We start from the raw sequence: 57289 nt of genomic DNA, 5'->3' as shown, positions 1-57289 counted from the left end.
CGTCGAGCAGGGCCTGACCGATCAGGTCCTCGACGATCCGCACCACGCCTATACGCAACTCCTGACCTCGGCCGTGCTGAGCGTGTGATGGCTCCCGTCACACCCTCGTCACCGCGAATCGGCAAGGCACTGATCCCATGACCACGATGATTCAGGTCGAGAACGTCGCCAAGACCTTCACCCTGCACAACCAGGGCGGAGCGCATCTGCCCGTCTTCGACAACGTCAATTTCCATGTCGAGGCCGGCGAAGCGCTGGTGCTGGCCGGTGCGTCCGGCGCCGGCAAGTCGAGCCTGCTGCGCATCCTCTATGGCAACTACAGGCCGACTTCAGGCGCGATCCGCATCACCCATGCCGGCCGGCCCGTCGATATCGTCGCCGCCGTGCCGCGCACCGTGCTCGACATCCGCCGCCGCACGCTCGGCTTCGTCTCGCAGTTCCTGCGCGTGATCCCGCGCGTCTCGACGCTCGATATCGTGCGCGACCCGCTGCTGGCGCGCGGCGCGACACCGGAAACCGCGACCGAGCGCGCCAAGGCCATGCTCGCCCGGCTCAACCTGCCGGAGCGCCTCTGGAACCTCGCGCCCGCCACCTTCTCCGGCGGCGAGCAGCAGCGCGTCAATATCGCCCGCTCCTTCGTCGATCCCTCGGCGATCATGCTGATCGACGAACCGACCGCTTCGCTCGACGCCACCAACCGCGACGTCGTCGTCGAGCTCATCGCCGAGGCGCGTGCCGCCGGCTCCGCCATCGTCGGAATTTTTCATGACGAGGCGGTTCGCGAACGCGTCGCGACGCGCTATCTCGACATCACCGCTTTCCGGAAGGCCTGACGATGCAGACCGTTCTCACCAATGCCAGGCTGATCCTCGAGAATGAGGTCGTCACCGGCACGATCGCCTTCGACGCGAATGGCATCACGGCTGTCGATCAGGGCAAGTCCTCCCTGCCCGGCGCCATCGATATCGGCGGCGACTATGTCGCGCCCGGCCTCGTCGAGATGCACACCGACAACATGGAAAAGCATTTCATGCCGCGCCCGAAGGTCTTCTGGCCGAACGGGCTGGCGGCGGCACTGGTCCATGACGCGCAGATGGCCGCGGCCGGCGTCACCACCGTCTATGACGCGGTCTGCGCCGGAACGCCCTTCTCGGCCAAGGACTACCGCAAGGACATCTTCGCCGACGTGATGAAGTCTCTGGCCTATGGCAAGAGCGAGAACGTCTTCCGCATCGACCATCGCATCCACATGCGCTGCGAATTGACCAGCCCGAACCTGCTCGACGATATCGCGCCCTATCAGGACGATGCTCTGGTCCAGCTCGTCTCGCTGATGGACCACACCCCCGGCCAGCGTCAGTGGCGCGACCTCCAGCACCTCAAGACCTATGCCGTCGGCAACGGCAAGACGGTCGCAGAGTTCGAGGAAGATGTCGCGGTGCGCCAGCGCGACGGCGCCGCCAATGTCGCGAGGAACTGGCAGGCCGTGGTCGACATCTTCCGCTCGCGCGGCATTCCGCTCGCGACCCATGACGACACGATCCCCGAACATGTCGAGGAAGGCGTCGCCTCGGGCGCGGTGATCTCGGAATTCCCGACCACGGTCGAGGCCGCCGCCGCCGCCAAGCAGCACGGCCTCGCCACGGTGGCCGGCGCGCCGAACGTCGTGCGCGGTGGCTCGCATTCCGGCGGCGTCTCGGTCTCGGAACTGGCCGAGAAGGGCCTGCTCGATGGCTTGTCTTCTGACTACGTCCCCGCGAGCCTGTTGCAGGCCGTGATCAAGCTCAATGCCGACCATGGCATCGCGCTTCCCGAAGCGATGGGCATGGTGACCTGGAAAGTCGCCGATATCCTGGGCCTCCGAGACCGCGGCCATCTCAAGACCGGCCTGCGCGCGGACCTCGTGCGCTTCAAGGTGCTGGGCGCGACGCCGGTGCTCTCCGCTGTCTGGTCGCAGGGCGAGCGCGCATTTTGAGCAAGCCGCGCTACGCCGTCTATTACGCCCCCTCTGCCGAGAGCGCCCTCTGGCGCTTCGGCAGCGCGACACTCGGCTATGACGCGCTGACCGGCGAGGATCTGCCTTTCGCGGTTCCGCCGGGATGCGATCCCGCCTCATGGCCCGCCTGTATCGAGGAACCTCGCCGGTATGGCTTCCACGCCACGCTGAAGGCGCCCTTCGAACTTGCCGACGGGCGCAGCGAGGAGCAGTTGCGCGCCTTCGCCCGCAACCATGCCGCCGGGCTCGATGCTGTGGAACTGACGGGCTTGAGCGTTACGGCGCTCGGCTCCTTTGTTGCCTTGACGCCGTCCGAGCCCAGTCCTGACTTGCAGCGCTTCGCCTTTGCGACGGTGCAGGCCTTCGAACTCTTCCGGGCGCCGCTTTCCGAAACGGACAAGGTCAGGCGCCTGAAAAGCCCGCTCACCCCAGCCCAGCACGCCTATCTCGAAGCCTATGGCTACCCCTATGTCGGCGATGCCTTCCGCTTCCACATGACTCTGACCGGATCGCTGCCGGCTGAGCATGCAGGGCCGGTGAAACAGGCTCTCGAAGCCGCTTATGCGGCGGCTCTACCGGCAGGTCCGGTCAGGATCGACCGCTTCGCGCTGTTCAAACAGGACGACCGCGCCGGCCGCTTCCGCCTGATCGATTCCTACGCTTTCGGCTAGGCATGCGGTCTTCCGAGGGGACGGTTCGACGGCAAGATCGGCTACCGCCCCAGCCCTCGCAACACGGTCAGCAGCTCTTCCGCTGCCTCGGCAATGCTGCGGTCGTTCATGATCGTGACGATCTCGGCACGCTCGGTGGTCAGGGGCGCCTCGCGCTTCAACCGCGTCGCGATATCGGCCTCGCTCTCACGGCCTCGCGCCGCCAGCCGCTGTGCCAGTACCTCCACCGGCGCAGTGATGTTGAGCACCATCACGCGCTCAGCCAATCGCTCCGCCGCCGTGATCGCGCGCCGCGAGACATTGACGATCACCACCGCCCCCGCGCCGATGCCGGTGAGCTCGGTCACCGGAATGCCGTAGCTCAACCCATGTGCCCGCCAGCTCAGCGCCAGCCCGCCATCGGCCTCGGTCGCGTCGAAGCCCGCCTCGTCGCAGGTATCGTGATCCTCCGCACCGGCCATGGCGGGCCGGGTGATCAGGCGGCGGGCGAAGCGATAGCGCGGATCGGCCGCGAGCTCGGTCCGCGCCGCGTCCATAAGCGTGTCCTTCCCCGCTCCGGAGGGACCGACCACGAGAACGAGCACGCCCGTCTGAGCAGCGGGGATCGCGATATCAGGAGAGGGTAAGGACATGGCTGCGAAGAAGCTCGGACTCGAACCGCTGATCGACCCGACCGCCCAGGTGAAGCAGGCGACGCTCGGCCGCTACACTGCGATCGGCGCGCGCACCAGCTTCGTCGAGTCGACGATGGATGACTACTCTTACGTCGTGAACGATGCGAATGTCATTTACACGACAATCGGCAAGTTCTGCTCGATCGCGGCGATGACCCGGATCAATCCCGGCAACCACCCGATGCACCGGGCCAGCCAATCGCATTTCACCTATCGTGCCGCCGCATATTTCGATGATGCCGAGGATGACGAGGCCTTCTTCGACTGGCGCCGCGCGCATGCGGTCGTGATCGGCCACGATGTCTGGATCGGCCATGGCGCGATCGTGCTTGCCGGCCGCTCGATCGGTACCGGGGCGGTGGTCGCGGGCGGCGCTGTCGTCACCAAGGATGTCGCACCGTACACCATCGTCGCCGGAAATCCCGCCCGGCCGATCCGGCGACGCTTTCCCGAAGAGATCGCGGCGAGACTGCAAGCGCTGAGCTGGTGGGACTGGGACCATGCCCGTCTGCGCGCCGCGCTGGCCGATTTTCGTCATCTGTCGGTGGAAGCATTTCTCGACAAATACGAGGCCGAAGGCGCTGGCGACTGAGACATTCCGCCGCGGCTCGATTGACCAAGGTCAACCGGGCCATCACCCGCTATTAACCCGGGCTGCGCGAGACAGGGGACCAGCCACAGCCAACACGCCCAATTGGGAAGCGCCGTTTCATGTCCGTCCCCGACCATCTCGCCAGGCGTCTGGCGTTCATCGGCCTCGATCAGGCCGCTCAGGACCGCATCCACGACGTCGGCGACGCGTTGGGTACCGCCATCCCCGCCGCCCTCGACGCCTTCTACGCCCAACTGCGGAGCTTTCCTGAGACCCGTAGCTTCTTTAGCAGCGAGCAGCACATCGAAAGCGCAAAGCAGCGCCAGATTCAGCACTGGAGCGGCATCGCTACCGGAAAATTCGACCAAGACTATGTCGGCGCCGTCACCACGGTCGGGAAGGTCCATGCCCGCATCGGCCTCGAACCGCGCTGGTATATCGGCGGCTACGCGCTGATCCTCGAAAAGATGCTCGCCGGCGTGCTCGAAGCGCGGTGGCCGAGGAATGCGCTGGGCAGGCGCATGCCCGGCGCGGCCGAGCGCTCCGCGGAGATCGGCGCCATCGTCAAGGCGGCGCTGCTCGACATGGATTACGCCATCACCGTCTATCTGGAAGCCTCGGAAGAAGCGCGGCTGAAGGCGGAGGCCGAGGCTCAGATCACCGAGCAAGCCAAGGCGGCCGCTCGCGACCAGGCCATCGCCTGCGTCAGCCAGAGCATGGCCGCGCTCGCCGATGGCGACCTGACCTATCGCATGAGCGCCGAGATTCCGGCCGAATACGCGGAGATCCGCGACCATTTCAACAGCGCGATGGCGCGCCTCCAGGAGATGGTCGGCACGATCAAGGCGACCTCGACCGCGATCGCCGCGTCCTCGCAGGAGATCAGCACCGGCGCGCAGGATCTCTCGATGCGCACCGAGCAGCAGGCCTCCGCCCTGGAGGAGAGCGCCGCCACCACCGAGCAACTCGCGGCCTCGGTCAAGGCCTCGACCCAGGCTTCGCGTGAATCCGTCTCGCTGGCCGACGAAGCCGCCGATGTCGCACGTACCGGCGGCGACATCGTACGCAGCGCGGTCGGAGCGATGGCGCGGATCGAAGACGCCTCGAAGCGCATCTCGGAGATCACCGATGTGATCGACGGCATCGCCTTCCAGACCAACCTGCTGGCGCTGAATGCGGCCGTCGAGGCGGCTCGGGCGGGCGATGCCGGGCGCGGCTTTGCCGTCGTCGCGGCCGAGGTCCGGGCTCTGGCCCAGCGTTCCGCCGGTGCCGCCAAGGACATTACCGGCCTGATTTCCTCCTCTGATGCGGAGGTTGCCGAGGGCGTCAAGCTCGTCCGCCGGGCCGGCGAGACGCTGGACCGCATCGTCGCGGCTTCCGCCAAGGTCTCGAGCACGGTCGAGGAAATCTCCTCGGCCTCCGGCGAGCAGGCCAACGGCATCGAGGAGATGAGCCAGACCGTCAGTCACATGGACGAGATCACACAGCAGAACGCTGCGCTGGCCGAGGAGAGCGCCGCCTCGGCGCGCGTGCTGCTCGACCAGATCGAACAGCTCAACCGGCTGGTCTCAGCCTTCCGGACCGAACAGGGCGTCGTCGCCGCCGGCACGGTCCGGCAGCGCGCTGCCTAGTCGTTCGACTTGGCGGCGCGCCTACCCGACGAGCCGCCAGACCGAACTGCACTTGATCTCGGCGTCCTCCAGTGCGCGGGTCACCGGCACCTCGTAGGTCGCGACCGCTTCCAGCCTTTCGCGCGGCAGGTAACTGCGGCCGGGATCGCCGATCAGTACGGTCGCGCCCCGCGCCGACAAGCCTTGCAGCCAGCCGATCACGCGCTCCGCCATCTCGCGCTCGTAGCAGACGTCGCCGGCGCAGACGACGTCCCAGCCCTCGTCGCGACCGATCAGGTTCTCGCAGCGCGGCGTCACGGCGGCGGCGTTGGCCGTCGCGTTGATGGCGATCGCCGCCGCAGCGAACGCATCGATATCGCAGGCCTCGACGGGGCCGGCACCAACCTTGGCCGCCGCAATGGCGACGAGGCCGGAGCCAGAAGCGAAATCCAGTGTCCGGCGGCCGGCAACGATGTCGGGATGGTCCAGCAGATAGCGCGCGAGTGCCTGCCCGCCGGCCCAGGCGAAGGCCCAGAACGGCGGCGGCAAGCCGATCACCGCGAGTTCATCCTCCGTCTTCTGCCAGAGCTCGGTCGCCTCCTCGGCGACATGCAGCGCGATCTCCGGCGCATACGGCACCGGCAGCAGCCGTGTATGGGCGCGAATGAAGGCTTCACGATCGAGGAGCGCGTCGGCGCTCATGTGGTCGCGTCCGGCGCGGTGCGCCCCAGCAGGCTGAGATAGAGCGTCTTCACGCAGTTCATCACATCACGCTCGGTATGACCGTCGAGCAGGCGGGCGCGAGCACTCTCGCCCATGCGTTCGGCAAGCCGCGGAGCACCCGCGAGCATGACGAGCGCCCGTGCCAGCGCTGCGGCGTCGTCGGCAGGGACCACCATGCCGTCCTGCCCATCGCGGACGAAGCTGCGGCAGCCCGGCACATCCGTGGTCAAGATCGCCCGGCCGCAGGCCGCCGCTTCCAGGATCGTGCGTGGAAGTCCCTCCCCGCCCCGCGACGGCAGGATGCAGAGATGGTGCGCCTTCCAGACACCCTCGATATCGCGCGTCGGCCCGGCCCAGGCGATGCCCGGCCGCGCCGCCCATTGCTTCAGGGTCGTCTCGGGAATCGCCTTCGGATTGGACGGGTCGGGTGCGCCATGGATGGTGAGCGTGATCTTCGCGCCCTCGGCTCGCGCGAGGCGGACCGCTTCCACGGCTAGATCAACGCCCTTGGACCAGAGCATGCGCGCGACCAGCGCGACCTTGAGCGGCGGTGCCGGCGGCATCGGCGAGGGCATCAGGATCAGCGGGTCGACGCCGGCCCCCCCGACGATCGCAACCTTGGCGGCATCCAAGGGATCGAGCCCGAGCGTCACGGGATCGTCCGGGTTCTCGAACAGGAACCGGACCTGCGGCCCATCGATGGCGCCGCGCAGCCAGGTGATGGCGACGAAACGGGCCGCTGCTGCAAGCACCCCCTGCCTGGCCCCCAGGAAGCCGAGCCCGGTCAGCGCATAGACCCGACGCTCGACACCCGCCAGCTTGCCGGCAAGCCCGGCCAGCGCGATCGGCTTCAGCGCGATGCAATGCAGGATGTCGGGCTTCTCCGCCGCGATCAGACGCTTCAGCGCCGCGACCTGCCTGAACAGTGCCCGCGGATCGAGACTGCGCCGCTCGGCTTCCAGCCCGATCAACCGGGCGCCCGCCGCCTCGATCATGCGCCGATGGTTGCGCTCGCGCGCGATCACCGCGACGTCGAAGCCGAGCTCGCGCGCGGCTCGCGCCAGCGGCAGGAAATGCGAGGCGAAGAACCAGTCCTCGGTGGCGACGAACAGAAGTTTCGGACGCGGCATCGCGCCATCAGGCCGATGCGGCCGCGAAGGTCAAGAGCGCAGGCCGGTCAGGGCCGCGCCGTCGCGACCGGCAGAACGCGGGCAAGCGCCGCCGGCGGATCGATCCGGCCCGCGCCATAGACCGGATCGCGCCCGCGCGAGCCGAGATCGATCGCGCTTTCGGCGAGCACCCGGCGGGCGCTGTCGGCATCGAGCTCCGGCTGCTTTTCAAGCAGAAGCGCGATCAGGGCAGTGACATGGGCGGCAGCGATCGAGGTGCCGGAGGTGAAGGCATAGCGCCCGCCGGGCTCGGCCGTCAGCACGTCGACGCCGGGTGCCGCGACCGCGACATAAGCGCCGCGATTGGCATCGCTGAAGACCTTGTCCTCGGCATCGGTAGCCGTCACCGCGATCACGCTCGGATCGGCACCGGGATAGAGCGGGGCCGACCGGGCACCGCCATTGCCGGCGGCGGCGACCGTGATTACGCCGCGCTCCTTGGCCCCGGACAGCGCCTTCGAAAGCAAGCGGTCCTGCGGGCCGGCGAAGCTGAGATTGATCACCTTGGCGCGCTGCTGCACGACCCATTCGAGCGCGGTGAGTATCTGGAACGATTTGCCATTGGCGGAAGCTGCCTGCGGGCCGCCGAAGGCTCGGGCAACGATCAGGCGGGCCGCCGGAGCAATGCCTTGGAGTTCGCCATGCGCGACGATCGCCGTTGCCATCGAGGTGCCATGGGCGTGCGGCGTCGCCAGCCCGTCGATCGCATCGAGATAACCGAGGACCGAGCCACGGATTTCCGGATGCTCCATATCGACACCGGAATCGATCAAGCCGACCCGGATATTGCGCCCCTGCGCCAGCTTGCGCGCCTCGCCGAGGCGCAGCTTGTCGACAACATATTGCGGCGGCAGGATGCGTCGCACCGCCGCGCTGCCGCGCGCCGCTGTCGCAGGGTCGGCCAGCCGCAAGCCCGGCGTCGGCGCAGGCATGCTCGGATCGGAGGACGCCGTTGTCGGGCCCGCCGGCGTGCCGGTCCCGGATAGCGAGTCCTGCTGCAATTCGAAGAGGAAGTTCGGTTGCGCCCCGGCGATGCTGGTATCATCGGCCATTTCGGTCAGCACGGCACGCAGGTCGCGCCCAGCCTCGATTTTCGCCCGAATGATCGTGACGCCGGCGAGCTCGAAGCGCTGGCGCGCGATCAAGGTCGCACCATATCGGCGCAGCACCGCCTCCGCCTCGACATTGGGGGCGAGCTCGAACAGCACTTCGTCGGGGACGAAACGTGTCTCCTCCAGCGCCGGAACGATGCTGCGCTGGGTCCGCGGCTGGAGCCACGAACCGGGTGGCACGCGCATCGACCGGCTCGGGGTATTGCCGGCCGTCGGCTGCTGCGGACTCGCCGTCGGCGCGATGCGCTTGTCCCGGCCGTCCCCGGTTCCGCCTGCCGGCTGGGCGAAAGCAGATCCCGGCACGAGCGCAAGCGCGCATGCGAGCAGCCCGACACCGGCGAGGCGCCGAACCGAAAATGTTCTGCGAACGAGCGGGAACGGCAGCATGGCCTGGCCCTCCTGCGACAACCACATCATGCCATGGCGCCTTGCCGCCACGCCAGCCGGATCAGGGCGCTGGCGCGACGAAGCTGACAATGGCGCTCTCGCCCTTCATCCGCGTCGCGATCGCATCGATTTGGGCAGAGGACAGGGAAGCATCGCCGACACGCACTTTGAAGAAGCCGTTGGCGCGCGGCCCGTCGACCACCGACGCGTCGAAGCGCTTGAAGAAGGAGGCGATTTCGCCGGCCCGCGCCTCAGGCGAGAAGCTCAGCAGGACATAGCTTTCCGACGGCCGGGCACCCGGCGCCGAAGCGGTCTGGAATCCGGAGCCGCCATTGCGCAGCGCCAGGGTCGTGATCGCAGCCCCCTGCATCGCGATCAACGCGACGGCCGCAGCGCTGGCATAGGCCAGGCGGCGTGGCGTCTGGGCGGCGAGGACCCCGCCGAGCCAGCCCAGCAACCCGCGACTGTTTTCCTGGGCACGTGCCAGAAGCGGCACCGGGCGGGCCTCGGCCTCGATCCCGGCCATCAGCTTTTCGAGCGCCTTGTGGGAGGGTGCACCGAGGCTCTCGTTGAGCAGGACAGTCTCGGCCATGTCGTCGCGGATGAGGTCGAGCCGGGCAGCGAGCTCGGTATCGGCAGTGAGCGCGGCCTCGACGCGGCGCTTGTCGGCGTCGGAAATCCGGCCGTTTGCATAAAAGGGCAGCAGTTCCTCGAGTTCGCGGCGCTTCGGATCGCTTGCGATGCTGTCGTTCATCACGCCACTCCCTGGGCGGCGGGGCCGCTCCTCATGGAATTCAATGTCTCAGGGCCAGCCGCGGTCGATGCCATCGGCCTTGAGCATCTCGCCCAGCTTCTTGCGGGCGTGGAAAAGCCTGGTCTTGACGGTGTTCTCGGGGATACCGACGATCCGCGCGACCTCCTCGACGGAGGTCTCGTGGTAGTAGACGAGGTCGATGACCTCGCGATGCTCGGCCGAAAGACGCCCCAAGCAGGCGCGGATCGCGAGACCCTTGTCCTGTTTCTGCAGTACGACCTCGGGGCCGTCCGCGTCGTCCTCGAGGCTTTCGGCATAATCCTCGTCCAGCTCGGCATCACGGCGCTTGCGCAAAAGCGACCAGGCCTTGTTCCGGGCAATGGCGAGCAGCCAGGTCGAAACCGAGGCGCGAGCCTCGAACCGATCGGCCTGTCGCCACAGATCCATGAACACGTCACTGATCACATCCTCGGCAAGCGTCTCGTCGCGGACGAGCCGCAGCACGAAACGGTAGACTCGCACCTGGTGCCGCGAAAACAGCACCTTCATCGCGAGCCGGTCACCAGAGGCGATCCGTTTGACGAGATCCTCGTCCGATTCCGTATGCATTGCCCCTCGAAGGCCAGGCATCCCGGCTCGCATCCGGTTGTCGCGGCGAGCAGGAAAAAGGTTCAATCCGGCAGGCACATTAATCTGCATGCTCGGATTTGCCGATAGGTCGATACGGAACGGATAGGTGTTTTTTGCCCGAAGAGCAGCCGGGGGCCGGCGCAGACGCTGCCGGCGCGGTCGAGCGGATATGAAAAGGGGCGCTCACGGCGCCCCAGATCGCATTCACGGATATGCGGAAATTCCTGGCGTCAGCGGCGCTTGCCGGCGGTCCGCATCTGCATGTACTGCACGGCCTCCAGCAGCACCTTACGCGGACGCTCGGCGTCGCGCTTGGCCTGCTCCGCCTTGCGGGCAACCTCGCGGGCGAGCTCTTCCTGGCGCTTCTCTTCTTCGATGCGCGCGCGCTCGATCGCTTCCAGGCGCTCCTTCTCGGCCCGGATCTTCGCCTTCTCGGCTTCGCGCTCGGCGCGGGCCTGGGCGATGGCTTCCCGCTCCGCGCGTCGCTGCACCATCACCGGGTCGTCGGCCTTCGGCCGGGCCTTGAAACGCTCAAGCAGAGCCTTCTTGGCATTGGCGGAATTGGACTGGCGGTCGGTAAAGCTGCGGTCGTTCGGGTTCTTCAAGGGTGATCTTCTCTCGGGTTGTTACGGACATTGCATCGGCCCGCGCGGGCGAGATAATCCAGATCCGGCCGGATTGGTATCGAAATCGACGCGCGGCAGCCCCGCTTCCAGCGCCTATCGGACGGCAGGCCCTGCATGCTGCACACCAAAAATGCATGAGAATGGCAGGATCGGCACCCGATTGGCGGGCGGGCCGGCCCATGCATATGGGTCGCTCCTCCCGTCCTGTCAACGCAAAGAGACCTTTCCGGGCCGGGCGATCGCCCGAAAACCACCTCTATGCTTTACAAGCCGAACATTTTCCCCAACAGGCAGGGGATTGCCGCAACAACCCGTGCTCCCGTGAAGACGCCCCTGCTTTCCGATTTCCGCCGCATCGTCGTCAAGGTCGGTTCCAGCCTGCTGGTCGATCGCGAGCGCGGCCGCCTGCGCCATGCCTGGCTCGCCGCACTGGCCGAGGACCTCGCCGAACTGCACCAGCGCGGCGCCGACGTACTCGTCGTCTCCTCCGGCGCAATCGCGCTGGGGCGCACCGTGCTCGGCCTGCCCTCCGGCCCGCTGCGTCTGGAGGAAAGCCAGGCCGCCGCCGCCGTCGGCCAGATCGCACTCGCCCGCAACTGGGCCGAGGCACTCGGCGCCCATGGCCTCACCGCCGGACAGGTGCTGCTGACATTGGCCGATACCGAGCAGCGTCGCCGTTATCTCAACGCGCGCGCGACCCTCGGGCGCCTGCTCGACCTGCGCGCCATCCCCGTCATCAACGAGAACGACACGGTCGCCACCACCGAGATCCGCTATGGCGACAACGATCGGCTCGCTGCCCGCGTCGCCACCATGGCCGGCGCCGACCTGCTGGTGCTCTTCTCCGATATCGACGGGCTCTATATGGCCCCACCCGCGAAGGACCCGAGCGCGCAGCACATTCCCGTGGTCGAGCGCATCACGCCCGAGATCGACGCCATGGCCGGCGGCGCGGCCTCCGAGCTCTCGCGCGGCGGCATGCGCACCAAGATCGAGGCCGGCAAGATCGCGGCGGCCGGCGGCACCCATATGCTGATCGCCGACGGGCGCGGCAAGAACCCGCTCGCCAGCGTCGCCAATGGCGGCCGCTGCACCTGGTTCCTCACGGCCTCGACGCCCGCGACCGCCCGCAAGACCTGGATCGCGGGCTCGCTCGAGCCGCGCGGCACGCTGCATCTCGATGCCGGCGCAGCCCGTGCGCTGCGCGGCGGCGCGAGCCTGCTGCCGGTCGGCGTGACCCGGATCGAGGGTGAGTTCGCGCGCGGCGACGCCGTGCTGATCCGCGACCCCGAGGGACAATTGCTCGGCCGCGGTCTCGTCGCCTACGACGCCTCGGAGGCTGCGCTCGTGCTCGGCAAGGCCTCGCGCGATATCGAGAGCGCGCTGGGCTATCCCGGCCGCGCCGAGATGATCCACCGGGACGACATGGCGCTCGGGCTGGGCTAAGCTTCATTATGGGCCGGCTTAGCCGGCGACTATCGGGCTGAACGAGATGACCGGCGACAGCGCATTGCGCATCATCGCGACGAACGGGGCCGCCGATGTCGGCAGCATCATGCAGAAGGTGGGGGCCCGCGCCCGCGCCGCCGCACGCAAGGTCGCGCTGAGCCCAACCGAGCAGCGCAATGCCGCCCTCCTCGCCATGGCCGAGGCGTTGCGCGCCCGGAGCGCAAAAATCCTGACGGCCAATGCGCAGGATCTTGCAGATGGCAAGGCCGCGGGCTTGAGCGCCTCCTTCATGGATCGCCTCGCCCTCGACGAAAAGCGCCTCGCCGCGATTGCGGATGCCGTCGCCGAAGTCACCGACCTGCCCGACCCTCTCGGCCGCGTGCTGGCGGAATGGGAGCGGCCGAACGGCCTGCGGTTCGAGCGCATCGCAACCCCGCTCGGCGTCATCGCGGTGATCTTCGAGAGCCGGCCGAACGTCACCGCCGATGCTGGCGCGCTCTGCCTGAAGAGCGGCAATGCCGCGATCCTGCGCGCCGGCTCCGATTCCTTCCGCTCCTCGACCGAGATCGCCGCCGCGATGCGCGAGGGCCTGGAAGCCGCCGGCCTGCCCGCCGACGCAATCCAGCTCGTCCCGACGCGCGATCGCGCCGCCGTCGGCGAAATCCTCTCCGGGCTGAACGGCAATATCGACGTCGTCGTGCCGCGAGGCGGAAAAAGCCTCGTTGCCCGCGTCCAGAGCGAGGCACGCGTGCCGGTCTTCGCCCATCTCGACGGCAACTGCCATGTCTATGTCGGTGCCAGGGCCGATCTCGCCATGGCCCGCGAGATCCTGCTCAACGCCAAGCTCCGCCGCACCGGCGTCTGCGGTGCGGCCGAGACGCTGCTCGTCGACGAGGCCAGCGCAGCGACGCATCTCGCACCGCTGGTCACAGCCCTGCTCGAAGCCGGCTGCGCGGTGCGCGGTGATGCGGCTACCCAGGCCGTCGACGCCCGCGTGACCACCGCGACTGAAGAGGATTGGGCGACCGAATATCTCGACCGGATCATCGCAGTGAAGACCGTGCCGGGCCTCGATGCCGCGATCGACCATATCGAGCGCTACGGCTCGCATCACACCGATGCGATCGTCACGGCCGACGAGGCCGCCGCAGCCCGCTTCCTCGCCGAGGTCGATTCCGCCATCGTCATCCACAACGCCTCGACCCAGTTCGCAGATGGCGGCGAGTTCGGCTTCGGGGCCGAAATCGGCATCGCCACCGGCCGCATGCATGCGCGCGGCCCCGTCGGCGTCGAGCAGCTCTGCTCGTTCAAATACCGCGTCCATGGCGCGGGCCAGACCCGGCCCTGAGGCGAAGCAAGGCGCATGACGAGCGAGCTTCCGCGCCTGCCGTCCCGGCTGCCCTCCTTCGCGCCCGGCCTGCGCATCGGCCTGTTCGGCGGCAGCTTCAATCCGGCCCATGACGGTCACCGGCTGGCGAGCCTGACTGCCTTGCGCCGCCTGCAGCTCGACCGCGTCTGGTGGCTGGTCACGCCCGGCAATCCGCTGAAGGATAACGCGAAGCTGCCCTCGCTCGCCGAACGCATCCGCCAGGCTGAACGCGTCGCCGGCCATGCCCGCATCGACGTCACGGGCGTCGAGGCTATGCTGCGCACGCGCTACACCGCCGATACGCTCCGTGCGCTCAGGCAACGTTGTCCGGGTGTGAACTTCGTCTGGATCATGGGCTCCGACAATCTCGCCGGCTTCCATCGCTGGAACGAATGGCGCGAGATCGCCCGGATGATGCCGATCGCGATCATCGACCGGCCCGGATCGACTCACAGCGCTATGGCTTCGCCCGCCGCCAACTGGCTCTCGCGCTGGCGCCTGCCGGAAAGCCGGGCTGCGAGCCTGCCGCGCATGCAGCCTCCGGCCTGGGTCTTCCTGCATGGCAAGCGCTCGACGTTATCCTCCACGATGCTGCGCAAACAGGCCGGCCGCGATTGAATTCCGGGGCCTTCCGCCTTACTTTGACTTCCGTCGCGCCGAGAGCGCGTCGGGATCGAGAGGATACGTCACTGACCCGTCAAACCCTTGGTGAAGCCGAGCCGAAGCCGCTTCCCCAGGCTGCCGTCGCGGAGAATCCTTCCGCCGACAGCATCGCCCTCGTCCAACGTATCCTCGAGGACATGAAGGCCGAGGACATCACGGTCATCGACCTCGTTGGCAAGACGTCTCTGGCCGATGCGATGATCATCGCCTCCGGCAACGTCAACCGCCACGTCGCCGCGATCGCCGAAGCCCTGATCGAAGCCATCAAGAATTCCGGGAAACCTTCGCCAAATGTCGAGGGCATGCCTGCCTGTGACTGGGTGCTGATCGATACCGGCGATATCATCGTTCACGTCTTCCGGCCCGAAGTGCGCCAGTTCTACAATCTTGAGAAGATGTGGGGCACCGACCGGCCGAACGAACGTCTCGATAGCTGACGCAGTCCCCGAATGCGGCTCGCGGTCATCGCCGTCGGCCGGCTCAAGGATGGGCCGGAACGCGAGCTGTGCGAGCGCTATCGTGAGCGCGGCGTCGCGCTTGGCCGCGGCATCGGCCTCAGCGGCCCCGACATCGTCGAGATCGCCGAGGGCCGGGGCCGCCGCCCCGAAGAGCGCAAGCGCGAAGAGGCACAGGCCATCCTCGCCAGGGCGCAACCTGGCCTCATCATCGCGCTCGATGAACGCGGCCGCCAGCTGGGCAGCGAGGCCTTCGCAACCCGCCTCGCCGCCGCCCGCGATTCCGGCACCGGCCATGCCAGCCTGATTATCGGCGGCGCCGACGGATTGGGCGAAGAGATTCGCGACAGGGCCGACATCACGCTCGCTTTCGGCGCCCTGACAATCCCGCATCAGATCGTGCGTGCGCTCGTGCTCGAACAGCTCTATCGCGCGATGACGATCATCTCCGGTCACCCCTATCATCGCGCATGATTTCGCTGATTCGCCCCGGACTGCGCGGCCTGTGCCTTGCCTCCCTGCTGGCGACGTCGCCCGGCACGGTCGCCCAGACGCCTCAGGCCGATCCGGAGGCCCTTCAGCGCGAGGCGATGCAGAAGCTCGTCGAGAAGCAGGCCCGCGAGAGCGAGCTCAAGGCGATCGAGCAGCGCCTTGCCGGCAACAGCGAGGCTCGCGCGAAACTCGAAAAGGACATCGCCGCCATCCGGGCCGACCGCGCCGCGCTCAACAAGGCCCTGCTCGAAGCTACCGCGCGAACTCAGGCCGCCGAGGAACGGCTCGGGGGACTGGAAACGCGGCTCGGTCTGCTGCAGTCCAGCGAGGCCGCGATTCGCCGCTCGCTCGAGGGCCGGCGCAACCTCATTGCCGAAGTGCTGGCGGCCCTGCAGCGCATCGGCCGGCGCCCGCCCCCGGCCGTGCTGGTGCGCCCGGAGGACATCCTGGAAGCCGTACGCGCCTCGATGCTGCTCGGCGCAGTCGTGCCCGACCTCCGGCAGGAGGTCGAGATTCTCGGCACCGATTTGACTGAGCTGGTCCGCCTCCGCGACGGCATCGCCACTGAAAAGGGCCATATCGGCACGGAGATGGAGCAGATCGCGGCCGAGCGTCAGCGCCTGGCCTCCCTGATCGAAGCCAGACGCGAGCGCGAGGCCAGCGCCGCCAAGGATGTCGAGTCGCAGGCCGCTCTCGGCAAGGAGCTTGCCGGCCAGGCGCGCTCGATGCGGGAGTTCGTCGAGAAGATCGAGAAGGAGATCTCCGTTGCCAACAAGGCGGCCGATGCCGCCCGTCAGGCGATCGAGCAGGAGACCCGCGAGCAGCGCGAGCGGATGACGGCACTGGCCTTCAAGGATCCGGCCCGGCTTGCCCCCAAGATCGCCTTCGCCGAGGCCAGGGGCCTGCTCTCCCTGCCCGTCGCGGGATCACGATTGCGTGGTTTCGGCGATCCGGACGGTGCTGGCGGCACAATTCGCGGGATTTCTCTGGAGACCCGCCCCAACGCCCTAGTTTCGGCGCCTTCTGACGCTTGGGTGGTTTACGCGGGGCCGTTCCGTTCGTTCGGGCAACTCTTGATCCTGAACGCTGGCGGGGGATACTACATCCTGCTGGCCGGCATGCAGCGGATCGATGTCGCGCTCAATCAGTTCGTGCTGGCGGGGGAGCCGGTTGCGACGATGGGCGAAACATCGGAAGCTGCCGCGACGACCGTAGGGGTGGGAACCGGGCAGCCGGTTCTGTATATCGAATTCAGAAAAGACGGCGTCTCGATCGATCCGACGCCGTGGTGGACGAAATCGCAAGGCGAAAAGGTTCGCGGATGATGCGCAAGGTTTCCCTCGTTCTCGCCGGCGCCATCATGGGCGCGGGCCTGACCGGTCTCGCCACCCAGACGCGGCTGCTGAGTTCGACCAGCGCGGTCGCGGCCTCGGCCGAGGTTTACCGCAGCCTGAATCTCTTCGGTGACATCTTCGAGAAGATCCGCACCGACTATGTCGACAAGCCCGACGAGCAGAAGCTGATCGAAGCCGCCATCAACGGCATGGTCTCCTCGCTCGATCCGCATTCCTCCTATCTCGACGCCAAGTCCTTCCGCGACATGGACACCGACATGCGCGGCCAGTTCGGCGGCCTCGGCATCGAGGTGACGATGGAGGACGGCGTCCTCAAGGTTGCCAAGCCGATCAAGGACACCCCCGCCTCCAAGGCCGGCATCCTCGCCAACGACATCATAAAGCAGATCGACGGCACCGAGGTGAAGGGCCTGTCCCTGACTCAGGCCGTCGAGAAGATGCGCGGACTGATCAACACCCAGGTCACCCTGAAGATCGACCGCCCCGGCAAGACCGAGCCACTCGAATTCACCCTGACTCGTTCGACCATCGTCGTCCCGGCCGTCGAGGAGCGTGTCGAGGGCGATATCGGCTATATCCGCATCGGCACCTTCTCCGAGCAGACCTATGACGGCCTGCGCAAGGCGATCGAGAAGACCACGAGCGAGATCGGCGCCGACAAGCTCAAGGGTTTCATCATCGACCTCCGCAACAACCGCGGTGGGCGCCTCGACCAGTCCGTGCTGGTCTCCGACGCCTTCCTCGAGCGGGGCAAGATCGTCTCGACCCGCGGCCGCAACGCCGAGGAGACCCAGGTCTTCAACGCCAAGTCCGGTGACCTGACCAAGGGCAAGCCGGTCGTCGTGCTGATCAACGGCTCGTCCGCCTCGGCTGCCGAGATCGTCGCCGGCGCCCTGCAGGATCACAAGCGCGCGACCGTGATGGGCACACGTTCCTTCGGCAAGGGCTCGGTCCAGACCGTGATTCCGCTCGGCTCGAATGGCGGCCTTCGCCTGACCACCGCACGCTACTACACCCCGTCAGGCAACTCGATCCAGGCCAAGGGCATCACGCCGGATATCGAGGTCCAGCAGGAGATCCCGCAGGAGATCAAGGACAAGCTCGTCGAGAACAAGGGCGAGGCCGCGCTCAAGGGCCATCTCAAGGCTGGCGAGGGCGAGGAACAGTCCGGCTCCAGCTCCTATGTCCCCGCCGACGCGACCAAGGACACTCAGCTCATCGCCGCGCTGAACCAGCTCCGCGGTGTCAAGACGGGTGCCGCTTCCCCGGCTGAGAAGCCCGCTGCTCCGGCTGCTCCCGAGGCTCCCAAGCAGCCGAACTGAACCACGAGGCCCGACGTCGGGTTCCCTGGCGCCAAGCCGAGAACCAGCCGGCTCTCGTTTTCAGATCGAGCCCCCGTGACCGATCTGATTGCGATGCAATCTGATCGGCGCGTACTCTGGCGCGCGGGCCGCTGATTCGGGTCCGCGCCGCAACCTTGAGGACGGCCTCTCTCGGCCGGTACGCCGCTGACAGAGCTCAATCGACCGCTCGGCAGGGATCGCCCGGCGGCCTCTGGCAGGCCCTGGGAGCGCTGGCTCGCAACGGCGGCTGCCGGCTGCGTCGGCATGGTCATTCTGGGACTGGCGCTGACAGTGGCGCTACGCCGCGATCCCGATGGCGGCGAGCCGATAGCCGTGGCCGCGATTGAGAAACGCGTCGCTCCGATCTCCTCCGTACCCGCCAGCAACAGTGCGGCCCCGTCCGCGCCGCAAGGGCCGGCCAGCGCTGCCCAGCTCGAGAACAGTGCAGGTGTGACCGTGACGCGTGCCGGCGAGGATGCGCCGGACGCCATCGTCATCACAATCCCCAGCGAAGACCGTGCGACCAAGCTCGCGCCTGCCCCCGACAGCCGCCTCGTCGAACGGTCGCGCTACGGCCTGCTGCCGAAATCCGGCCCCGAAGGCGCGACGCCGGCAAGGGTCTATGCCCGCCCGCTAGGGCCCGAGCCGCAAGCGAAACCGGCCGGGCGGATCGCCCTGCTCGTCGGCGGGCTCGGCATCAGCCAGAGCGGCACGGCCGACGCGATCGCCAAACTGCCGGCACCGATCTCGCTCGCCTTCGCTCCCTATGGCTCCGAACTCGAACGCACAGTCCAGCGCGCCCGCGGCGAAGGCCACGAGGTCTTCCTGCAACTGCCGATGGAGCCGTTCGACTATCCCGACAACGACCCCGGCCCGCATACGCTGCTGACCGGCCCGAAGGCGCCCGACAATATCGACAAGCTGCATTGGGCGCTCGGGCGCTTCACCGGCTATGTCGGCATCGTCAACTTCCTCGGCGGCCGCTTCACCGCCGACGAGAATGCCCTCTCTCCGGTTCTGCGCGAACTCGCCGGCCGCGGTCTGATGGTCGTCGACGACGGCTCCTCCGCGCGCAGCCTGCTCGCCGGCTCGGCCGACCGCGCCCGCATTCCCGCTCTGAAGATCGATCGCGTCATCGATGGCATCACACGCGCCGACGCGATCGACAAGGAGCTGGCTGCGCTCGAAAACATCGCCCGCGAGCAGGGCATCGCGGTCGCCGCCGCCAGCGCGTTGCCCATTTCGATCGACCGGATCAACCGCTGGGCGCAGTCCCTGGAAGCCAAGAAGCTCGTGATCGTCCCGGTGAGCGCCGCACGCGGCTTCCGCTCGCCCAAGAGCACCGGATCGATCAAGCCCACCGGATCGCCGAGATGACCGACAAGCCCCCCGAAGGCTACCGCCCCTGCGTGGGCCTGGCCCTGTTCAATGCGGCAGGGCTGGTTTTCGTGGGTCGGCGGGCCGACAAGACCAAGCGTGAGCATGTCGCTCCGGGCCATGCCTGGCAGATGCCGCAGGGTGGCATCGATGATGGCGAGACACCACTGGAAGCGGCCCGCCGCGAACTTGCCGAGGAAACCAATGTGACTTCGGTCGAACTCCTGGCCGAGGCGCCGGGCTGGCTCGCCTACGATCTGCCCGTCGATATCGGCAAGGAAGCCTGGAAGGGCCGCTGGCGGGGCCAGGCCCAAAAATGGTTCGCCTTCCGTTTTTTGGGCTCAGAGGATGAGATCGACATCCTGACCCCGGCCTGTGGCCACAAGCCTGAATTCGACGCCTGGCGCTGGACAAGACTCGACGAGACGCCGGACCTCATCATCCCCTTCAAGCAGGTGGTCTACCGGCAGGTCGCGGCTCATTTCGCGCCCTTCGCGGGCAGGGCTGACAAGAAGGACTGAGCTCGCTTCAGCCCACCGTGTAGACGATGCGGCCGATCCAGTAGACCTGATAGAGGATATGCACGCTCGCGAGCGCGATATGCACGCTGTGTCGCGCCGTGACATAGGCGATGAGGCAGAGTGCCAGCCCGATCGGCACCTGCACGAGATAGTCGCCGCTGAGTTGACTCCAGTGTTTCGCCCCCTTGATCAGGGTATCGATGACGTCGAGCACGAAGGCCGCCGCCAGCAGGCCGAAGAACCAGCGCCGGCGCCTGATGAAGTAATCCTCATAACCGGCGTATTCGGCGATGTTGTCCGGGAACAGCAGCGCGGAGATCAGGTAGAGCACGACTGCATAGCCGATCAGGAACAGATAGGCGCCGAAGCGCCAGACCGGGATGCGCGACAGCCCGAACTCCCACCACCAGAACAGCACCAGCTCGAGCAGGATTGAGCCGACCCAGAGCATGTGGAGCAGCGAGACGCGATAACGCCCGGGATGCTGGATGAAACCGGCGATTCCGGCCAGCATCCGTGTAATGCCCAGGCCAATGACCATGCCCAGGACGATGCGAATATGAGTGAAGAGTTCGTGCGGCGAGACGGTCTCCATGCTCCGTGCTTAGAGCATCCACCGCGCCGCTGGCCACAGATTTCAGGAGGCTGGCGCAGCAATCGCCAAGATGAGGGAATTTTGTGTGCCAGAACCGGTAAATCGACGAGCGTCGGAAACGCATCTTGTCGGCATCGAGCGTGCGACGATCGATTCGCAGCGCACAACGCCTGGTTCGACCGGCGCGATGCGTCCATTTCCGTGCAACCGAGCTTCGCGCTCCTCCCCACTCCGCTTCAAATTCCGGGACCCTGCAGCAGCGGTTTCCGCCGGACCGCCTGATCACCTTCCGGCGAGAGAGCCAAGGTGCGCGCGGTCCTGACGAGCGCTGCAACAGGACATATCCGGCGGCTTGGCCTCAACTCCCCGGCGCCGAAGTCGAACGGCAGACGTTCCGTTGATATGGATTGGCTTTGCGAGGCTTCCGCTCGATCGCTTTGTCGCTCGACACGTCTCGACCGCGCATGGGGCGCATCGATGTAGCGGCGGCGTTTGGCAGTACACAGGAAAAGGCGACGCCGGATCGTCGCCCTGATCTGGTGCAGGCTTGACGGCTTGTTCACAGCCAGACAGCGATCTCTGAAACGTCAGATAGCCGCTCGGTGCTCGCGGTCCAGCGGCAACCGCGGCGCGGATGCGGATCTCGCTCTCCAGGCCGCATACGACCTGCATCGGCCGGCGGCGCAAGGCCGGTCGCCCGGCGCGCATTCTGCAGGACGCGTCAACCGCTTACGACGACATCCGAATAATCGAAGCTTCGTCTATCCGTGTTCACCAGCGTACCGCTGACGACCCAAGAACGACGGAGCGATCCCGTTGCATGGATCGCGCGCGCCGCAGCCTGACCACCAAGATTTGCTTTGCCGTTGCTGCCCGAGGTCACGCGATCAGTTAGAAGCTGACCAAGGACCAACTCATCACGGTCGCCCGGCCGCCGACATGCTGGACATGATCATGCCGAACAAAATCCTTCTCGCCGACAGAGCCTATCCATGGCGACACCTTTGCAAGGCGAATTACCGTCTATGGACTATGATGCAAAATTAATTCGCCTCAAATAGAAATTTAATATTGAAATACCCAAGTTTTGCTTTGAAACGTGAAAAATCCTACACAGACCGTTTCTGAAAATGTATTCAGGATCATAATATATTATGAGAAATACTAAAGCTAAATCTATTTTAGACGATAAAATGTTGGAAGATTGAATTTCGATATTTGTTTAAAAATAATAATTTTTTTTAAAGTGCTTGAAAAATATCATAATTTAATACATAGATTATATTTACAAAAATAACATGAATAAAAAATAGAACTACTTCCAAGTGCAATGCCGCGAAATCTATCATACGCCAAATTTATTCAAAAGAACGAGCCCGTAAAAGGCCTTCGCGCATCCGATGCGTGCACTCAGAAAGGATACCAGTGTCAATTCAATTCAACCCGACTTGCGCAAGTTGCAGCCGTCGCTTGCCGCTGGCGGCAGTGCGCTGTCCGTGGTGTAGGCTTCGCGTGAGCCCGTTCACACAAATCGGCCTGCCGGGGGGAGAACGGCACCTGGCCAATCCGGCGGGATACGCTCGCAGCTCCGCAGCACAGCCGTCAAACTGGCAGACGAGCCGTTCATGAGGTCACATAGAACCTCTCGCCGCCGCCTGATCTGGCCCACAGCGGCCATGGTAGCGAGCATTGGGACCTATCTCATACACCAGCCTGCCCTCGATGCGATCCACCCGGGTATCGAGCCCAATGCCATCAGGCTTCTTTCGGGCGCAATGAGCTATTTCACGGCAGCCTGGCTGGGCGGCCGCCTGATCGGTATCGCTCTCGAGCGCGCTGGACCGAACCAGCGGCGGGTGCCGCGGCTGCTTCAGGAGCTGGTTTCGGCCGCTCTTTTTCTGGCCGCCGCAATCGCGACCATCATTCTGGTATTCGGCCAGTCTGTCAGCGGCGCGCTCGCGGGGTCCGGGCTCGTTCTAGCGATCCTCGGTTTCGCAATCCGGAACGCCCTGGCCGACGTACTTTCCGGGATCGCACTGGGGCTGGAAGCACCTTACCGCATCGGGGACTGGGTCGAAATCGACACCAGCATCCGCGGGAGGATCGTGGAGATCGGGTGGCGTACGACCAGGCTTCTTACACGGGACGAAACCTACACCATCCTGCCAAACAGCCAGATCGCCCGGCAGCGTCTGACCAACTATAGCGCCCCGCGTCAACGCTACCGGTCAAAGGTCCAGATCGTGCTCGATCACGATGTACCGGTCGATGAAGCCAAAAAGCTTCTCGCAGAGGCGTCTGCCGGACCATCGGTGATCCTGCCGAGTCCAGCACCCGACGTAAGGGTCGTATCCTATGACGGCGATGGCATTCGATATGCCGTTCGCTTCTGGGTGCCCAGCTTTGCGGAAGAGATCGACTGCCGGGATGCGGTCTTCTCGGCAATCGACGTGGCGGTCAGGTCGAGTGGGCTCCGGCCGCCGGGAACCCGTCTTCGCTTGCTATAGGATCGCACCCCAGGTCGGGGCGCTCACCGGCATGCCGCAAGATCGACGGAGAACTCTTGCCTCCGGATCGGGCCGGGACTGCCGCAGGCGCAAACCCGGCCCGGTCTTCATCGAGTATCTGCCCGGCCGCCGGCGCTCTGCATCGGGCATCTCTTTCCCGGCAGCGCCTGCCGGCCCGGCCGCCGGCGCTCTGCTACGAAGCCGAGATCGAAGTCGGCATGACACGCCCGCCGAATGCAACGTGATCGCGGGAAATGCATTCAGACGGACTATCGGGATCGCCAGAAAATAGACGCTTTCATTGGCAACCCAACAACACATGCTCAGCTACGCATGATGCCGATATCTCCGCTCTCGCCCCGAAATCGACGGCTTTGCCTCAGGGTGGCGGCATCGCGTACCGACCGGTGACACCGCTCATACAGCCACCTTCCCTCAATTTGAACCGCGCCGAACTGCCCGCGGCGGACGGCATCGCAGATCGGAGGGTGACATTCGGGTGCTTCGTCCGCTATCGCATCGAGACAGACAGCGATCTGAAGGGCGGCTCTTGATCGACCAGGACAGGGATATCACCGCCGCGGAAATTTCTATCCTAAGCCCTCGGCTCTGACCGTGTCCGGGCTGTTCACGGGAGATCCAAGCCCCATGATCGGGAGCAACCTCGAAAAGCCGCCCTGGGTCGAGGTGACTGAAGCCGATCCGATGGAGACGGGCAGCGGGCGCGCGATTAGCCGCACACGACGAATATCCGAATCACTCCATTGGTAGATCGCCCTCGACGGGCTAAGAACGCATACCTGCCGATTGATGGAGAACGATGGAGCCTTCCCCGCTAGTCCTGACCCTGGTCTTGCCTTTCCTCGCCAGCCTGGCCGTGGTCGTGGTTCGAGGCGGGCGCGAATCGGCGACCTGGATCACCGGGGCAACCATGATCGCTTGCCTGGTTCTGGCGGCCTCGCTTTATCCATCCGTGAGCGGCGGGAACGTCGTCCGGTACGACATCGAATGGATTCCTTCTCTCGGCCTGAATTTCACGCTGAGGATGGACGGCTTCGCCTGGATCTTTGCCGTCCTCGTCAGCGGCATTGGCGTGCTCGTTGTCATGTACGCCAGATACTATATTTCCGCCGAGGATCCTGTCCGCCGCTTCTACCTTTTCTTCCTCGCCTTCTGTGGCTCGATGCTCGGCGTTGTCCTGGCGGGGAATCTGATTCTGCTGGTCGTGTTCTGGGAGCTGACCAGCATCTTCTCGTTCCTGCTGATCGGTTACTGGCATCACAATCAGGCAGCGCGCGACGGCGCTCGCATGGCCATGACCGTGACGGGCATGGGAGGCCTCGCCCTGTTGGCCGGTGTGCTTCTGCTCGGCCACATCGTCGGCAGCTACGACCTCGACGTCGTGCTTCGATCCGGGGACCGCGTCCGTTCGCATGACCTGTATGTTCCGACGCTCCTGCTCATTCTCCTGGGCACACTGACGAAGAGCGCGCAGTTCCCCTTCCATTTCTGGTTGCCCAACGCCATGGCGGCGCCTACGCCCGTCTCGGCGTTCCTGCATTCGGCCACAATGGTGAAGGCGGGCGTCTTCCTCATGGCGCGGCTATGGCCGGTGCTGGCAGGCACTCAGGAATGGTTCATGATCGTGGGCATCGCCGGAATGGCCTCGCTCGTGCTCGGCGCCTATCTCGCCATGTTCCAGCATGACCTGAAGGGGCTGCTCGCCTATTCGACGATCAGCCATCTCGGCCTGATCACGCTGCTTCTCAGCCTCGGAAGCCCGCTCGCCGCGGTGGCTGCGATCTTCCACATGCTGAATCACGCGGCCTTCAAGGCATCGCTGTTCATGGCGGCCGGCATCATCGACCACGAGACCGGCACGCGCGACCTGCGGCGGCTTTCCGGCCTGTTCCGCTACATGCCGATCACGGGCACGCTGGCCATGGTCGCCAGCGCCGCCATGGCGGGCGTGCCGTTGCTGAACGGCTTCCTGTCGAAGGAGATGTTCTTCGCGGAAGCCGTGGAGACCCACGCCGATTCCTGGCTCGACAAAGCCGCCCCCTATGCGGCAGTTCTCGGCAGCGCGCTGGCCGTGACCTATTCCCTGCGGTTGATCCATTCGATCTTCCTGGGAGCGCCGCCCGAGAGCTTTCCCCGCGAGCCGCATGAACCACCGTTCTGGATGCGCTTCCCGGCCATGTTCCTGGTCGTCGCCTGCCTCGTCATCGGAACGATCCCCGCTCTGACGATCGGTCCCTTCCTCCATGTGGCCGTATCGTCCGTGCTCGGCCCCGCGACGCCGCAATACAGCCTGGCGGTCTGGCACGGGATCAACGTGCCGCTTGTGATGAGCGTCATCGCGCTGGCCGGCGGCGCGCTGCTCTATCTCGTGGCCGGAAACTATCTCGAGCGCACCGAACGCCCGCCGCTTCTCGGCCGGATCGACGGCCAGCGTATCTTCGAGCGGGTGACGGTCGCGATCTCGTGGCGCTGGGCGCGCCTCATCGAGGAGGCATTCGGCACCACGCGCCTCCAGCCGCAGATGCGCCTGGTGGTGGTCGCCGCGATCGCGGCGGGTATCGTCCCTGTCCTCGTCCTGGGCCTCGACTTCGCGTCCACCCGCCATGGAGCCATGGATTTGGCCTTCACGGGCCTCTGGGCGGTAGGCGTGACCTGCGCGATAGCCGCCGCCTATCTGGCCAAATTCCACCGCCTCGCGGCGCTTGCGCTGCTGGGCGGCACGGGGCTCGTGACCTGCCTGACCTTCGTCTGGCTCTCCGCACCGGATCTGGCGGCGACCCAGCTCGTGGTCGAGATCGTGACCACCGTGCTGATCCTGCTCGGCCTGCGCTGGCTGCCCAAACGTTCGCCTGACCTGTCCGAACCGAGCGAATGGCCGTTGCGGCTGCGCCGTTTCCGCGATCTGGCGATCGCTGTCGTGGCCGGCCTGGGAATGGCGGCGATCTCCTACGCCGTGATGACGCGTGCTCCGCCCGATACGATTGCGCGCTTCTTCCTGGAGAAAGCCTATGCGGAGGGCGGCGGCCGAAACGTCGTCAACGTCATCCTCGTCGATTTCCGCGGGTTCGACACGCTCGGAGAGATCACGGTCCTCGGCATCGTCGCGCTGTCCGTGTTTGCGCTGTTGCGGCGCTTCCGCCCCGCGCCGGACACGATCGAGCGTCCCGAGCAGCAGCTCATCCAGCGCTCCTATGACGAGGCCGAGCCCAGCACCGAGGCCGAGGCGACGAAGGAAGAATATCTCTACGTGCCGTCCGTGATCATGCAGTGGATGTTCCCGGTCATCATCGTGCTGGCTGCCTATCTGTTCCTGCGCGGCCACGACGCCCCCGGCGGCGGCTTTGCGGCGGGCGTGGCGATGGCTGCCGGCTTCATCCTGCAATACATGGCGGCAGGGACGGTCTGGGTCGAGAACCGGCTACGCATCCTGCCGGTCGCCTGGATCGGAGGCGGCCTGCTGCTGGCGGCTTTCACCGGCGCGGCCGCGATTCTGTTCGGCGACTCGTTCCTCACCTCCTACTTCCGGTACGCGGAGCTGCCGCTCGTCGGAAAGGTGCCGTTGGCAAGCGCCACCTTCTTCGACCTCGGCGTGTTCAGCCTCGTCGTCGGCGCAACGGTGCTGATGCTGATCGCCATCGCCCACCAATCGATACGCCGCCTGCGCGCGGCCCGCCTTGGAGAGGAACGCCAACGATGGAACTGACGCTCGCGATCGCGATCGGAGCGCTTACGGGATCGGGAGTCTGGCTGGTCCTGCGCCCCCGCACCTATCAGCTCGTCATCGGCCTGTCTCTGCTCTCCTATGCGGTGAATCTCTTCATCTTCAGCATGGGCCGGCTCACCGTCGGCGTGCCGCCGGTGCTCGGCCCCGGCGGCGCCGGGAATCCCTCCGATTATGCCGACCCCGTTCCGCAGGCGCTCGTGCTCACGGCAATCGTCATCGGCTTCGCAACGACCGCATTGCTGCTGGTGGTCTTGCTCGTCGCCCGCGGGCTGGCCGGCAACGACCATGTCGACGGACGAGAGCAGCGCTGATGGAGTGGACGAGGCATCTTCTCATCGTCCCGATCCTGCTGCCGCTCGTCACCGGAGCGGGGCTCCTGCTGATCGACGAGTTGCGCCACACGCTCAAGGCGCTCCTCAGTCTCGTCTCCTGCCTGTTGCTTGCGGTCGCAGCGGCCCTGCTGATGCGCATGGCCGATGGCGTCCCGGGCGAAGGCAGCACCCTCTCCGTCTCCTATGCCGTCGCCAACTGGCCCGCGCCCTTCGCCATCGTGCTCGTGCTCGACCGGCTGGCAGCGTTGATGCTGGCCCTCACCTCGGTCCTGGCCATTGCCGCTCTCGTCTTCTCGATGGCGCGCTGGCATCGCGCCGGGCCGCATTTCCACACGCTTTTCCAGTTCCTGCTCATGGGTCTCGGCGGCGCATTCCTGACCGGCGACCTGTTCAACCTCTTCGTCTTCTTCGAGGTCACACTCGCCGCATCCTACGGGCTGCTGCTGCACGGTTCCGGCGCGTTCAGGGTCCGGGCCGGACTGCACTACATCGCAATCAACCTGGCGGCCTCGCTGCTTTTCCTCGTCGGCGTCAGCCTCATCTATGGCGTCGCCGGGACGCTGAACATGGCCGATCTCGCCATTCGCCTGCCCGGCATCCCCGCCGCCGACCGCGGGCTGGCCTATACGGGCGCGGCGATCCTCGGAATCGCCTTCCTGATCAAGGCGGGGATGTGGCCGCTCTGCTTCTGGCTGCCTTCCGCCTATATGGCGGCCGCCGCTCCGGTCGCGGCAATCTTCGTGGTGCTCACCAAGGTCGGGGCCTATGTGCTCCTGCGCCTGACGCTGCTGCTTTTCGGTGCCCAGGCGGGAGCCGCAGCCGGCTTCGGTGGCCCGGTGCTGCTCTGGGGCGGCATGGCGACCATCGCCTTCGCGACGTTCGGCATGCTGGCGTCTCAGGCGATGGGCAAGCTCGCCGGCTATAGCGTCCTCATCTCGGCGGGTACCTTGCTCGCGGCGACCGGCCTGGGCGATGCTGCAGTCGTCTCGGGCGCCCTGTTCTATCTCGTCAGCTCGACCTTCAGCACCGCAGCCTTCTTCATGCTGATCGAGTTGGTGGAGCGGGCGCGAGCACCTGGCGCCGACCTTCTGGCCGTCACCATGGAAGCCTATGGCGACGAAACCGACGAGGACGAGGTCGAGGACCACGACGACGAAGAAGTCGGCGTGGTCATGCCGGGGGCACTCGCCATCCTCGGCGTATCGTTCGGGTGCGTTGCGCTGCTGCTCGCCGGCCTGCCGCCGCTTTCCGGCTTCATCGCCAAGTTCGCCATGCTGACCGGCATGCTGAACCCCTCCGGGCTGGGCTTGCCGGCTGAAACCCCGCGGCACATCTGGCTGCTGGCCGCACTGATCATCCTGTCCGGCCTGGCGGCATTGATTGCGATGATGCGAACCGGCATCCGGACTTTCTGGGCACCGCTCGAGACGATCGTCCCGCGCGTTCTGGTGGTCGAAGTCGCACCGATCGTCGGATTGCTGGCACTCTGCACATTGCTCGCCGTGCAGGGCGGCGCCCTGCTCGACTACACCGAGGCTGCAGCCCGCGCCCTCCATGCTCCTTCGACCTATATTCAGGGCGTGCTCGGAGCGGGTCATCCTGCGAGCACTTCGCGATGAGCCGTCTGTTGCCGTATCCGATCCTGACCGCCCTGCTGCTGATGATGTGGCTGTTGCTCACATCCTTCTCGGCTGGGCAGTTTCTCCTCGGCGGCGCAGTCGCCGTTGGGGCGTCCCGCGCCATGGCGGCCCTCCAGCCCTCCAGACCACGGCTGAGGCGCTGGCAGCTCCTGCCCAAGCTCCTCGGAATCGTCACGTACGATATCCTGCAGTCGAACATCGCGGTTGCCAGCATCATCCTCAAGGGCAGCCGCCGCAAGCGGGCTCCGGGTTTCGTTGCCATCCCCCTGGATCTGCGCGACAAGACCGGATTGGCCGTCCTCGCCTGCATCGTCACCAGCACACCGGGAACAGCCTGGGTCGAATTCGCGCCCGATACGGGCGTTCTTCTGATCCATGTGCTCGATCTCGTCGACGAAGCCGAATGGGTTTCCCTGATCAAGCACCGCTATGAGGGGCTGCTGATGGAGATATTCGAATGACGGCGGCGATCCTCCTGTGGGCGGTGGCCGCAGCCCAGACCATGCTCGCAGCCGCCATGGGCTGCAGTGCCTACAGACTGATCCGCGGGCCCCGCGCGCAGGATCGCGTCCTGTGCCTCGACGCCATGTATGTCAGTGCGATGCTGCTGGTGCTTACGGTCGGCATCCGCACCGGCAGTTCGATCTATTTCGAGGCGGCCCTGATCATCAGCGTGCTGGGTTTCGTCTCGAGCATCGCGCTCGCCAAGTTCCTGATGCGTGGCGAGGTGATCGAATGAACCATCTGGAGGCCCTTCCCACCTGGGCCGCTCTCCTGACGGCTTTCTTCCTCGTGCTGGGCGCGGGGCTGACCCTCATCGGAGCAATCGGCATCTTGCGCTTCCGCAGCTTCTTCGAGCGGGTTCACGCACCCACGCTGGGCACGAGCTGGGGAACCGGCGCCATACTGCTCGCATCGACGATCTGCTTCTCGGCGCTGGGCTCGCGGCTGATCGTCCACGAGATTCTGATCGGCTTCTTCATCACCGTCACGACGCCGGTCACGCTCATGCTGCTCGCGCGCGCCGCAATCTACCGGAAGCGAACGGAAGGAAAGGGAGAGGTGCCACCCCGCTCCCTGCTGCGCCTGCCCGATCGACCTGCGAGCACATCGACCCCGCCTACGGTTTAGCGTCCCGGCAGATGCCGCAATCGCAGCCGGAACCTCCACAAATTCGAACTGAAAATATCAGGGATTTCCGTCGCTTGCGACGATACCGCCCTCGCCTTCCAGACGCAGGATTTGCTTGACGTCCTGACGGGTGAACTTCAAACGGACCCCGGCCCCCATTCCGTCCCGTTCGTCCAGCACCACGACACCGAAATGCTCGCAAGCACGATGCAGGGCGATCGCCTGTTGTTCTGAATTGACCCGTGCACTGCCGCTGGCCTCGATCCTGTTGACAAGATCAACAGGAAGCCCGGCCGCCCGGGCAAAGACATCTACATTAACCCCGATAAGGTTGCGCGCTGCCGCCACCAGACGGCCGGTGATTTCAATGTCGGCGCCCATATCACTCTCCTTCTATATTAGTTACTTCATAGATAGGGATTATTTTTATTGTTCCTATATAAGGTTGAATCTATACAAAAAATCTCAAGTCTAGAGAATATGCAAATTTGACTTTATATCGATATATTGCTACATTGATCTTATGATGACTTTTGAAATCCTCTTCAGGGGTGCATTGCGCGTTCGCCGGTCGATCGCGAACTAGGCTCTCCGGGCTCGTCGCAATTCGAGTTCGCGGCATGTCGACATCGCCGAACAAGCGCTGTGCTCTGTAACGATGTCCCGTTCTCGGGACGGTACGCCTCGTCATGTTGAGCAGGCCAGCAGAATCTTCCACCGCCGAATCTCACGGCTCGCTCTCGAATGCTGACCCTGGAGACCTCGCTCATGATCGATCGCACGAATCAGCCTGACGACCAGAACGAAGAAAGAGGCTTGCAGGTTCGGACGGCGCCTCACCCGTTTCTGCGCCTCGTAAGCTCACGAGAGGATACCTCTCCGCCCAAACCGACTGATGCCGGTTTCCGCCGGGTGCCCGCTGCGCCGACAGGCGCGGGACCGATCGATGAGGATGATGATCCGGGTCCGAGCGCAGCCTGAGCAACCAAGCACGAGACAAAGGAGGACACAGTGGCGATTGTTCGTTCCGGCGCGCCGCGCGTGCGTTTGAGCGCGGCTGATTACGAGCGGCTGAGTCGTCTCGCACGCTCGGCCGAGCGTGCGGCGCCGGACCTGGCAGATGCTCTCGGCAAGGAGCTTGAGCGGGCTCAAGTCCTGAAACCGGGCCGTTATCCTGTCGATGTCGTCTGCATGGGCAGCGAAGTCGTGTATCGCGACGAAACCACGGGAAAAAGCCAAACCGTGACGATGGCCTACCCGGACGCGGCAGATAAGGCTTCAGGCAGGATCTCGATCCTGACGCCCATCGGCACGGCTCTGATCGGCCTCTCCGTTGGCGCCGCGATGAACTGGGAAACCCGTTCGGGCGAGATGAAACGCCTGACCGTCCTGGGTGTCCGCGAGCCGCACCCGACCTACGCTTGAGGCCATCCAAGGGGGAAGCGAAACGGTGATACCCCCGAGCGGCGATCCGATCATGCCGGGTGGACTCATCTGGACTGAGCAGGTCACCTCCGGAGGCGGAAGAAGATCAACGGAGAGTCCGCGCCGATGGCCGTCGCCGTGGTTGCATGCGGCGACCGATGAACGACGCCACGCGCTTAGGCGCTGCCCGGCCTAAACAGAAAGCGCGAGGGAAGCTCCCGCAGGTTTCCTGCGCCATGACGTCAATCGCACAAGGCAGGATGTGCCACCGCATCGTCGGTAACGCTGGTATGCCACAGCGCCCGGCATCGCGGCGCGGGTGAACCGGCAGAGCCCCCTACACAGCGATTCAACAGGCTCCGGGACAGTTGCAAAGCCACGCAGGCGCCTCCAGCGGGTTGTCGCCGACTGCCTGTTGCTGGCATCGCCGGGCCTCTCCGACACGGAAGCAGCTCGTTTGAGGATAATCGTGCATTTTCGAGCAGTTGACCGTCATCGATCACGGCCCGCCAGGCATAGGGCGCTTCCGGCCGACGATAAGCGTGCTTCTGGCGTATTTCGAGCGCAGCAGCCTCCGCTTTGCGGGAGCGGAATACAATGAGACGAAAACCGCGAGCGGCCCCACGATTCGGGAAATCGCGGAACCGCTCCAGGCTCACGCAGGTTTTTCGCTTCCGCACCGCGACGCACATTCCCGCATGCATCCAACCTTAACAGGTTGTTATGGGTTCACATTAAAATGGCATGCCTCGGAATTTCATGTTGCCAGCTAGCGTCTCCGTGTATTGGCTTCCCGCAACGGCGGGCAGTGCGCGAGGAGAAGGCCCCTATGACATCAAAGTTCATCACCGGAATGCTTGTTGCCGGCATGATCGGCGCCGGAACTGTTTCTGCTGCAGCCGCGGAAAAAATGCATCTGGCGCTCGATTTCCTGCCGGGCCCTGGCTACTCGGCCTATTTTTTTGGGGTCCAGTCCGGCATCTACGAGAAGCACGGGATTGAGCTGCGTATCACCAAGGGCCTGGGCTCGGGCGATACACTGATGAAGCTGGCAGGCGGCGCAGCCGATGTCGGCCTGGCGGATGCATCGGCTCTGTTCACGGCGCGCGCGCAGCAGAAACTGCCCGTCAAGATGATCGCAACCGTGCAGAGCACGTCGCCGCATTCCTTGTTCGTCATGACCGATTCCGGCATCACCAATTTCTCCGGCCTCGAAAACAAGAAAATTGGAATCACGCCGGGCAACAGCCACAAGCTCTACTTTCCCGAGATCGCCAAACGGTCGGGGACAGATGCTGACAAGATTCGTTGGGTGACGGTCGATGCCGCATCCATGGGCCCATTGCTGATCAGCGGCCAGATCGATGCTGCTCCGTTCTATGCGTCTCACTATTACTTCATCAACAAGCAAGCCAAGAAGGTCGGGAAGGAGATCCGCGTCCTGCCGTTCTCCGATGTCGGCTTCTCGATCTACTCGAACGCCGTGCATGCCTCGGAAAAGATGATCAAGGATCGCCCGGAGATGCTTCGCGCCTTCGTTGCGGCGACGCTCGAAGCCTGGCATGGAGCCCAGAAGGACCCCGAAGCCGCCTGCAAGGCAACGGTCAAGATGAACCCTGAGGTCATCCTCGAGGATTGCCTCGGCACCTTCAGCCTCGTCCTGAAATACGTCTTCAACGATGTCGCGGCAAAGGACGGTCTCGGCGGCATCAACGATGCCAGGTTGAAGGAGACCTATGCCATCGTCGCAAAGGCTCAGGAACTCGATCCGAACGCCAACCCCAGCGACGCGGTCGACACAAGCTTCTTGCCGACCAAGAAGTAAACAGAGCCCGCGCCGAGCACGCCGTTCGGACACATGATCCGGCATGTCCGGTCCGCGCACGAGACCTGTTGGCCTCGTGCGCTTTCTGCCTTCCCGGAATCGCCGCTCCGATATTCTTTTTGAGCCGATCATGCCGAAGAAGCCGGCAACCGGATCGGCTGTGCAGCAAACAATCCCCGATAACCGGTGTCGGCGCACAGGGCGAACCTATCCATCGGGATCGCTGCGCGCGCGATCCATGGCCTGCTTGGCTGCTCGGCTGTTCCGTTACCCACTCCGGCGCCGCCGATATGCCGCTTTCAGGCATAACCCGACTTGCCGGCCGTCCCGCGCTCCCAAGCCTGCTCGATGAAAGAACAGCTCCGAGAGGCGCTTCCGCCGGCTTTCCCCGGCTTTTCGGGTTGGCGCATCGGCAAAGTCGATGCTTTCCATCGCCCAACGCGCTTGCGATCCGCCCTCAGGCCTGCCGGGCTACGTCAACCCTGCGCCAGTTCGCGCACGATTTCGACGAAGTCCAGCGCGAGACGTGACAGCGGCGCTGTACCTGCATTTACAGCGGTCAAGGTGATCGGCACCAGCGGCTCGACGGGTCGCACGATCAGATCCGACGAGAGAACACCGCGAGCCGCGAACTCGTCGACGAGCGCAACTCCCGCTCCTGCTGCGACAAGCGAGCAGGCGACTTGAGTAAGCCTCACCTCGATCGCGATATCGGGCTGGCGATCCGTGTCTTTGAAGGCTTCCGCGACCAGGGCTCCATAGGGGCTCTCGCGCGAGTAGCCGATCAGCGGATAACCGGCGATATCGGCTGCCGTGACGGTCGCCAATCGCTCGAGCGGATGTCCAGCCGGCGCAACGCAGACCAGACGGCTATCGGCGATCTTCGTCGCCTGGAGGCTTGGATGGGTGATCGGCAGGATGGTCAGCGCGATGTCAGCATGCCCTGAAATCAGCTGGCGGGTGACTTCTTCCATCGTCAGAATCTCGAGCCGGAAAAGTACCTCCGGCTGGCGCCGCCGAAACTCGGCGATTGCCTTCGGCGCCAGCAGGTGGCCAGGACTCGTGCTTGCCACCACGCTGAGATAACCCGTGCTCCGCCGTAGCAGGTCGCGCGCCAGATCATTGACACGCTGGACGCCGCGATAGACGTCGTCGACCTCCTGGAACAGGCGCTGCGCCTCCGGCGTCGGATGCAGCCGCCCCTTTCGCCGCTCGAACAGGCGTGCCTGCAGCCGGTCTTCCGTATGCGCGACAAGGCGGCTGACGGCCGGCTGCGACACTCTCAACAACCGCGCCGCCCCGCTGATCGCCCCCGTGACCATGACGGCTCGGAAAACCTCGATCTGCCGGAGGTTGAGGGGCATGGGGGCTCTTAACACCATGTTATGCCCCTAGCGCAATTTCGCATGAATGCAATACCACACTTTGACGGTAGGGTTTGACAGCACAATAAATCGGGCAAGCGACGGGAATGAGCGGTTTCGGCCTTGAAATAGCTGGCGATGGCGGCCTTGCCGATCGCATTATTCATGATCGCGCTGTGGCAACTCGGGATCGACGGCTCTTCCAAGCCAATATCGGCTCCTCGCCGCAACGCAGCAGCCGACGCGCTTCGCGCGAATATCGGATCACCCGCGACGGCGATGCGCAGGCCCGGCCCTCACTCAGCGCGTCGACCCGCATTCCGCGTAACGCCGACCTCTGGAATCCTGCGCAGGAGGCGCCTCGCACTCCAACAACTCAACAAACACAACTTACTATAATTGCGCTTCCTGATCGTAAATATCTCGATATCTGGACAATCTAGGAAATCAAAGAGGAATAATTCCGATACGGAATCGCCTCTGCGTATGACGATTCCTACGGTTATTAATCAGAATGGGCGGGAGAATATTGTATGATTGAAGTATCGGACCTGTCACAGGTCTTCGTGGCTGAAGACGGCGGCAAGGTCACAGCGCTCACCGACGTCTCCCTGGACATCGCCGACAATGAGATCGTTACCATCGTCGGCCCTTCCGGCTGCGGCAAGTCGACCTTGTTGCGGCTGATTTCAGGGTTGATCAAGCCGTCGGGTGGCTCTGTCGTCATTGACGGGGAGACGGTCAAAGAACCTCGCGCCGACATGGGCATCGTGTTTCAGGCACCCACGCTTCTGCCCTGGGCCACCATTCTCGACAATGTGCTGTTCCCCCTGAAGATGATGGGCAGGCTGGACGCCAAGGCTACGGAACGCGCCAAAAGCCTGCTGACCATGGTTGGGCTGGGCGATTTCATGCAGCATCGGCCACGGCAATTGTCAGGCGGCATGCAACAGCGCGCCGCCATCTGCCGGGCGCTTGTCCATCAGCCGAAGCTGATTCTGATGGATGAGCCCTTCGGAGCGCTCGACGCCCTCACCCGCGAGCAGATGTCGATCGAGCTGCTGCGCATCTGGAATGCCGACAAGAAAACAATCCTCTTCGTTACCCATTCGATTCCGGAGGCCGTCCTCCTCGGCGACAGGGTCGTGGTCATGTCCCCGCGACCCGGCCGGATTGCGGAGATCGTGACCGTACCGCTGTCGCGCCCGCGTGATTTCGAATCCGAAGAAGATCCCGAGTTCCGTCGCTGCTGCAATCGGATCCGCAATCTGATCTACAACCCCAATCTCACGGCCGGGGCTCGTCATGCATAAATACAAAAAGGCTATCCGCGAGATTGGTATCCCCGCTGTCACATTGCTGCTTCTGGGCTGTTTCTGGGAACTCAGCGTCAAGATCTTCACGATCCCGGAATATCTTCTTCCGGCCCCGAGCAAGATCTGGAACGACACGACAGTCCTGGGATGGAATCTCATTCATCACATCGCCTCGACATTACGCACGATCGGCCTGGGCTTTACGCTGGCGCTTTGCGTCAGCCTGCCGCTGGCGATCACGATCGCCTATTCGCGCATAATGTCGGTGGCGATCTATCCACTATTGGTGTTGACGCAGTCGGTTCCAAAGGTGGCCTTGGCTCCGATTCTCATCGTGATGCTGGGAGCGAACGATCTTCCGAAGATCATCGTCACCTTCCTGATCTCCTTCTTTCCCCTCGTCATCTCGATCACGACCGGGCTGGTCTCCGTGCCGCCGGAATACATCGAACTGGCCCGCTCCGTCAGGGCATCGCGCGTGCGGGAATTGCTGAGCATTCGCCTGCCTTACGCAATCCCGTTCATCTTCTCCGGTATCAAGGTAGCGATCACGCTGGCCGTTGTCGGCGCCGTGGTGGGTGAATTCGTCGCGGCCGAAAACGGGCTCGGATACCTGATCACCTCGTCGATGGCCTACTTCAAGACGCCCGTCGCGTTCGGCGCAATTCTGATCCTGGCTTTGACCAGCATCAGCCTCTTCCAGACGGTCGTGCTCATCGAGCATTTCCTGTTCCCCTGGGCTAGGCCGGTCGAGCGCCAGCGCTGATGCAGCCATCCCGTTCGAGCGGCAGGTGCGGTGCGTAGGCCGCGTCTGCCGCTCGCGAAAACACTCGGTTCAGATCAACGGAACAGTGTCGTGGAAGCAAAGAGCGAAACGTTCGCCGTCAAAGGTACATGGGTCCTGGTTGTGGAGGACGGCGAGCCTGTTCTCAAGCGCGACCACTATGTGCGCATCCGCGGCAACACCATCGAGGCTGTGTCGCCAGACGCTCCGTCCGCGACCGAGACCGTCATCGAGCACGAGCAGGCGCTCATCCTGCCAGGCTTCGTCAATCTACACTCGCATTGCCTGAACGGCGCGCTGTTCCGTGGCATTCCGGACGATGCGGGCTTCGAGGAGCCCTGGCTCGCCCGCATCATCTACCAGCTTCTGCTGCCGATGGCGGAGATCACGCTGCAGACGCTGTCGCCCGAAGAGGCGCGGAGTATCGTCACTCTTGGCATGCTCGACATCATGCGCGGCGGCACGACGACATTGGTCGATCAATGGAATGTTCGCCAGGAAGTGTATTTCGACGTTGCCGAGGAGCTGGGAATCCGCGCCTATGGCGCGCCGACCATCATGTCGTCTTCCGGGGTCCAGATCGACGACAAGGGCGCCTTGAACTTCGAGTTCAAGAGCAATGAAACCGCCTTGCTCGACAATGTCGTCGCCATGCACCGCCGGCGCGACGGCTCCGCAGGCGATCGCCTCCGCGTGATGCTCGGCCCGCACGCGCCCGATACCTGCTCGCCCGAGCTCCTGCGGGCAATCCGTGAAACCGCCAACCGGATCGGCTGCCCGGTCACCATCCACCTGAGCCAGACCGAGGAAGAGGTCGAGACGGTCTTTCAGCGGCATGGCATGACACCGGTCGAGTATCTCTCGTCTGTCGGCCTTCTGGGACGCGACCTGATCGCCGCGCATTGCGTCCGCGTCACGGATCGCGATCTGGGCCTGATGGCCGAGGCCGATATTTCGGTAGCGAACTGCGTGGTCAGCTTCGCTCGGGCGGGGGTCAACGTGCCCTATTCCCGTACGGCGGGGCGCGGCATCCGCACCGGCATAGGCACCGATTCCCACGCGATGGCGCTCATCGAGGAGATGCGGATCGCCGGCTTCTTTTCCAAGCTGCATGAGGGCAGCGCCACGGCCGCCACGGCGCACGAACTCGTTCGGGCAGCGACCGCCACAGGTGCCGCTGCCTTAAGGCGGAACGATCTCGGTCGGCTGGCGCCTGGCTGCAAGGCCGATCTGCTCGTCATCGATATGGCGCGCCCTCATCTTCAGCCTGTCTGGGACCCCGTCAAGAATCTGATCTGGAAGGGGTCGGCAGCCGACATCACCGAGGTCATCGTCGATGGGAAAGTGGTCGTCAAAAACGGTCGCAGCACCCTCGTCGATGAGAAGGCGGTCATGCGTGATGCCTCCGCCGCCGCGGCCAAGGTCTGGCGGATCGCCGAGCAGCGCGGCCTTCTGAGCCGGGCACTCTGCGCCGGCGTACGGCAGGTCTAGGGACACGCTTCGTTGATCCCATCCGTAGCTGCCCGCGCCCACACGATTTCGACACGCGACTGAAGAGGAGAATACGTTGAACAGATTGATCCATGGCGCCACGCTCATCACCTGCGACGATCAGCGCAGCATGATCCATGACAGTGCCATCGCCATCAGCGGCGGCAAAATCCTGGACATTGGTGACAGCAGTGCCTTGCTCGCGAAATACGCCGGTTTCGAGCAGATTGACGGAGCCGGCAAAGTCATCACGCCCGGGCTCATCAATTCGCACACTCACCTCGTGCTGACGGTGATGCGCGGCACGATCGAGGATTATTCCGGCGAGGTGATCTACGGCTATATGGGCCCGATCACGATGGCGATGACGCCCGAGGAGCGCCAGGCCATGGTCAAGCTCGGCTGCCTGGAGGCGATCCGTTCCGGCGCCACCACCATATCGGACTCCAGCCGCTTCGTCGGGACTTACGCTGATACCGTCGTTCAGAGCGGGATGCGCGTCGTGCTGAGCGAACTAGCAGCCGATGCCGTCAATCTCGACATGGCAAAGGGCGAGTACCGCTACGACCAGGCCTGGGGCGAACAATATCTCGCCCGCACGCGGGAGCTGATCGAAAAATACCACGGTTCGGAAGGCGGGCGCGTCGAGTGCCAGGTCGCCGCGCATGCGCCGGACAACTGTTCGCCATGGATGCTGCGGCAACTGCTCGACCTCGCGGAAAAGCACGGGCTGCGCCGGAACGTCCATCTCTGCCAGTCGATGATGGAGCTTGAGCAGGTCCGCAAACTTTCGGGGGACGGCCCGGTCGAATATCTCCGCAAGAATGGCTGGCTCGATTCGAAGCTGATCGCGGCGCATTGGTCGTATTGCGACGAGGCGGACATCGCCACCCTGGCCAAGCACGGCGTGCATATGGCCCACTGCCCGGCGAATTCGTCACGGCGCGGGCCACACAGGGCCAAGGTCGGCCTGATCCACGACAGCGGCATCAACATCGCCTTCGGCACGGACAACATGACCGAGGACATGTTCCGCGCGATGCATTTCGGCATCGTCGTGCATCGCGGCAGCCACGGCGGCGGCACCACCCCCACCCCGCAGGACATCCTCGATTGCGCCACGCGCAACGGAGCATTGGCACTTGACCGGCTCGGCGACCTCGGCACGCTGGAAATTGGCAAGAAAGCCGATCTCACGATCATGAATTTCAACCATGCGCGCCTGCGCCCGATCAACAACGCCGTTTCCAGCCTGGTTCACTATGCCGATCCTGGCGCCGTTGACGGCGTGATGGTCGAAGGCAACTTCCTGATGCGCGACGGCAAGGTGCTCGTCATGGAAGAATCCTCCGTGCTGTCGGATGCGGAAGCGGCGGCGAAGGCTGCCTGGGACCGTCTCCTTGCATCGAACAAGGATCTTCCCACGCTCCGACATTGAGCTCGCCGGTCGAGCTTTCCCGACGCGTTACGGCGCGGCAGGACGGCTCGACGACATCGCTCTCAAACCATGGACGCTCGTCTGGTCGAAACTGGACGAGCGTCCTCGCCCGCAGCCTTGTCGAGGGACGACGACCCGGTTCCGGTGAAAAGTCGAAAGTCCGCCGCCACAGTGATGGCGATGGGCTGTATCTCATCGTTGACGCGAGCAGCGCCAAGCGCCGGGCGTTCATCTTCCGATGGGAAGGCGAGCTGAAGGAGATCGGCTTCGGCGGCACAAGCGCTGTGTCTCTGGCCGGTACCCGCGACAAAGCAGGCGAAGCAAGGCTCGCGCTGGGTTCCGGAGCGAACCCGATCGAAGAACGCAAGCGCCAGGAACGAGAGCGCTCCGCTGCGAAGACATTCAGCGCATTCGCCGATCCGTGGATGGAGCACATCCTCGAGGCTTCAAGCACCCCGGCAACAGGCGCAATGGACGCAGTCGATCAAGACCTGCGGCACGCCAACACGCGACAGGCGTTGCAACGATCTCGGCATAGAAGACAACCCAGGCCGCCCCAATCAAGGGACACGGACGGTCAGGACATCGACCTAGATGACGGCCACGGATCAGCTTCGCAGCAGGTCAGCACTGATTGCCGAGGTGAGGCGCTTCCGTATCGGAAACCAACCGCGAGCTCTGTGCGATCGCGTACGCTTTCTCAAAGAATTCCCGAGTAACAATAGAGATCCTAGCTGGCAATCAGCATCACTTCTGTTTCGAACAAGCGCCGCACGGCCGCGCATCTAAAGAAATCGATAGATTTTAGACCACAATTGCTGCGCCACATCGTATTCGCCCGACATGTCTAGCGGTCAAGCCTTTTTCCGATCGCGACCCACCGCGCTGACGCTGAGCAGAAAGTCAATGTTCCGACAAAAATCCGGTGCCGAAGTGGATCCACCGCTATCGAGCCAGTTGCGGCATGCGCAAGCATGAGGGCAGGACAGGCAAAGGCGTGCGGCCATGGCAAAAGCGCGGCCAGATTCTTCCTTGGCTGCTGCTCCGGGATCGGCCCCTACTCTCTCGATCATCTCGCTGAACAAACCTGCCTGACGCTGTACCCTTTTGAACCTGGGCCACCCGCGTATCGCTCCTTGCCGTTGTATCCGCGAATCCATATTGCGCTCCCTTACGAGAGGAATAGCGAAGAATACGCGCAAAAATCCTCCGTCTCCTTGACGCAAAACAAGGACAAAACGTTCCCAGTCAGAAAATTTACGTTGCGGTTTCAGATGCCGTTCGTGAACGACGCTTGGTGGCGGCTTCCGCCCAGCTCAAACGAACCGGGGATTTATGTCCGGTAGGAGAGCTTGCCTTGATCCGTGATGTTGAATCCCCGAAGGCGGCTGCGGCTCTCATCGAGGCGGTGACGGGCATCGGCCTGGTCTTCGTCGACGAGGCGGGTCGGATCGGAAGCTGGAACGCCGGCGCCGAGCAGATCACGGGATGGAGCCGCGTCGAGATTCTGGGCGGCGATCTCGCATGCCTCTTCGTTGCCGCGGATCCGGGTGTGACAGCCGCCCTGCTCGCCGCGGCGCAGGAGGCCGGCAGGACCGAGACGCAGCGCATCTGCCGGCGCCGGGACGGCGCCTCGTTCACTGCCCAACTCTCGATCACGCCGATGAAGGCGCAGCCCGGCAATCCCGGCGGATATGCGCTCGTCCTACGCGACATCTCCGAACAGCTTCAGGCCGAAGAAGCCCACACGGTCCGCGAGGCCCATCTGCGCTCGATCCTCGAAACGATCCCCGATGCCATCGTCGTGATCGACGAGGACGGCCGGATCCAGTCCTTCAGCGCGGCAGCGGCCCGGCAGTTCGGCTACGATTGCAACGAGGTGATCGGCGAGGACGTCAAGATGCTGATGCCCAGCCCCTACCGGCATCACCACGACAGTTACATCAAGCGCTATCTCGCCACCGGCGAGCGCAGGATCGTCGGTATCGGGCGGGTCGTCGTCGGCCAGCGCAAGGATGGCTCGACCTTTCCGATGGAACTCGCCGTCGGCGAGATGCATTCGGGCGGCCGGCGCTATTTCACCGGCTTCATCCGCGATCTGACGGAAAGACAGAAGACCGAAACCCGGCTGCAGGAACTGCAGTCCGAGCTCGTCCACATGTCGCGCTTCACCGCGCTGGGCGAGATGGCGTCAACGCTGGCCCATGAGATCAACCAGCCGCTGACGGCTATCGCGAACTATCTGAAAGGGTGTCGCCGGATTCTCCAACGCATGGAGGGCGGAACCGCCCGCCTTCTGGAGGACGGCGTCGCGAAAGCGGCCGATCAGGCCCTGCGAGCCGGCCAGGTCATCCGACATCTGCGTGAATTCGTGCAGCGGGGCGAAAGCGAGCGCCGGATCGAACCTCTCGCCAAGCTCATCGAGGAGGCCAGCGCGCTGGCCATGGTCGGCGCCCGGGAGAGAGGGGTGCACATCGCCTATCTCCTCGACCCCGGCGCCATCTTCACGCTCGCGGACCGCATCCAGATCCAGCAGGTGCTGCTTAACCTCATCCGCAACGCGATCGAGGCGATGGATGGCCAGGAACGGCGCGAACTGATCGTCGAGACCCGCCGCGTCAGCGAGGAGATGCTGGAGATCTCGGTCCGCGATACCGGCACCGGCCTGGTCCCCGAAATCATCGACCAACTCTTCCAGCCTTTCGTCACGACCAAGCAGCATGGCATGGGCGTCGGGCTCTCGATCTGCCGCACCATCGTCGAGGCTCATGGCGGAAAAATCTGGGCCGAGTCGGAGCAGGGACGCGGAACCTGCTTCACCTTTTCACTGCGCGCAGTCGATCCGGAGGAGCTGGCTCATGCAGGGTGATGCCATCGTCCATATTGTCGATGATGATCTGGCTGTCCGGCAGTCGCTCTCTTTCCTGCTGGCTTCCGACGGTTTTCCGGTCAGGCTGCACGAATCCGCCAGCCAGTTTCTCGACAACGTCAGGGAATCGCCGACGGGCTGCATCATCACCGATGTGCGCATGCCGGGCATCGACGGCATCGAATTCCTCCGCGGCCTTGCCAGGCGCGGCTTCAGCCTTCCCGTGATCGTGATGACCGGCCATGCGGATGTGTCGCTCGCCGTCGAGGCGATGAAGGAGGGAGCGGTCGACTTCATCGAGAAGCCCTTCGACGACGAACTGCTGCTCGCCGCCGTGCGCTCTGCCCTCGACCGGCATCAGCGCAAGACGCAGCGCGAGGCGCAGGGCATCGACATCCTGGTGCGCCTGAAATCGCTGAGCGAGCGCGAGAAGCAGGTGCTCGACCGTCTCGTCGAAGGCAAGGCCAACAAGGTGATCGCGCACGAGCTGGGCATCAGCCCCCGGACGGTCGAGATCTACCGGGCCAATGTCATGACCAAGATGCGGGCTGCAAGCCTGCCTGAGCTCGTTCGTTTCGCCTTGCTGGTCGGTGACGGCGCCCCCTGAGATCGCAGCGCGCTGTCGGGAACGGCCCGCGTAAGGTGTATTCCTGACTTGGATGACGCGGTCGGCCGCCGCAGACTGCCGGCATGCAATCCCGGCGCAATCCGAGCCGCGGATCGCCGGAGCGGGGCACGTCGATGTCTCCCGAAGGATGCGTGATCATCGTCGACGACGACGATGCCGTCCGGCAGTCGCTGATGTTTTCCCTCGCGCTCGAAGGCTTCCAGGTCCGGGCCTTTCGCAACGGCGAGGAACTGCTCGCGGAACGGGAGCTGCCCGCGAGAGCCTGCCTGGTCATCGACTACTGCATGCCTTCGCTCGACGGGCTGTCGCTGGTCGACCGCCTGCGGCAGAGCGCCATCGCGCTGCCCGCCATTCTGATCACGGCGAAGGCCACCGCCGAGATTCGTCGGCGGGCGGCGCTGTGCGGCTGCCGGGCGGTGCTGGAAAAGCCGCTGGAGGACAATTCGCTGGCGGACTGCATCAGGGACGTCCTGACGTGCGGCGGCGCCGAGGAACTGCACAGGCCAGGATGAGGCGAGGTCGCCCCGGATCTCAGGCCTCGACCTCTGCGACCGCCCTGTGGCACCAGTCCGCGATCTCGCCGGCATCGAGCGGCAGCGTGGCGAAGGTCTCGCCCGCGAAAGCCCGCCATTGCCGCAGATACTGGCGGTTGATGGCGATGACGATCGGGATGCCCGCAGCAACCGCCGGGGCGATCTCCTCGCGCAGACCCCGCCCCTCGCCTTCGTGCCTGCCGAAGCGGTTGACGAACAGCACATCCGGACGCGCCTCGATAGCCTCGCGCAGCCAGCCGGCAGCGACGGTCAGGCCCGCCGTGTCGAGCCGGCAACCGCGCGCCTGCGAGCCGCGATCCTCGAAGATGCAGACCTGCCTCTGCATGCCGATATCGTCGAGATAGAGCGTCGCGCAGGCTTTGCCGCAGCCGGGCTCGCCATGCTGCAGCAGGCCGCGCGGCTTCAGGCCGCCGGCCTCGAGGCGCGCGACCGCCAGAGCGATGACCTGGTCCGGCGTCTCCTCGCGCGCATGCACGAGAACCAAGATGCCGCTTTCCCCGGGGCGGGTATCCATGGTGGACCTCCTGTCATCCTTGTCTCGCGAGGCGGCGCGCGCTGCGTTTCACGGCGCGCCCTCGCCGCGCAGGCCGCCCGCAGCGTCGCAGCCGCAGGTCGCCTTGCCGCTGAGCAGGCGCAGCGCACTGGCATGGATATGCTCCGACCAGTCATCGACGGGTGCCGGGTCGAGCAGCGCCTGCTCGGGCTGCGCCTTGTCGGGACCGTCGCGGCTGACGCCGAGATCGCGCACCAGCCCATCCTTCAGCCCGTAGATCCAGCCATGGATGCGCAGGGTGCGCCCCGTGGCCCAGGCCGCCCGCACGATCGGCGTATGAGCGACGCGCTCCACCTGCGCCTCGACATTGAGTTCGCAGAGCAGGTTGAGCCGGGCCTCGTAGCTGGCACCGGCATCGAAGCGCGCCTGTTCGCGTTCGTAGACCTCGACGACCGGTGCGAGCCAATGGTCGACCAGCGCCCCGGTCTGCCGCGCCAGCGCCCGGCGCACACCGCCGCAGCCGTAATGGCCGCAGACGATGATATCCTCCACTCCCAGCGCCTCGACCGCGAACTCGATCACCGACAGCAGGTTGAGGTCGCCGGTATGCATGACGTTCGCGATATTGCGATGGACGAAGAGCTCGCCCGGATCGAGCCCGACGATCTCATTGGCCGGCACGCGCGAATCCGAGCAGCCGATCCACAGGAACCGCGGCTCCTGCAGGGCGGAAAGACGGCGGAAGTAGCCGGGTTCCTGGCGCGTCTTGGCGATCGCCCAGTCGACATTGCGGTCGAACAGCGCCTGGATCGAAACCTCAGCCATGGCCGCGCCCGCTGAGCACGATGCCGCGCCGGGCCGCCATGCGCCGGGCCAGCCCGTCGCGGTCTCCCGCCGTCAGCAGCAGCTCCGCCAGCGGAATCAGCACAGCGTTCTCCACCGTGAGATGGCGGCGCTGGCGGCGCGAGAAGCTGGCGAGGGCTGCGCGGAAACCGGCCTCGTCCCACTCCGCCGTTCCCCGCGCCCGCAGTCCGCCCGCGATGATCCCGGCGAGCCGGTCATCCTCGGCATGTTCCCGAGAGAGCAGTCCGAGCAGCCGCTCCGCGCCGTCGCGCGGCTTGGCGCGCCGGCGGATCAGCGGAAACAGATCCTCCTCCTCGTCGATGACGTGCAGCGGTAGCTCATGCTCGATGCAGTGCAGGATGGCGTTGGCGGGAATGGTCGCGGAGCCGGGTGCTTCGGCGATGCCGTCGAGCAGCCGGCACAGATCGCGCAGGCGATGGTGCTCGGCGACGATGAACTCGAGCGGGCGCGCCAGCAGCTCGCTGCGGACCGGTGCCAGTGCGTCGGTCCCGGCGGAAAGCTCAGTGACCGTGGCCGCAGGCATGAACCGCTTCCTTCGGCGGACGAAGGGCAAAGTGCAGGATGTTGCGCAGGCAGGCCTGGCCGGGATCGGTGGTCCGGCCCATGACGCCGATCAGGGAGACCCAATCCTCGTCGGAAGCCTGGTTGGAGAAGAGGTTGACGGCACGGGCGGCGAAGCCGCCGGCCGTGAGCCCTTCGGCCGCGGCAGCCGTCTCGACCTGGGTCAACAGCACGAGATCGCCCAGCCCTACCAGCGTCTGCATCGCGATGGCTTCGTCGTCCAGGCGGGAGATGATGTCTCCGAGCAGCATGGCAACCGCCTTTCAGTGGACGTTGAGCTTGCCCGGCGACGGCACGTCGATGCCCTCGATCCGGGCACTGCCGAGCAGCCGCGCGACATATTGCGCCTGCGCCCGCTGCAGCACCGCCTCGCCGAGATAGGCCGCGATCCGCTCCCGCACGAGCTCGAAAGGCATCAGACGGCCCGCGATAGCCCTGTCGAGGCGGATGATGTGAAAGCCGTAGGGCGTCTCCACCGGCTCGCGGCCGATCGTGCCCGGCTCCATCGCCGCCAGGGCCTTTTCGAACAGCGGCGTCGTCTGGCCGCGGCCGATCTGGCCGAGGTTGCCGCCGAGCTCGGCCGAGGGACAGGCAGAATGCCGGCGCGCCAGCTCGGCGAAGCGGCCAGGCGCCGCCGCCAGCTCGGCGATGACGGCGCCGGCCTGCTGCCGCGCGCGCTCATAGCCCTCGGCATCGTCCTCCTGCGCCGCGAACAGGATATGCGACGCCTCGTAGAGATCGAAGCTGCGAAAGCGCCCGGCATTGCGCTCGTAATAGCGCAGGCACTCCTCCTCCGTCGGCTCGGGTACGCTGATGTCCCGCTCGACCAGGGCGCGCATCCGCGCCTCGTCCTCGGTCTCGCGCCGGCCTTCCCCATCCGTCAAAGGCTCGGCCTCGATACCGCGTCGGACGACCTCTTGGCTCAGGGCCTCGCGGATGACCAGCGCCAGGGCCGCGGCCTTCCAGGCGGCGGCAGGTGACGAGGCTGGATGGTTCTGGACCTCGCGCGAGATCATCGCCCGCGAGATCACGGCTCCGTTGACCTTGATCGGAGCTTTCGGGGCTGCGGTAACCGGCTGGGCCGAGCAGGACGACATGGCGGATATCCCGGGATGGGTTGCGGGCCGATGCGGATTCGCTCGTTCAGCGGCGGGTTGCGCGGACCGGAGCGGGAACGGCGCCCTGGCCGGCAATAGGTCGCTTCTTGGTGCGCACTATCTGGTAGCCCGTCCGGCCGAGATACCAGACCGGTGCCGACCAGATGTGGACCAGGCGGGTGAACGGGAAGACGAGGAAGATCGTCATGCCCAGCAGGAGATGCGCCTTGAAGATCGGGTGCACGTCGGCGACATAGGCCGAGGCGCCCGGCTGCAGGGTGAGCGTCCCCTGGGCCCAGTTCATGAACTTGACCATCTCATGCCCGTCCATATGGCCGAGCGATAGCGGAATGGTGAGAAGGCCGAGGATGAGCTGGACATAGAGCATCAGCAGCACCGCGATGTCCGAGAAGGACGAGGTCTTGCGGATCCGCGGATCGAACAGGCGGCGGTGGAGCAGCAGGCTCAGACCGAGGAAGCACATCACGCCTGCCAGCCCGCCGGCGACGATCGCCAGCCCCTGTTTGAAACCGTGCGAGATGCCCAGCGCATCGAAGATGGCGATCGGGGTCAGGAGCCCGCCGGCATGGCCGAGGAAGATCACGAGCACGCCGACATGGAACAGGACGGAGCCGGCGACGAGCTGCCTGCGGCGCAGAAGCTGGCTCGAATCCGCTTTCCAGCTGTATTGCTCACGCTCGAAACGCACCAGCGATCCGAGCAGGAAGACGGTCAGGGCGAAATAGGGATACCAGCCGAACAGGATATGGTTGAGCGTCGTGTTCATGACGGCTGCTCCTCAATCGCGGGGTGACGCATAGGTGAAGCGGGTCTTGGGCCGCCGCACGGTGGCGGCGCCGAGCCCCGGGGCCGGCCGCTTGGCCTGGCGCAGCTTGGCGGCGAGGTTATCGACGCCGCAATCGGCGCCGGCACCGGGGCCGAAGCGAACCTCTTCCTCCTCCCAGGCGGCGTCCAGCGCAGCCAGGTCGGCCGGATCCTGTTCCGTCTCGGGCACGATCACCTCGAATACCTCAGGCGCGGGCTTCGTCGCCGCGAGCGCGACCAGGGCTTCGAAGACGACGGCATAGGGCGATTCCCGCTTGCGCAGCCGCTCGCCGAGCACCGTCATGACATGGGCCGGATCGGCCAGCACCGCCCTCGCCTCCTGCGTCGGCAGCAGGGAGCAGTATTCGAGGAAGAGCGGCACGAAATCCGGCAGTTCCGTGCCCTCGATGACGAAGCCGGCAGCCTCGTAGACGCTCTTCAGGTCGACCATGGCCTGGCCGCGATCGCGGCTTTCGCCATGGACATGCTCGAACAGATGCAACGAGAGCGAGCGCGTCCGGTCGAAGAGCATGACATAGCGCTCCTGCGCATCGTAGACGTCCGTCTCCTCCAGCATGCGCAGCAGCGGCTCCAGCGACTCCGGATCGACGACGCCCTCTTCCGCAAGCACGGAGCGGATCTCCGGAATCGCGGCCATCAGATCCTGGCCCGGATAGTTCAGCAGGGCGGAGAAGGCCTTGAGGGTTTTCATCTGGTGTCTCCGGCTTCTCGGCCGCCGAGCGCCGCTCGAACGTTACCGGCTTGCGAAAGGCGCGACATTGAGCTGCGACAAACGGGTTTCGGGCGAAATCCGCAGCCCGCCTCGAAGGCGGACTGCGAGGGCCAGCAGATTGCGTCAGGCGACTTCCATCGGTGTCTTGGCCGGCTTGGGAGAGCCGAACAGGTTGGTGCCGCTCGTGCCACCCGAGCAGCCATTTCCGAAGGAGAAGCCGCAGGAGCCACGCAGATCATAGGCGTCCTCGATCCCCATCTCGCGATGGTTGGTCGGGATCACGAAGCGATCCTCGTAATTCGCGATCGCCATGATCCGGTACATGTCCTCGACCTGCGCGCCGGACAGGCCGACGTCCCGCGCCAGCTTTTCGTCGATCACGCCGTCGATGGTCTTGGCCCGCATGTAGGCCCGCATCGCGAGCATCCGCTCCAGCCCGGTGACGATCGGCTGTTCCTTGCCCGCGGTCAGCAGGTTGGCGAGGTACTTGACCGGGATTCGCAGGCTCTTGACGTCCGGCATCTCGCCGTCGATCCCGATCTTGCCAGCCGACGCCGCCGAGGTGATCGGCGAGAGCGGCGGCACGTACCAGACCATCGGCAGCGTCCGGTATTCGGGATGAAGCGGGAAGGCGATCTTCCACTCGATCGCCATCTTGTAGACCGGCGAGCGCCTGGCGGCTTCCAGCCAGGCTTCGGGCACGCCCTCGCGACGGGCCGCCTCGATCACCGCCGGATCGCGCGGGTCGAGGAAGATACCAAGCTGCTCGTCGTAGAGGTCCTGCTCGTTCTCGGTCGAGGCGGCAGCCTCGATCCGGTCGGCGTCGTAGAGGATCACGCCGAGATAGCGGATGCGGCCGACGCAGGTCTCCGAACACACAGTCGGCATACCCGCCTCGAGGCGAGGATAGCAGAGCGTGCACTTCTCCGACTTACCGGAAGACCAGTTGTAGTAGATCTTCTTGTAGGGGCAGGCCGAGACGCACATGCGCCAGCCGCGGCACTTGTCCTGATCGATCAGGACGACGCCGTCCTCCTCGCGCTTGTAGATCGCACCCGAGGGGCAGGCCGAGACGCAGGCCGGGTTGAGGCAGTGCTCGCACAGCCTCGGCAGATACATCATGAAGGTGTTTTCGAACTGGCCGTAGATCTCCTCCTCGACGCCCTCGAAGTTCTTGTCGAGCTTGCGCTTCGAGAACTCGCCGCCGAGGATCTCCTCCCAGTTCGGGCCCCACTCGATCTTCTCCATCCGCTCGCCGGTGATCTTCGAGCGCGGGCGGGCGGTGGGGAAGGTCTGAAGCTCGGGCGCCTTCTGCAGGTGCCCGTAGTCGAAGTCGAACGGCTCGTAATAGTCGTCGATCTCCGGCAGGTCGGGATTGGCGAATATCTTCGCCAGGACCCGCCATTTCGAGCCGATCCGCGGCTCGATCCGGCCATCCTTGCGGCGGCGCCAACCGCCGTTCCACTTGTCCTGGTTCTCCCATTGCTTGGGATAGCCGATGCCTGGCTTGGTCTCGACGTTGTTGAACCACGCGTATTCCATGCCCTCGCGATTGGTCCAGACGTTCTTGCAGGTCACCGAGCAGGTGTGGCAGCCGATGCACTTGTCGAGGTTCAGCACCATCGCGATCTGAGCGCGGACTTTCATGTCGATATCCTCTTACTCGGCGGCGTGGAGCTTGGGGCCGCGCCGGGCGCTGCCTTCGTCGAAGGGGCCTTCCAGCCAGTCGACCGAACTCATCTTGCGGATGACGACGAACTCGTCGCGGTTCGAACCTACGGTTCCGTAGTAGTTGAAGCCGTAGGAGAGCTGCGCGTAGCCGCCGATCATGTGGGTCGGCTTCAGGACGGCGCGGGTGACCGAGTTATGGATGCCGCCGCGCTGCCCTGTGATGCCGGAGCCGGGCGTGTTCACGATCTTCTCCTGCGCATGGTACATCATGCACATGCCGTCCTTGACGCGCTGGGAGACCACCGCCCGTGCCGAGATGGCGCCATTGACGTTGAAAACGTCGATCCAGTCGTTGTCGACGATGCCGGCCTTTGCCGCATCCCGCTCCGAAATCCAGACCACCGGCCCGCCGCGATTGAGCGTGAGCATCAACAGGTTGTCGGAATAGGTGGAGTGGATGCCCCATTTCTGGTGCGGCGTGATGAAGTTCAGCACGATTTCCGGGTTGCCGTTGGCGACCTTGCCCTGAACCGGCGCGATCGTCTTGAGATCGACCGGCGGACGGTAGACGCAGAAGCCCTCGCCGAAGGCCCGCATCCAGAGATGGTCCTGGTAGAGCTGCTGACGCCCGGTCAGCGTCCGCCACGGGATCAGCTCGTGGACGTTGGTGTAGCAGGCGTTGTAGCAGACCTTCTCCGACTCCAGCCCCGACCAGATCGGCGAGGAGATGATCTTGCGCGGCTGCGCGACCACGTCGCGGAAGCGGATCTTCTCGTCCTCCTTCGGCAGGGCGAGATGCTCATGCTCGCGGCCGGTCGCCTTGCCGAGGCTTTCCCAGGCCTTGACCGCGACTTCGCCATTGGTCTCGGGCGCCAGCATCAGCAGGACCTCGCAGGCGTCGATCGCGGTGTCGATCCGCGCCAGCCCCTTGGTCGGCCCCTCCTCGGAGACGACGCCATTGAGCTCTTTGAGCAGCTCGACTTCGTGCTCGGTGTTCCAGGCCATGCCCTTGCCGCCGTTGCCGATTTTGGACATCAGCGGGCCGAGAGAGGTGAAACGCTTGTAGAGATTGGGATAGTCGCGCTCGACGACCGTCACCGACGGCATCGTCTTGCCGGGAACGGGATCGACCTCGCCCTTCTTCCAATCCTTGACGTCGAAGGGCTGGGCGATCTCGGCCGGCGTGTCGTGCATGATCGGGCTCAGCACCACGTCCTGCTCGACGCCGAGCACCTCGGGCGCCACCTTCGAGAAGCTGGCGGCGATGCCCTTGTAGATCTCCCAATCCGAGCGCGACTCCCAGACCGGGTCCACCGCCGCCGTCAGCGGATGGATAAAGGGATGCATGTCGGAGGTGTTGAGATCGTCCTTCTCGTACCAGGTCGCGGTCGGCAGCACGATGTCGGAGTAGACGCAGGTGGTGGACATGCGGAAGTCGAGCGTGACCAGCAGGTCGAGCTTCCCTTCCGGCGCCTCGTCGTGCCAGACGACCTCGCGTGCCTTCTGGCGGCCCTGCTCGCCGAGATCCTTGCCAAGCACGCCGTGGCTCGTCCCGAGCAGGTGCTTGAGGAAGTACTCGTGCCCCTTGCCGGATGAGCCCAGCAGGTTCGAGCGCCAGACGAAGAGGTTGCGCGGCCAGTTCTTCGGATTGTCAGGGTCCTCGCAAGACATGCGCAGCTCGCCCGATTGCAGGCTCTTCGCGACATAGTCCTTCGGCTCCAGCCCGGCGGCCTTGGCCTTGGCGGCAAGGCCGAGCGGGTTCTGCTCGAGCTGCGGCGCCGAGGGCAGCCAGCCCATCCGCTCCGCCCGGATGTTGTAGTCGATGATGGCGCCGTCCCACGGGCCAGCCGGCGCCGTCGGCGAGAGGATCTCCTTCACGTCCAGCGTCTCGTAACGCCACTGGTCCGTATGGGCATAGAAGCAGGAGGTCGAGTTCTGCTGCCGGCTCGGCCGGCCCCAGTCGAGCGCGAAGGCGAGCGGGGCCCAGCCCGATTGCGGCCTGAGCTTCTCCTGGCCCACATAATGCGACCAGCCGCCCCCCGATTGACCGACGCAGCCACACATGACCAGCATGTTGATGGCGCCACGGTAGTTCATGTCCATGTGGTACCAATGGTTCATCGCCGCGCCGATGATGATCATCGAGCGGCCATTGGTCTTTTCGGCGTTGCGGGCGAATTCGCGGGCGACCGTGATGATCTGGTCGCGCGGCACGCCGGTGATCTTCTCGGCCCAGGCCGGAGTATAGGGCACGTCCTCGTCATAGGACTTGGCCACGTTGTCGCCGCCGAAGCGGTCGACGCCGTAATTGGCGAGGAACAGGTCGTAGACGGTGGCGACCAGCGCCTCGCCTTCCGCGAGTTGCAGCTTCTTCACCGGGACGCGGCGTTCAAGCACGCTCGCATGATCCGTACCGGTGAAGTGGTCGTGTTCGATATTGCCGAAATAAGGGAAGGCCACGTTCTCGAAGCCGTCGGCGACATCGTAGAGCGAGAGACGCAGATCGACGGGCGCGCCGTCCGAACGCTTGGCCTCGAGGTTCCACTTGCCCTTCTCGCCCCAGCGGAAACCGACGGAGCCGAGCGGCGCCACGAGCTCGCCGCTCGCGGCATCGAAGGACAGCGTCTTCCACTCAGGATTGTTGGCCTCGCCCAGGCCGCCGTCGAGATCGCTCGCGCGCAGGAAGCGTTCCGGCACCAGCCGGCCGTCCTGCTCCACCAGCCGGACCAACATCGGCATGTCGGTGTAGCGCTTGGCGTAGTCGGTGAAATAGGGGACCTGCCGGTCGACATGGAACTCGCGCAGGATGACATGGCCCATCGCCATGCCGAGGGCGGCATCCGTGCCCTGCTTCACCGAGACCCAGAGATCGGCGAATTTCGAGGCTTCCGAATAGTCGGGGCAGATCACGACGCTCTTGGCGCCGCGATAGCGCGCCTCCGTGTAGAAATGGGCGTCGGGCGTGCGGGTCTGGGGCACGTTCGAGCCCCAGAGGATCAGGAAGCCGGAATTGTACCAGTCGGCCGATTCCGGCACGTCCGTCTGCTCGCCCCAGGTCTGGGGGGAAGCGGGCGGCAGGTCGCAATACCAGTCGTAGAACGACATGCAGACGCCGCCGAGCAGCGAGAGGTAGCGCGCGCCGGCTGCGTAGGAGACCATCGACATCGCCGGGATCGGCGAGAAGCCGAAGACACGGTCGGGACCGTAGGTCTTCGTCGTATACGCGTTGGCCGCCCCGATTATCTCGTTGACTTCGTCCCAGCTCGCCCGCACGAGGCCGCCATGCCCACGCCTGGTGGTGTAGGCGGCGCGCTTCTGCGGGTTCTCGACGATGGAGGCCCAGGCCGCGACCGGCGTCATCAGCACACGCGCCTCGCGCCAGAGCTTGAGCAGCCGCGAACGGACCAGCGGATACTTCACCCTGTTGGCCGAGTAGAGATACCAGGAATAGGAGGCGCCACGGGCGCAGCCACGCGGTTCATGGTTGGGCAGTTCGGGACGGGTGCGCGGATAGTCGGTCTGCTGCGTTTCCCAGGTGACGATACCGCCCTTGACATAGACCTTCCACGAGCAGGAGCCGGTGCAGTTCACGCCATGGGTCGAGCGCACGATCTTGTCGTGCTGCCAGCGCTTCCGGTAGCCGTCCTCCCAGCGCCGGTCCTCGTTGGTGGTGATGCCATGGCCGTCCGAGAAATCGTCGACCACCCGGTTGAAGAAGGTCAGTCGGTCGAGAAAGTGGCTCATCTCAAGTCCTTTCGGCTTCAGGCGCGAAGCCGTCCTCTGGAGCGAGGGAACGCTGGCGCCGGTGGTAGCCGCGTGGGGCGCCAGGGCCCATTTAGAATTGTTCCTAAGTAGTTTTGCGGAGGCCCGCGCCGGGTGGCGGCCCGGGCCTGCGCATGGTTCAGGCGGCAGGCTGGGCTGCGATCGAGCCGGCGGTGCGGCCGCGCTCTACATCCCAGAGCAGGCCGCCGCGGCGCGTGTAGACCGCCCAGGTCAGGAGCACGCAGGTGACGTAGAAGCCGAGGAAACCGTAGAGCGCCGCCTCGATGCCGCCGGTGAGCGCGAGCGAGGAGCCGTAGGCCTTGGGGATGAAGAAGGCGCCATAGGCCGCGACCGCCGAGGTGAAGCCGATGATCGCCGCGGATTCCTTCTCGGCCTGCTTCACCTGCTCGCCGGGGGCGAGCTGCGGCTCGAGCCGCGGGATCTCCTTGCGCATGATCGCAGGGATCATCTGGAAGGTCGAAGCGTTGCCGACGCCGGTCGCGAAAAACAGCACCAGAAAGCTCGAGAAGAACACGGGGAAGCTGTGCTGCGCCAGGCCGAAAAGCACGCCGCCGACACCGGCCATCATCAGGACGAAGACCCACAGCGTCACTCGCCCGCCGCCGAAGCGATCGGCTACCCAGCCGGTGAAGGAGCGCGAGAGCGCACCAACCAGCGGGCCGAGGAAGGCGAGCTGCAGGGCGTTGACCTCCGGGAACTGCGTCTTCGCGACCAGCGGGAAGGCCGCCGAATAGCCGATGAAGGAGCCGAAGGTGCCGGTATAGAGCCAGCACATCGCCCAGTTGTGCCGGCGCCGGAAGATCACCGCCTGCTCCGCGAAGGAGGCCTTCATCGAGGCGATATCGTTCATGCCGAACCAGGCGGCGAAGGCCGATGCGGCGATGAACGGCACCCAGATGAAGCCGGCGTTCTGCAGCCAGAGTTGGCTCGTCCTGCCCGCCTCGGTCGAGAGCTGCGGCTCGCCGCCGAGCGCGCCGAACACACCGGCGGTGATGACCAGCGGGATCACGAACTGGACCACGCTGACGCCAAGATTGCCGAGCCCGGCATTGAGCGCGAGCGCATTGCCCTTTTCGGACTTCGGGAAGAAGAACGAGATGTTGGCCATGGAGGAGGCGAAGTTGCCGCCGCCCAGGCCGCAAAGCAGCGCGAGTCCGAGAAAGACGACATAGGGCGTGTGCAGATCGCGCACGGCGTAGCCGATACCCACAGCCGGCAGCATCAACGACCAGGTCGCGACCGTTGTCCACAGCCGCCCGCCAAAGATCGGCGGCATGAAGGCGTAGAATACGCGCAGCGTCGCACCCGACAGGCCCGGCAGGGCCGCCAGCCAGAAGAGCTGGTCGGTGGTGAACTTGAAGCCCACCGTCGGCAGCTTCGCCACGACGACTGACCACACCATCCAGACCGCGAAGGAGAGCAGCAGGCTGGGAATCGAGATGTAGAGGTTGCGGCGGGCGATGGCGCGTCCTCTCTGCGCCCAGAACTGCGGGTCTTCCGGGCGCCAATCCTGCAGCGTCTTGCCGGTCAGCGCGCCGAGGAGCTCCGGCGAATGGATCGGCTGCATCTCGGGCAACTGAGGCAGCTTGGCCAATTCCTTGCCGGCGACGCCTTCCTCCATCGTGCGGACGGCCATATGCATCCAGACGAGAGAGACCGTCACGATCAGGAAGAGCAGCATGAAGCAGCTCGTCCAGATTCCGGTCAGGTCGTTGAGCACGCCGAAGGCGATCGGGAGCACGAAGCCGCCAAGGCCACCGATCATGCCGACGAGGCCGCCGACGGCGCCGACATTCTGCGGATAATAGACCGGAATGTGCTTGAATACGGCCGCCTTGCCGAGACTCATGAAGAAGCCGAGCACAAAGACGAGGCCAATGAAGACCGGCAGGCTGACCTCGGTGTGGAAGGCGATCGGTCCGGAGATGCCTTTCACCACATAGTCCGTCGGCGGGTAGCTCAGGAGGAAGGTGCAGCCGATCGAAACCAGGAAGGTCCAGTACATGACGCGCCTTGCGCCGTACTTGTCCGAGAGATGGCCGCCATAGGCGCGGAAAATCGAGGCCGGGACCGAATAGAAGGCGGCGATCATGCCGGCAGCCTTGATGTCGAGCCCGTAGACGCCGATCAGATATTGCGGCAGCCACAGCGACAGCGCGACGAAAGCGCCGAAGACGAAGAAGTAGTAGAGCGAGAACCGCCAGACCTGGACGTTCTTGAGCGGTTCGAGTTCGAGCCAGGCGCTCTTCGGCCGCACGCCGGTGCGCCGCCGCTCGACGATGACGGGATCGTCTGCGGTTCCCAACCAGAACAGCACGGCCATGACGACGAGGCCCGCCGCCCAGATCTGCGCCACGCTCTGCCAGCCATAGGCAACGAGCACGAAGGGCGCGACGAACTTGGTCACGGCCGCTCCGACATTGCCCGCCCCGAAGATGCCCAGCGCCGTCCCCTGCTTGCCGGCGGGATACCAGCGCGAAACATAGGCGACGCCGACCGCGAAGGAACCGCCGGCGATGCCGACGCCAAGGGCGGCCAGCAGCATCTGCGGGTAGGTCTGGGCATAGGACAGCAGAAAGGTCGCGCCCGCGCCTGCGAGCATCACCAGCGAGAAGATCCGCCGCCCGCCATAGTAGTCGGTCCAGATGCCCAGCACGACGCGGATGAGCGAACCCGTCAGGATCGGCGTTCCGACGAGAAGGCCGAACTGAGTCTCGCTCAGCCCGAGTTCCTGTTTGATCCGGATGCCGATAATCGAGAAGATCGTCCAGACCGCGAAGCAGGTAGTGAAGGAAATGGTCGAGAGCCAGAGCGCTCGCCCCTGTTCGCCTGGGGATATGACTGCCTGACGTTCCATGGTTGCGGCCTCAATCGGCAGAAGTGCCATCAACCGCGAACCAAACCCGAAACTGCAACAACGTGAGTTGAGGCAGATCAACAATTTGGACCCTTAGCCAGAAAACCGTGTTCGTACTTAGGGAATTCTACGGAGTTCGTAGCAACTGGATCAATTCCGCCCTTGAAAAACTTGGCATGACGCCCGCGATGGCTCGTCGCCACAAGCCGGTTTTTCTTTCCCAACCAACGGAGGCATCATCAACCGCCAGAAGGAGCTCGATCTGCAACACGCCCTGCGGCGTCGATACGCGTTGAGTTGCGACGATCACCCAAAAGCAGCGCCGGCCGGCTCTCTCTGGACCGAAGTGTGACAGAGCGATCTCACCTTTGCCGAGGCAGACGAGCGGCTCGGCGCCGGCCCGACCCTGTTCGACAATCTGAAGGAGCGCTTCGCGACGCTGCCCGGCGAGCAGAAGGCGAGCCCGCGCGAGGCTAAACTCAGGGCCTCGTCACGTCACAGAAACCGTGTCGACTCTGCTGAAGACGGACAATTCGCGCAATGCTTGCGACCGCGCAAAGTCTCTGGCGCTGCCGGCGAGTACTGAACCCGATCGCGGCGGCAGGATGTCGCCATGAGGAACGCGCCAGATGTCAGCTTTGGAACGATTGCGTTGAAAAAGTCGGCTGTGGGTCGGCTGCTGATTGAGGCTGAACGGATCGCTGAGAGTGCGTGCGCCCTTATGCCGCCAGGGACGGTGCTCCGGCCGGCATCAGCTTCGCCATTTTCCTGAGGTTCTGGGCGGTGGCTGCGA

Annotated in this window: 53 protein-coding genes and 1 pseudogene (1 of these 54 cut by a window edge); 33 read left to right on the top strand and 21 right to left on the bottom strand. The window is 64.9% G+C overall.

Annotated elements, in window-relative coordinates:
* The 4 genes in view from phnK to J0I42_RS19775 are tightly spaced (at most 49 nt apart) and all read left to right on the top strand, a layout consistent with a single transcriptional unit that may run on beyond the window.
* Window positions 1-88: the final stretch of a phosphonate C-P lyase system protein PhnK gene (phnK, locus tag J0I42_RS19790; protein WP_291657332.1), read on the top strand. It extends 719 nt beyond the left edge of the window; only the last 88 of its 807 coding nucleotides appear in the window; its start codon lies off the left edge, out of view; it ends in the stop codon at window positions 86-88.
* Window positions 89-137: 49 nt separating this feature from the next.
* Entirely contained in the window at window positions 138-833 is a 696-nt protein-coding gene (phnL, locus tag J0I42_RS19785) for a phosphonate C-P lyase system protein PhnL (protein WP_291657331.1), read from the top strand.
* Between the two features lie 2 nt (window positions 834-835).
* Window positions 836-1975: an alpha-D-ribose 1-methylphosphonate 5-triphosphate diphosphatase gene (locus J0I42_RS19780; RefSeq protein ID WP_291657330.1), complete on the top strand. Its 1140-nt coding sequence runs from the start codon at window positions 836-838 to the stop codon at window positions 1973-1975.
* On the top strand, window positions 1972-2667 hold the full coding sequence (locus tag J0I42_RS19775) for a DUF1045 domain-containing protein (RefSeq protein ID WP_291657328.1): 696 nt from the start codon (window positions 1972-1974) through the stop codon (window positions 2665-2667). Before J0I42_RS19780 ends, J0I42_RS19775 begins: the two co-directional genes overlap by 4 nt.
* Before the next feature lie 41 nt (window positions 2668-2708).
* On the opposite strand, the gene phnN is transcribed toward J0I42_RS19775, so the two are convergent.
* Window positions 2709-3299, bottom strand: a complete 591-nt coding sequence (phnN, locus tag J0I42_RS19770; protein ID WP_291657327.1) for a phosphonate metabolism protein/1,5-bisphosphokinase (PRPP-forming) PhnN — start codon at window positions 3297-3299, stop codon at window positions 2709-2711.
* Here phnN and J0I42_RS19765 point away from each other — a divergent pair.
* Both J0I42_RS19765 and J0I42_RS19760 read left to right on the top strand, forming a co-directional pair.
* Window positions 3298-3933 carry an LbetaH domain-containing protein gene (locus tag J0I42_RS19765; RefSeq protein WP_291657326.1) on the top strand — a complete coding sequence of 212 codons (636 nt, stop codon included), beginning with the start codon at window positions 3298-3300 and terminating at the stop codon, window positions 3931-3933. The two genes, phnN and J0I42_RS19765, sit on opposite strands and share 2 nt — an antisense overlap.
* Window positions 3934-4052: 119 nt before the next feature.
* Entirely contained in the window at window positions 4053-5564 is a 1512-nt protein-coding gene (locus J0I42_RS19760) for a globin-coupled sensor protein (RefSeq protein WP_291657325.1), read from the top strand.
* Between the two features lie 21 nt (window positions 5565-5585).
* Here the strand turns inward: J0I42_RS19760 and J0I42_RS19755 are convergent, their stop codons facing one another.
* The 6 genes from J0I42_RS19755 to J0I42_RS19730 form a co-directional block, all read right to left on the bottom strand.
* A complete protein-coding gene (locus tag J0I42_RS19755) occupies window positions 5586-6245 on the bottom strand; it encodes a class I SAM-dependent methyltransferase (RefSeq protein ID WP_291657324.1) in 660 nt (219 codons plus the stop codon).
* The gene (locus tag J0I42_RS19750; protein WP_291657323.1) at window positions 6242-7396 is read right to left on the bottom strand and encodes a glycosyltransferase family 4 protein; all 1155 of its coding nucleotides are present in this window, start codon (window positions 7394-7396) and stop codon (window positions 6242-6244) included. The genes J0I42_RS19755 and J0I42_RS19750 overlap by 4 nt, the downstream gene beginning before the upstream one ends.
* A gap of 47 nt (window positions 7397-7443) precedes the next feature.
* Complete coding sequence (locus J0I42_RS19745) at window positions 7444-8964, bottom strand: S8 family serine peptidase (RefSeq protein WP_291657321.1); 1521 nt, start codon at window positions 8962-8964, stop codon at window positions 7444-7446.
* A gap of 31 nt (window positions 8965-8995) precedes the next feature.
* A complete protein-coding gene (locus J0I42_RS19740) occupies window positions 8996-9688 on the bottom strand; it encodes an anti-sigma factor (RefSeq protein WP_291657320.1) in 693 nt (230 codons plus the stop codon).
* 48 nt (window positions 9689-9736) lie between these two features.
* A complete protein-coding gene (locus J0I42_RS19735; protein WP_291657319.1) occupies window positions 9737-10297 on the bottom strand; it encodes a sigma-70 family RNA polymerase sigma factor in 561 nt (186 codons plus the stop codon).
* Window positions 10298-10548: 251 nt separating this feature from the next.
* On the bottom strand, window positions 10549-10923 hold the full coding sequence (locus J0I42_RS19730; RefSeq protein ID WP_291657318.1) for a DUF6481 family protein: 375 nt from the start codon (window positions 10921-10923) through the stop codon (window positions 10549-10551).
* A gap of 342 nt (window positions 10924-11265) precedes the next feature.
* Between J0I42_RS19730 and proB the strand changes: the two genes are divergently transcribed.
* The 9 genes from proB (at window position 11266) to J0I42_RS19685 (ending at window position 19968) form a co-directional block, all read left to right on the top strand.
* On the top strand, window positions 11266-12390 hold the full coding sequence (gene proB, locus J0I42_RS19725; protein ID WP_291657316.1) for a glutamate 5-kinase: 1125 nt from the start codon (window positions 11266-11268) through the stop codon (window positions 12388-12390).
* A gap of 109 nt (window positions 12391-12499) precedes the next feature.
* Entirely contained in the window at window positions 12500-13741 is a 1242-nt protein-coding gene (locus J0I42_RS19720; protein WP_465247701.1) for a glutamate-5-semialdehyde dehydrogenase, read from the top strand.
* Between the two features lie 15 nt (window positions 13742-13756).
* On the top strand, window positions 13757-14380 hold the full coding sequence (locus tag J0I42_RS19715) for a nicotinate-nucleotide adenylyltransferase (protein ID WP_291657313.1): 624 nt from the start codon (window positions 13757-13759) through the stop codon (window positions 14378-14380).
* Window positions 14381-14451: 71 nt separating this feature from the next.
* Window positions 14452-14862 carry a ribosome silencing factor gene (rsfS, locus tag J0I42_RS19710; RefSeq protein WP_465247700.1) on the top strand — a complete coding sequence of 137 codons (411 nt, stop codon included), beginning with the start codon at window positions 14452-14454 and terminating at the stop codon, window positions 14860-14862.
* Window positions 14863-14874: 12 nt separating this feature from the next.
* Complete coding sequence (gene rlmH / locus J0I42_RS19705; RefSeq protein ID WP_291657312.1) at window positions 14875-15354, top strand: 23S rRNA (pseudouridine(1915)-N(3))-methyltransferase RlmH; 480 nt, start codon at window positions 14875-14877, stop codon at window positions 15352-15354.
* Window positions 15351-16697: a murein hydrolase activator EnvC family protein gene (locus tag J0I42_RS19700; RefSeq protein WP_291657310.1), complete on the top strand. Its 1347-nt coding sequence runs from the start codon at window positions 15351-15353 to the stop codon at window positions 16695-16697. Before rlmH ends, J0I42_RS19700 begins: the two co-directional genes overlap by 4 nt.
* Window positions 16697-18049 (top strand): S41 family peptidase, encoded by a 1353-nt coding sequence (locus J0I42_RS19695; RefSeq protein ID WP_291657308.1) that lies wholly within the window; start codon window positions 16697-16699, stop codon window positions 18047-18049. The genes J0I42_RS19700 and J0I42_RS19695 overlap by 1 nt, the downstream gene beginning before the upstream one ends.
* A 285-nt stretch (window positions 18050-18334) precedes the next feature.
* Window positions 18335-19447, top strand: coding sequence for a divergent polysaccharide deacetylase family protein (locus J0I42_RS19690; protein WP_291657306.1), 1113 nt, complete (start codon window positions 18335-18337; stop codon window positions 19445-19447).
* The gene (locus J0I42_RS19685; RefSeq protein WP_291657305.1) at window positions 19444-19968 is read left to right on the top strand and encodes an RNA pyrophosphohydrolase; all 525 of its coding nucleotides are present in this window, start codon (window positions 19444-19446) and stop codon (window positions 19966-19968) included. The genes J0I42_RS19690 and J0I42_RS19685 overlap by 4 nt, the downstream gene beginning before the upstream one ends.
* Window positions 19969-19975: 7 nt before the next feature.
* Here the strand turns inward: J0I42_RS19685 and J0I42_RS19680 are convergent, their stop codons facing one another.
* On the bottom strand, window positions 19976-20563 hold the full coding sequence (locus tag J0I42_RS19680; RefSeq protein WP_291657303.1) for a hypothetical protein: 588 nt from the start codon (window positions 20561-20563) through the stop codon (window positions 19976-19978).
* A 1775-nt stretch (window positions 20564-22338) separates the two neighbouring features.
* On the opposite strand from J0I42_RS19680, the gene J0I42_RS19675 reads away from it, so the two are divergent.
* The 7 genes from J0I42_RS19675 (at window position 22339) to mnhG (ending at window position 29918) form a co-directional block, all read left to right on the top strand.
* Window positions 22339-23070, top strand: coding sequence for a mechanosensitive ion channel family protein (locus tag J0I42_RS19675; protein WP_291657301.1), 732 nt, complete (start codon window positions 22339-22341; stop codon window positions 23068-23070).
* A gap of 820 nt (window positions 23071-23890) precedes the next feature.
* Complete coding sequence (locus J0I42_RS19670; protein WP_291657300.1) at window positions 23891-26794, top strand: monovalent cation/H+ antiporter subunit A; 2904 nt, start codon at window positions 23891-23893, stop codon at window positions 26792-26794.
* Window positions 26785-27126 (top strand): Na+/H+ antiporter subunit C, encoded by a 342-nt coding sequence (locus J0I42_RS19665; protein ID WP_291657298.1) that lies wholly within the window; start codon window positions 26785-26787, stop codon window positions 27124-27126. The genes J0I42_RS19670 and J0I42_RS19665 overlap by 10 nt, the downstream gene beginning before the upstream one ends.
* The gene (locus J0I42_RS19660) at window positions 27126-28766 is read left to right on the top strand and encodes a monovalent cation/H+ antiporter subunit D (protein WP_291657297.1); all 1641 of its coding nucleotides are present in this window, start codon (window positions 27126-27128) and stop codon (window positions 28764-28766) included. Before J0I42_RS19665 ends, J0I42_RS19660 begins: the two co-directional genes overlap by 1 nt.
* The gene (locus tag J0I42_RS19655; protein ID WP_291657296.1) at window positions 28763-29248 is read left to right on the top strand and encodes a Na+/H+ antiporter subunit E; all 486 of its coding nucleotides are present in this window, start codon (window positions 28763-28765) and stop codon (window positions 29246-29248) included. Before J0I42_RS19660 ends, J0I42_RS19655 begins: the two co-directional genes overlap by 4 nt.
* Entirely contained in the window at window positions 29245-29526 is a 282-nt protein-coding gene (locus tag J0I42_RS19650; RefSeq protein ID WP_291657295.1) for a K+/H+ antiporter subunit F, read from the top strand. Before J0I42_RS19655 ends, J0I42_RS19650 begins: the two co-directional genes overlap by 4 nt.
* Window positions 29523-29918: a monovalent cation/H(+) antiporter subunit G gene (mnhG, locus tag J0I42_RS19645; RefSeq protein ID WP_291657294.1), complete on the top strand. Its 396-nt coding sequence runs from the start codon at window positions 29523-29525 to the stop codon at window positions 29916-29918. The genes J0I42_RS19650 and mnhG overlap by 4 nt, the downstream gene beginning before the upstream one ends.
* Before the next feature lie 57 nt (window positions 29919-29975).
* Here the strand turns inward: mnhG and J0I42_RS19640 are convergent, their stop codons facing one another.
* Complete coding sequence (locus J0I42_RS19640; protein ID WP_291657293.1) at window positions 29976-30299, bottom strand: XRE family transcriptional regulator; 324 nt, start codon at window positions 30297-30299, stop codon at window positions 29976-29978.
* A gap of 630 nt (window positions 30300-30929) precedes the next feature.
* Between J0I42_RS19640 and rnk the strand changes: the two genes are divergently transcribed.
* Both rnk and J0I42_RS19630 read left to right on the top strand, forming a co-directional pair.
* Complete coding sequence (gene rnk / locus J0I42_RS19635) at window positions 30930-31343, top strand: nucleoside diphosphate kinase regulator (RefSeq protein WP_291657292.1); 414 nt, start codon at window positions 30930-30932, stop codon at window positions 31341-31343.
* A 739-nt stretch (window positions 31344-32082) separates the two neighbouring features.
* Window positions 32083-33168, top strand: a complete 1086-nt coding sequence (locus J0I42_RS19630; protein ID WP_291657289.1) for an ABC transporter substrate-binding protein — start codon at window positions 32083-32085, stop codon at window positions 33166-33168.
* Between the two features lie 476 nt (window positions 33169-33644).
* Here J0I42_RS19630 and J0I42_RS19625 read toward each other — a convergent pair whose 3' ends face one another.
* Entirely contained in the window at window positions 33645-34532 is an 888-nt protein-coding gene (locus J0I42_RS19625; protein WP_291657287.1) for a LysR family transcriptional regulator, read from the bottom strand.
* 107 nt (window positions 34533-34639) lie between these two features.
* On the opposite strand from J0I42_RS19625, the gene J0I42_RS19620 reads away from it, so the two are divergent.
* The 6 genes from J0I42_RS19620 to J0I42_RS19595 all read left to right on the top strand — a co-directional run bounded on the left by J0I42_RS19620 (window position 34640) and on the right by J0I42_RS19595 (window position 40280).
* Window positions 34640-34975 carry a hypothetical protein gene (locus tag J0I42_RS19620; RefSeq protein ID WP_291657286.1) on the top strand — a complete coding sequence of 112 codons (336 nt, stop codon included), beginning with the start codon at window positions 34640-34642 and terminating at the stop codon, window positions 34973-34975.
* A 90-nt stretch (window positions 34976-35065) separates the two neighbouring features.
* The gene (locus J0I42_RS19615; protein ID WP_291657284.1) at window positions 35066-35845 is read left to right on the top strand and encodes an ABC transporter ATP-binding protein; all 780 of its coding nucleotides are present in this window, start codon (window positions 35066-35068) and stop codon (window positions 35843-35845) included.
* Window positions 35838-36614, top strand: a complete 777-nt coding sequence (locus tag J0I42_RS19610; RefSeq protein ID WP_291657282.1) for an ABC transporter permease — start codon at window positions 35838-35840, stop codon at window positions 36612-36614. The genes J0I42_RS19615 and J0I42_RS19610 overlap by 8 nt, the downstream gene beginning before the upstream one ends.
* 90 nt (window positions 36615-36704) lie before the next feature.
* The gene (locus J0I42_RS19605) at window positions 36705-38123 is read left to right on the top strand and encodes an amidohydrolase family protein (RefSeq protein ID WP_291657280.1); all 1419 of its coding nucleotides are present in this window, start codon (window positions 36705-36707) and stop codon (window positions 38121-38123) included.
* 76 nt (window positions 38124-38199) lie between these two features.
* Entirely contained in the window at window positions 38200-39561 is a 1362-nt protein-coding gene (locus tag J0I42_RS19600) for an amidohydrolase family protein (protein ID WP_291657279.1), read from the top strand.
* Window positions 39558-40280, top strand: a complete 723-nt coding sequence (locus J0I42_RS19595; protein ID WP_291657278.1) for an Arm DNA-binding domain-containing protein — start codon at window positions 39558-39560, stop codon at window positions 40278-40280. Before J0I42_RS19600 ends, J0I42_RS19595 begins: the two co-directional genes overlap by 4 nt.
* Before the next feature lie 135 nt (window positions 40281-40415).
* Here the strand turns inward: J0I42_RS19595 and J0I42_RS24050 are convergent, their stop codons facing one another.
* Window positions 40416-40721, bottom strand: a complete 306-nt coding sequence (locus J0I42_RS24050) for a DUF6455 family protein (protein ID WP_366509851.1) — start codon at window positions 40719-40721, stop codon at window positions 40416-40418.
* A gap of 197 nt (window positions 40722-40918) precedes the next feature.
* Between J0I42_RS24050 and J0I42_RS19590 the strand changes: the two genes are divergently transcribed.
* The 3 genes from J0I42_RS19590 (at window position 40919) to J0I42_RS19580 (ending at window position 43570) form a co-directional block, all read left to right on the top strand.
* Window positions 40919-42430 (top strand): PAS domain-containing sensor histidine kinase, encoded by a 1512-nt coding sequence (locus tag J0I42_RS19590; RefSeq protein ID WP_291657276.1) that lies wholly within the window; start codon window positions 40919-40921, stop codon window positions 42428-42430.
* On the top strand, window positions 42420-43037 hold the full coding sequence (gene fixJ, locus J0I42_RS19585; protein WP_291657274.1) for a response regulator FixJ: 618 nt from the start codon (window positions 42420-42422) through the stop codon (window positions 43035-43037). The genes J0I42_RS19590 and fixJ overlap by 11 nt, the downstream gene beginning before the upstream one ends.
* Before the next feature lie 152 nt (window positions 43038-43189).
* Entirely contained in the window at window positions 43190-43570 is a 381-nt protein-coding gene (locus tag J0I42_RS19580; RefSeq protein ID WP_291657272.1) for a response regulator transcription factor, read from the top strand.
* A 19-nt stretch (window positions 43571-43589) separates the two neighbouring features.
* Here the strand turns inward: J0I42_RS19580 and J0I42_RS19575 are convergent, their stop codons facing one another.
* The 10 genes and pseudogenes from J0I42_RS19575 to J0I42_RS19530 all read right to left on the bottom strand — a co-directional run bounded on the left by J0I42_RS19575 (window position 43590) and on the right by J0I42_RS19530 (window position 56496).
* Window positions 43590-44126 carry a DUF2478 domain-containing protein gene (locus J0I42_RS19575; RefSeq protein WP_291657271.1) on the bottom strand — a complete coding sequence of 179 codons (537 nt, stop codon included), beginning with the start codon at window positions 44124-44126 and terminating at the stop codon, window positions 43590-43592.
* A 219-nt stretch (window positions 44127-44345) separates the two neighbouring features.
* Window positions 44346-44930: pseudogene (locus tag J0I42_RS19570) on the bottom strand (carbonic anhydrase); the annotation flags it as partial.
* Window positions 44923-45492: a hemerythrin domain-containing protein gene (locus J0I42_RS19565; protein WP_291657269.1), complete on the bottom strand. Its 570-nt coding sequence runs from the start codon at window positions 45490-45492 to the stop codon at window positions 44923-44925. The pseudogene J0I42_RS19570 and the gene J0I42_RS19565, both read right to left, overlap by 8 nt.
* A complete protein-coding gene (locus tag J0I42_RS19560; RefSeq protein WP_291657268.1) occupies window positions 45470-45781 on the bottom strand; it encodes a hypothetical protein in 312 nt (103 codons plus the stop codon). The genes J0I42_RS19565 and J0I42_RS19560 overlap by 23 nt, the downstream gene beginning before the upstream one ends.
* Before the next feature lie 12 nt (window positions 45782-45793).
* Window positions 45794-46627 carry a peptidylprolyl isomerase gene (locus J0I42_RS19555; RefSeq protein WP_291657267.1) on the bottom strand — a complete coding sequence of 278 codons (834 nt, stop codon included), beginning with the start codon at window positions 46625-46627 and terminating at the stop codon, window positions 45794-45796.
* A 46-nt stretch (window positions 46628-46673) separates the two neighbouring features.
* Window positions 46674-47414: a respiratory nitrate reductase subunit gamma gene (narI, locus tag J0I42_RS19550; RefSeq protein WP_291657265.1), complete on the bottom strand. Its 741-nt coding sequence runs from the start codon at window positions 47412-47414 to the stop codon at window positions 46674-46676.
* A 12-nt stretch (window positions 47415-47426) separates the two neighbouring features.
* Window positions 47427-48164: a nitrate reductase molybdenum cofactor assembly chaperone gene (gene narJ, locus J0I42_RS19545; RefSeq protein ID WP_291657264.1), complete on the bottom strand. Its 738-nt coding sequence runs from the start codon at window positions 48162-48164 to the stop codon at window positions 47427-47429.
* Window positions 48165-48308: 144 nt separating this feature from the next.
* Entirely contained in the window at window positions 48309-49832 is a 1524-nt protein-coding gene (gene narH, locus J0I42_RS19540) for a nitrate reductase subunit beta (protein ID WP_291657262.1), read from the bottom strand.
* Between the two features lie 12 nt (window positions 49833-49844).
* Window positions 49845-53600, bottom strand: a complete 3756-nt coding sequence (locus J0I42_RS19535) for a nitrate reductase subunit alpha (protein WP_291657260.1) — start codon at window positions 53598-53600, stop codon at window positions 49845-49847.
* Between the two features lie 157 nt (window positions 53601-53757).
* Window positions 53758-56496, bottom strand: a complete 2739-nt coding sequence (locus J0I42_RS19530) for a nitrate/nitrite transporter (protein WP_291657259.1) — start codon at window positions 56494-56496, stop codon at window positions 53758-53760.
* Between the last annotated feature and the right edge of the window lie 793 nt (window positions 56497-57289).

The sequence above is a fragment of the Allobosea sp. genome (genome assembly GCF_017308015.1).
GTDB lineage: Bacteria > Pseudomonadota > Alphaproteobacteria > Rhizobiales > Beijerinckiaceae > Allobosea.
Note: the sequence above shows the minus strand (reverse complement) of the source record. Positions and strands in the feature narration are given on the sequence as shown.

Bases quoted from the DNA above. Each gene is read 5' to 3' on its own strand.
- phnL (WP_291657331.1), top strand. From the start codon at position 138: ATGACCACGATGATTCAGGTCGAGAACGTCGCCAAGACCTTCACCCTG.
- J0I42_RS19780 (WP_291657330.1), top strand. From the start codon at position 836: ATGCAGACCGTTCTCACCAATGCCAGGCTGATCCTCGAGAATGAGGTC.
- J0I42_RS19765 (WP_291657326.1), top strand. From the start codon at position 3,298: ATGGCTGCGAAGAAGCTCGGACTCGAACCGCTGATCGACCCGACCGCC.
- phnN (WP_291657327.1), bottom strand. From the start codon at position 3,299: ATGTCCTTACCCTCTCCTGATATCGCGATCCCCGCTGCTCAGACGGGC.
- J0I42_RS19760 (WP_291657325.1), top strand. From the start codon at position 4,053: ATGTCCGTCCCCGACCATCTCGCCAGGCGTCTGGCGTTCATCGGCCTC.
- J0I42_RS19755 (WP_291657324.1), bottom strand. From the start codon at position 6,245: ATGAGCGCCGACGCGCTCCTCGATCGTGAAGCCTTCATTCGCGCCCAT.
- J0I42_RS19750 (WP_291657323.1), bottom strand. From the start codon at position 7,396: ATGCCGCGTCCGAAACTTCTGTTCGTCGCCACCGAGGACTGGTTCTTC.
- J0I42_RS19745 (WP_291657321.1), bottom strand. From the start codon at position 8,964: ATGATGTGGTTGTCGCAGGAGGGCCAGGCCATGCTGCCGTTCCCGCTC.
- J0I42_RS19740 (WP_291657320.1), bottom strand. From the start codon at position 9,688: ATGAACGACAGCATCGCAAGCGATCCGAAGCGCCGCGAACTCGAGGAA.
- J0I42_RS19735 (WP_291657319.1), bottom strand. From the start codon at position 10,297: ATGCATACGGAATCGGACGAGGATCTCGTCAAACGGATCGCCTCTGGT.
- J0I42_RS19720 (WP_465247701.1), top strand. From the start codon at position 12,500: ATGCAGAAGGTGGGGGCCCGCGCCCGCGCCGCCGCACGCAAGGTCGCG.
- J0I42_RS19715 (WP_291657313.1), top strand. From the start codon at position 13,757: ATGACGAGCGAGCTTCCGCGCCTGCCGTCCCGGCTGCCCTCCTTCGCG.
- rlmH (WP_291657312.1), top strand. From the start codon at position 14,875: ATGCGGCTCGCGGTCATCGCCGTCGGCCGGCTCAAGGATGGGCCGGAA.
- J0I42_RS19700 (WP_291657310.1), top strand. From the start codon at position 15,351: ATGATTTCGCTGATTCGCCCCGGACTGCGCGGCCTGTGCCTTGCCTCC.
- J0I42_RS19695 (WP_291657308.1), top strand. From the start codon at position 16,697: ATGCGCAAGGTTTCCCTCGTTCTCGCCGGCGCCATCATGGGCGCGGGC.
- J0I42_RS19690 (WP_291657306.1), top strand. From the start codon at position 18,335: ATGGTCATTCTGGGACTGGCGCTGACAGTGGCGCTACGCCGCGATCCC.
- J0I42_RS19685 (WP_291657305.1), top strand. From the start codon at position 19,444: ATGACCGACAAGCCCCCCGAAGGCTACCGCCCCTGCGTGGGCCTGGCC.
- J0I42_RS19680 (WP_291657303.1), bottom strand. From the start codon at position 20,563: ATGGAGACCGTCTCGCCGCACGAACTCTTCACTCATATTCGCATCGTC.
- J0I42_RS19675 (WP_291657301.1), top strand. From the start codon at position 22,339: ATGAGCTATTTCACGGCAGCCTGGCTGGGCGGCCGCCTGATCGGTATC.
- J0I42_RS19670 (WP_291657300.1), top strand. From the start codon at position 23,891: ATGGAGCCTTCCCCGCTAGTCCTGACCCTGGTCTTGCCTTTCCTCGCC.
- J0I42_RS19665 (WP_291657298.1), top strand. From the start codon at position 26,785: ATGGAACTGACGCTCGCGATCGCGATCGGAGCGCTTACGGGATCGGGA.
- J0I42_RS19660 (WP_291657297.1), top strand. From the start codon at position 27,126: ATGGAGTGGACGAGGCATCTTCTCATCGTCCCGATCCTGCTGCCGCTC.
- J0I42_RS19655 (WP_291657296.1), top strand. From the start codon at position 28,763: ATGAGCCGTCTGTTGCCGTATCCGATCCTGACCGCCCTGCTGCTGATG.
- J0I42_RS19650 (WP_291657295.1), top strand. From the start codon at position 29,245: ATGACGGCGGCGATCCTCCTGTGGGCGGTGGCCGCAGCCCAGACCATG.
- mnhG (WP_291657294.1), top strand. From the start codon at position 29,523: ATGAACCATCTGGAGGCCCTTCCCACCTGGGCCGCTCTCCTGACGGCT.
- J0I42_RS19640 (WP_291657293.1), bottom strand. From the start codon at position 30,299: ATGGGCGCCGACATTGAAATCACCGGCCGTCTGGTGGCGGCAGCGCGC.
- J0I42_RS19630 (WP_291657289.1), top strand. From the start codon at position 32,083: ATGGCATGCCTCGGAATTTCATGTTGCCAGCTAGCGTCTCCGTGTATT.
- J0I42_RS19625 (WP_291657287.1), bottom strand. From the start codon at position 34,532: ATGCCCCTCAACCTCCGGCAGATCGAGGTTTTCCGAGCCGTCATGGTC.
- J0I42_RS19620 (WP_291657286.1), top strand. From the start codon at position 34,640: ATGAGCGGTTTCGGCCTTGAAATAGCTGGCGATGGCGGCCTTGCCGAT.
- J0I42_RS19615 (WP_291657284.1), top strand. From the start codon at position 35,066: ATGATTGAAGTATCGGACCTGTCACAGGTCTTCGTGGCTGAAGACGGC.
- J0I42_RS19610 (WP_291657282.1), top strand. From the start codon at position 35,838: ATGCATAAATACAAAAAGGCTATCCGCGAGATTGGTATCCCCGCTGTC.
- J0I42_RS24050 (WP_366509851.1), bottom strand. From the start codon at position 40,721: ATGGATTCGCGGATACAACGGCAAGGAGCGATACGCGGGTGGCCCAGG.
- fixJ (WP_291657274.1), top strand. From the start codon at position 42,420: ATGCAGGGTGATGCCATCGTCCATATTGTCGATGATGATCTGGCTGTC.
- J0I42_RS19575 (WP_291657271.1), bottom strand. From the start codon at position 44,126: ATGGATACCCGCCCCGGGGAAAGCGGCATCTTGGTTCTCGTGCATGCG.
- J0I42_RS19565 (WP_291657269.1), bottom strand. From the start codon at position 45,492: ATGCCTGCGGCCACGGTCACTGAGCTTTCCGCCGGGACCGACGCACTG.
- J0I42_RS19560 (WP_291657268.1), bottom strand. From the start codon at position 45,781: ATGCTGCTCGGAGACATCATCTCCCGCCTGGACGACGAAGCCATCGCG.
- J0I42_RS19555 (WP_291657267.1), bottom strand. From the start codon at position 46,627: ATGTCGTCCTGCTCGGCCCAGCCGGTTACCGCAGCCCCGAAAGCTCCG.
- narI (WP_291657265.1), bottom strand. From the start codon at position 47,414: ATGAACACGACGCTCAACCATATCCTGTTCGGCTGGTATCCCTATTTC.
- narJ (WP_291657264.1), bottom strand. From the start codon at position 48,164: ATGAAAACCCTCAAGGCCTTCTCCGCCCTGCTGAACTATCCGGGCCAG.
- narH (WP_291657262.1), bottom strand. From the start codon at position 49,832: ATGAAAGTCCGCGCTCAGATCGCGATGGTGCTGAACCTCGACAAGTGC.
- J0I42_RS19535 (WP_291657260.1), bottom strand. From the start codon at position 53,600: ATGAGCCACTTTCTCGACCGACTGACCTTCTTCAACCGGGTGGTCGAC.
- J0I42_RS19530 (WP_291657259.1), bottom strand. From the start codon at position 56,496: ATGGAACGTCAGGCAGTCATATCCCCAGGCGAACAGGGGCGAGCGCTC.